Origin of the sequence: Pseudomonas sp. NFX71 (assembly GCF_048079215.1) — a bacterium.
Classification (GTDB): domain Bacteria; phylum Pseudomonadota; class Gammaproteobacteria; order Pseudomonadales; family Pseudomonadaceae; genus Aquipseudomonas; species Aquipseudomonas fluorescens_B.
Genome location: NZ_CP182230.1, coordinates 5,324,234 through 5,381,382 on the forward strand (window position 1 = coordinate 5,324,234; position 57,149 = coordinate 5,381,382).

General features: G+C 55.8%; 51 protein-coding genes and 5 pseudogenes (2 of these 56 running past the window's edge). 30 read left to right on the plus strand and 26 right to left on the minus strand.

All coding sequences use genetic code 11. From position 1 onward, the window contains the following. The 6 genes from ACM1ZW_RS24770 to ACM1ZW_RS24795 all read right to left on the minus strand — a co-directional run. Positions 1 to 1,127 carry the 5' portion of an MFS transporter gene (locus ACM1ZW_RS24770; RefSeq protein ID WP_416739561.1) on the minus strand. The gene continues 25 nt to the left of window position 1, outside the view, so the window shows 1,127 of its 1,152 coding nt (coding positions 1–1,127); the start codon lies at positions 1,125 to 1,127; its stop codon lies off the left edge, out of view. A 96-nt stretch (positions 1,128 to 1,223) separates the two neighbouring features. After that, positions 1,224 to 2,258, minus strand: coding sequence for a GlxA family transcriptional regulator (locus tag ACM1ZW_RS24775; RefSeq protein WP_416739562.1), 1,035 nt, complete (start codon positions 2,256 to 2,258; stop codon positions 1,224 to 1,226). A 48-nt stretch (positions 2,259 to 2,306) separates the two neighbouring features. After that, complete coding sequence (locus ACM1ZW_RS24780) at positions 2,307 to 3,656, minus strand: MmgE/PrpD family protein (protein ID WP_416739563.1); 1,350 nt, start codon at positions 3,654 to 3,656, stop codon at positions 2,307 to 2,309. 87 nt (positions 3,657 to 3,743) lie between these two features. Then, positions 3,744 to 4,787 carry a glycine betaine/L-proline ABC transporter substrate-binding protein ProX gene (gene proX, locus ACM1ZW_RS24785; RefSeq protein WP_080995141.1) on the minus strand — a complete coding sequence of 348 codons (1,044 nt, stop codon included), beginning with the start codon at positions 4,785 to 4,787 and terminating at the stop codon, positions 3,744 to 3,746. A 66-nt stretch (positions 4,788 to 4,853) separates the two neighbouring features. After that, positions 4,854 to 5,858: a glycine betaine/L-proline ABC transporter permease ProW gene (gene proW / locus ACM1ZW_RS24790; protein ID WP_274521491.1), complete on the minus strand. Its 1,005-nt coding sequence runs from the start codon at positions 5,856 to 5,858 to the stop codon at positions 4,854 to 4,856. A gap of 8 nt (positions 5,859 to 5,866) precedes the next feature. Beyond that, the gene (locus tag ACM1ZW_RS24795) at positions 5,867 to 6,904 is read right to left on the minus strand and encodes a quaternary amine ABC transporter ATP-binding protein (RefSeq protein WP_017338823.1); all 1,038 of its coding nucleotides are present in this window, start codon (positions 6,902 to 6,904) and stop codon (positions 5,867 to 5,869) included. Positions 6,905 to 7,352: 448 nt separating this feature from the next. Between ACM1ZW_RS24795 and ACM1ZW_RS24800 the strand changes: the two genes are divergently transcribed. Beyond that, entirely contained in the window at positions 7,353 to 8,306 is a 954-nt protein-coding gene (locus tag ACM1ZW_RS24800; protein ID WP_031318919.1) for a LysR family transcriptional regulator, read from the plus strand. 132 nt (positions 8,307 to 8,438) lie between these two features. Here ACM1ZW_RS24800 and ACM1ZW_RS24805 read toward each other — a convergent pair whose 3' ends face one another. Beyond that, positions 8,439 to 9,674, minus strand: coding sequence for an aromatic ring-hydroxylating oxygenase subunit alpha (locus ACM1ZW_RS24805; protein ID WP_414883832.1), 1,236 nt, complete (start codon positions 9,672 to 9,674; stop codon positions 8,439 to 8,441). Between the two features lie 745 nt (positions 9,675 to 10,419). Here ACM1ZW_RS24805 and ACM1ZW_RS24810 point away from each other — a divergent pair. The 4 genes from ACM1ZW_RS24810 (at position 10,420) to ACM1ZW_RS24825 (ending at position 15,168) form a co-directional block, all read left to right on the plus strand. Continuing rightward, positions 10,420 to 11,331, plus strand: a complete 912-nt coding sequence (locus ACM1ZW_RS24810; protein WP_031318920.1) for a dihydrodipicolinate synthase family protein — start codon at positions 10,420 to 10,422, stop codon at positions 11,329 to 11,331. After that, the gene (locus tag ACM1ZW_RS24815) at positions 11,324 to 12,841 is read left to right on the plus strand and encodes an aldehyde dehydrogenase (RefSeq protein ID WP_416739564.1); all 1,518 of its coding nucleotides are present in this window, start codon (positions 11,324 to 11,326) and stop codon (positions 12,839 to 12,841) included. The genes ACM1ZW_RS24810 and ACM1ZW_RS24815 overlap by 8 nt, the downstream gene beginning before the upstream one ends. After that, positions 12,838 to 14,184, plus strand: coding sequence for an NAD(P)/FAD-dependent oxidoreductase (locus ACM1ZW_RS24820; protein ID WP_416739565.1), 1,347 nt, complete (start codon positions 12,838 to 12,840; stop codon positions 14,182 to 14,184). The genes ACM1ZW_RS24815 and ACM1ZW_RS24820 overlap by 4 nt, the downstream gene beginning before the upstream one ends. Before the next feature lie 69 nt (positions 14,185 to 14,253). Beyond that, positions 14,254 to 15,168, plus strand: coding sequence for a DMT family transporter (locus ACM1ZW_RS24825; protein ID WP_416739566.1), 915 nt, complete (start codon positions 14,254 to 14,256; stop codon positions 15,166 to 15,168). A gap of 107 nt (positions 15,169 to 15,275) precedes the next feature. Here ACM1ZW_RS24825 and ACM1ZW_RS24830 read toward each other — a convergent pair whose 3' ends face one another. Both ACM1ZW_RS24830 and ACM1ZW_RS24835 read right to left on the minus strand, forming a co-directional pair. Further along, positions 15,276 to 16,031 carry an SDR family NAD(P)-dependent oxidoreductase gene (locus ACM1ZW_RS24830; protein WP_017338830.1) on the minus strand — a complete coding sequence of 252 codons (756 nt, stop codon included), beginning with the start codon at positions 16,029 to 16,031 and terminating at the stop codon, positions 15,276 to 15,278. A 12-nt stretch (positions 16,032 to 16,043) separates the two neighbouring features. Next, complete coding sequence (locus ACM1ZW_RS24835; RefSeq protein ID WP_017338831.1) at positions 16,044 to 16,811, minus strand: SDR family NAD(P)-dependent oxidoreductase; 768 nt, start codon at positions 16,809 to 16,811, stop codon at positions 16,044 to 16,046. Between the two features lie 292 nt (positions 16,812 to 17,103). Here ACM1ZW_RS24835 and ACM1ZW_RS24840 point away from each other — a divergent pair, with 292 nt between their 5' ends. Further along, positions 17,104 to 17,811, plus strand: coding sequence for a TetR/AcrR family transcriptional regulator (locus ACM1ZW_RS24840; RefSeq protein WP_017338832.1), 708 nt, complete (start codon positions 17,104 to 17,106; stop codon positions 17,809 to 17,811). After that, entirely contained in the window at positions 17,801 to 18,577 is a 777-nt protein-coding gene (locus ACM1ZW_RS24845; RefSeq protein ID WP_416740839.1) for a pyrroline-5-carboxylate reductase family protein, read from the plus strand. Before ACM1ZW_RS24840 ends, ACM1ZW_RS24845 begins: the two co-directional genes overlap by 11 nt. Positions 18,578 to 18,630: 53 nt before the next feature. Here ACM1ZW_RS24845 and ACM1ZW_RS24850 read toward each other — a convergent pair whose 3' ends face one another. Further along, the gene (locus tag ACM1ZW_RS24850) at positions 18,631 to 20,667 is read right to left on the minus strand and encodes an FAD-dependent oxidoreductase (protein ID WP_416740840.1); all 2,037 of its coding nucleotides are present in this window, start codon (positions 20,665 to 20,667) and stop codon (positions 18,631 to 18,633) included. Positions 20,668 to 20,838: 171 nt separating this feature from the next. On the opposite strand from ACM1ZW_RS24850, the gene ACM1ZW_RS24855 reads away from it, so the two are divergent. Both ACM1ZW_RS24855 and ACM1ZW_RS24860 read left to right on the plus strand, forming a co-directional pair. Then, the gene (locus ACM1ZW_RS24855) at positions 20,839 to 21,828 is read left to right on the plus strand and encodes an isopenicillin N synthase family dioxygenase (protein ID WP_416739567.1); all 990 of its coding nucleotides are present in this window, start codon (positions 20,839 to 20,841) and stop codon (positions 21,826 to 21,828) included. 131 nt (positions 21,829 to 21,959) lie between these two features. Further along, positions 21,960 to 22,167 (plus strand): annotated as a pseudogene (locus tag ACM1ZW_RS24860) (helix-turn-helix domain-containing protein); the annotation flags it as partial. Positions 22,168 to 23,351: 1,184 nt separating this feature from the next. Here ACM1ZW_RS24860 and ACM1ZW_RS24865 read toward each other — a convergent pair. After that, positions 23,352 to 23,567, minus strand: coding sequence for a hypothetical protein (locus ACM1ZW_RS24865; protein ID WP_017338837.1), 216 nt, complete (start codon positions 23,565 to 23,567; stop codon positions 23,352 to 23,354). Between the two features lie 370 nt (positions 23,568 to 23,937). Further along, positions 23,938 to 25,833, minus strand: a complete 1,896-nt coding sequence (locus tag ACM1ZW_RS24870; protein WP_017338838.1) for a sigma-54-dependent Fis family transcriptional regulator — start codon at positions 25,831 to 25,833, stop codon at positions 23,938 to 23,940. A gap of 242 nt (positions 25,834 to 26,075) precedes the next feature. Here ACM1ZW_RS24870 and ACM1ZW_RS24875 point away from each other — a divergent pair, with 242 nt between their 5' ends. Together ACM1ZW_RS24875 and ACM1ZW_RS24880 are read left to right on the plus strand one after the other, a co-directional pair. Further along, positions 26,076 to 27,899, plus strand: a complete 1,824-nt coding sequence (locus tag ACM1ZW_RS24875; RefSeq protein WP_416739568.1) for an NAD(P)/FAD-dependent oxidoreductase — start codon at positions 26,076 to 26,078, stop codon at positions 27,897 to 27,899. Beyond that, entirely contained in the window at positions 27,892 to 28,131 is a 240-nt protein-coding gene (locus ACM1ZW_RS24880; RefSeq protein ID WP_416740841.1) for an AbrB/MazE/SpoVT family DNA-binding domain-containing protein, read from the plus strand. Before ACM1ZW_RS24875 ends, ACM1ZW_RS24880 begins: the two co-directional genes overlap by 8 nt. 250 nt (positions 28,132 to 28,381) lie before the next feature. Here ACM1ZW_RS24880 and ACM1ZW_RS24885 read toward each other — a convergent pair whose 3' ends face one another. Both ACM1ZW_RS24885 and ACM1ZW_RS24890 read right to left on the minus strand, forming a co-directional pair. Next, positions 28,382 to 29,701 (minus strand): ABC1 kinase family protein, encoded by a 1,320-nt coding sequence (locus ACM1ZW_RS24885; RefSeq protein WP_416739569.1) that lies wholly within the window; start codon positions 29,699 to 29,701, stop codon positions 28,382 to 28,384. Beyond that, positions 29,698 to 30,162 carry a DUF3429 domain-containing protein gene (locus ACM1ZW_RS24890; RefSeq protein WP_017338841.1) on the minus strand — a complete coding sequence of 155 codons (465 nt, stop codon included), beginning with the start codon at positions 30,160 to 30,162 and terminating at the stop codon, positions 29,698 to 29,700. The genes ACM1ZW_RS24885 and ACM1ZW_RS24890 overlap by 4 nt, the downstream gene beginning before the upstream one ends. A 1,932-nt stretch (positions 30,163 to 32,094) precedes the next feature. Here ACM1ZW_RS24890 and ACM1ZW_RS24895 point away from each other — a divergent pair. From ACM1ZW_RS24895 to ACM1ZW_RS24935, 9 genes and pseudogenes are all read left to right on the plus strand, one after another. Further along, positions 32,095 to 32,622 (plus strand): annotated as a pseudogene (locus ACM1ZW_RS24895) (methyl-accepting chemotaxis protein); the annotation flags it as partial. A 67-nt stretch (positions 32,623 to 32,689) separates the two neighbouring features. Then, positions 32,690 to 33,154 carry a thiol-disulfide oxidoreductase DCC family protein gene (locus tag ACM1ZW_RS24900; RefSeq protein ID WP_017338843.1) on the plus strand — a complete coding sequence of 155 codons (465 nt, stop codon included), beginning with the start codon at positions 32,690 to 32,692 and terminating at the stop codon, positions 33,152 to 33,154. 145 nt (positions 33,155 to 33,299) lie between these two features. After that, positions 33,300 to 33,860, plus strand: a complete 561-nt coding sequence (folE, locus tag ACM1ZW_RS24905) for a GTP cyclohydrolase I FolE (protein ID WP_414880446.1) — start codon at positions 33,300 to 33,302, stop codon at positions 33,858 to 33,860. Positions 33,861 to 33,895: 35 nt separating this feature from the next. Beyond that, positions 33,896 to 34,606, plus strand: coding sequence for an SDR family oxidoreductase (locus ACM1ZW_RS24910; RefSeq protein WP_017338845.1), 711 nt, complete (start codon positions 33,896 to 33,898; stop codon positions 34,604 to 34,606). A gap of 14 nt (positions 34,607 to 34,620) precedes the next feature. Further along, positions 34,621 to 34,926 (plus strand): DUF6482 family protein, encoded by a 306-nt coding sequence (locus tag ACM1ZW_RS24915; protein WP_017338846.1) that lies wholly within the window; start codon positions 34,621 to 34,623, stop codon positions 34,924 to 34,926. Positions 34,927 to 34,951: 25 nt separating this feature from the next. Further along, entirely contained in the window at positions 34,952 to 36,490 is a 1,539-nt protein-coding gene (locus ACM1ZW_RS24920; RefSeq protein WP_416739570.1) for a cryptochrome/photolyase family protein, read from the plus strand. Continuing rightward, complete coding sequence (locus tag ACM1ZW_RS24925) at positions 36,487 to 36,627, plus strand: DUF2256 domain-containing protein (RefSeq protein WP_080995142.1); 141 nt, start codon at positions 36,487 to 36,489, stop codon at positions 36,625 to 36,627. Before ACM1ZW_RS24920 ends, ACM1ZW_RS24925 begins: the two co-directional genes overlap by 4 nt. 204 nt (positions 36,628 to 36,831) lie before the next feature. Further along, entirely contained in the window at positions 36,832 to 37,404 is a 573-nt protein-coding gene (locus ACM1ZW_RS24930) for a TetR/AcrR family transcriptional regulator (RefSeq protein ID WP_416739571.1), read from the plus strand. After that, the gene (locus ACM1ZW_RS24935) at positions 37,401 to 38,378 is read left to right on the plus strand and encodes a DMT family transporter (protein ID WP_017338849.1); all 978 of its coding nucleotides are present in this window, start codon (positions 37,401 to 37,403) and stop codon (positions 38,376 to 38,378) included. Before ACM1ZW_RS24930 ends, ACM1ZW_RS24935 begins: the two co-directional genes overlap by 4 nt. A 653-nt stretch (positions 38,379 to 39,031) precedes the next feature. Here ACM1ZW_RS24935 and ACM1ZW_RS24940 read toward each other — a convergent pair. The 3 genes from ACM1ZW_RS24940 to ACM1ZW_RS24950 form a co-directional block, all read right to left on the minus strand. Then, on the minus strand, positions 39,032 to 40,576 hold the full coding sequence (locus ACM1ZW_RS24940; RefSeq protein WP_416740842.1) for a diguanylate cyclase domain-containing protein: 1,545 nt from the start codon (positions 40,574 to 40,576) through the stop codon (positions 39,032 to 39,034). A gap of 309 nt (positions 40,577 to 40,885) precedes the next feature. Continuing rightward, positions 40,886 to 42,256: a heavy metal sensor histidine kinase gene (locus ACM1ZW_RS24945; protein WP_414883966.1), complete on the minus strand. Its 1,371-nt coding sequence runs from the start codon at positions 42,254 to 42,256 to the stop codon at positions 40,886 to 40,888. Then, positions 42,253 to 42,924 (minus strand): heavy metal response regulator transcription factor, encoded by a 672-nt coding sequence (locus ACM1ZW_RS24950; RefSeq protein WP_416739572.1) that lies wholly within the window; start codon positions 42,922 to 42,924, stop codon positions 42,253 to 42,255. Before ACM1ZW_RS24950 ends, ACM1ZW_RS24945 begins: the two co-directional genes overlap by 4 nt. Before the next feature lie 150 nt (positions 42,925 to 43,074). Between ACM1ZW_RS24950 and ACM1ZW_RS24955 the strand changes: the two genes are divergently transcribed. The 4 genes and pseudogenes from ACM1ZW_RS24955 (at position 43,075) to ACM1ZW_RS24970 (ending at position 44,913) form a co-directional block, all read left to right on the plus strand. Beyond that, positions 43,075 to 43,578: a GlcG/HbpS family heme-binding protein gene (locus tag ACM1ZW_RS24955; protein WP_414880504.1), complete on the plus strand. Its 504-nt coding sequence runs from the start codon at positions 43,075 to 43,077 to the stop codon at positions 43,576 to 43,578. Positions 43,579 to 43,588: 10 nt separating this feature from the next. After that, positions 43,589 to 43,999, plus strand: a complete 411-nt coding sequence (uraH, locus tag ACM1ZW_RS24960; protein WP_017338855.1) for a hydroxyisourate hydrolase — start codon at positions 43,589 to 43,591, stop codon at positions 43,997 to 43,999. A gap of 208 nt (positions 44,000 to 44,207) precedes the next feature. Then, a pseudogene (locus ACM1ZW_RS24965) lies at positions 44,208 to 44,388 on the plus strand (alkene reductase); the annotation flags it as partial. A 72-nt stretch (positions 44,389 to 44,460) separates the two neighbouring features. After that, on the plus strand, positions 44,461 to 44,913 hold the full coding sequence (locus ACM1ZW_RS24970) for a PAS domain-containing protein (protein ID WP_017338856.1): 453 nt from the start codon (positions 44,461 to 44,463) through the stop codon (positions 44,911 to 44,913). A 272-nt stretch (positions 44,914 to 45,185) separates the two neighbouring features. Here ACM1ZW_RS24970 and ACM1ZW_RS24975 read toward each other — a convergent pair whose 3' ends face one another. Continuing rightward, entirely contained in the window at positions 45,186 to 45,965 is a 780-nt protein-coding gene (locus ACM1ZW_RS24975) for an SDR family NAD(P)-dependent oxidoreductase (protein ID WP_414880444.1), read from the minus strand. An 83-nt stretch (positions 45,966 to 46,048) separates the two neighbouring features. Between ACM1ZW_RS24975 and ACM1ZW_RS24980 the strand changes: the two are divergent. Further along, a pseudogene (locus ACM1ZW_RS24980) lies at positions 46,049 to 46,327 on the plus strand (tryptophan-rich sensory protein); the annotation flags it as partial. 255 nt (positions 46,328 to 46,582) lie between these two features. Here the strand turns inward: ACM1ZW_RS24980 and ACM1ZW_RS24985 are convergent. Further along, the gene (locus ACM1ZW_RS24985; RefSeq protein WP_416739573.1) at positions 46,583 to 46,837 is read right to left on the minus strand and encodes a DUF3079 domain-containing protein; all 255 of its coding nucleotides are present in this window, start codon (positions 46,835 to 46,837) and stop codon (positions 46,583 to 46,585) included. Positions 46,838 to 46,994: 157 nt separating this feature from the next. On the opposite strand from ACM1ZW_RS24985, the gene ACM1ZW_RS24990 reads away from it, so the two are divergent. The 5 genes from ACM1ZW_RS24990 (at position 46,995) to ACM1ZW_RS25010 (ending at position 50,528) form a co-directional block, all read left to right on the plus strand. Beyond that, entirely contained in the window at positions 46,995 to 47,333 is a 339-nt protein-coding gene (locus ACM1ZW_RS24990; RefSeq protein ID WP_017338860.1) for a hypothetical protein, read from the plus strand. Positions 47,334 to 47,420: 87 nt separating this feature from the next. After that, the gene (locus tag ACM1ZW_RS24995) at positions 47,421 to 47,951 is read left to right on the plus strand and encodes an iron transporter (protein WP_017338861.1); all 531 of its coding nucleotides are present in this window, start codon (positions 47,421 to 47,423) and stop codon (positions 47,949 to 47,951) included. Next, a complete protein-coding gene (locus tag ACM1ZW_RS25000; RefSeq protein WP_017338862.1) occupies positions 47,952 to 48,284 on the plus strand; it encodes a cupredoxin domain-containing protein in 333 nt (110 codons plus the stop codon). Positions 48,285 to 48,306: 22 nt separating this feature from the next. Then, positions 48,307 to 49,161, plus strand: coding sequence for an FTR1 family iron permease (locus ACM1ZW_RS25005; RefSeq protein WP_414883844.1), 855 nt, complete (start codon positions 48,307 to 48,309; stop codon positions 49,159 to 49,161). Then, entirely contained in the window at positions 49,149 to 50,528 is a 1,380-nt protein-coding gene (locus tag ACM1ZW_RS25010; protein ID WP_416739575.1) for a 4Fe-4S binding protein, read from the plus strand. Before ACM1ZW_RS25005 ends, ACM1ZW_RS25010 begins: the two co-directional genes overlap by 13 nt. Before the next feature lie 33 nt (positions 50,529 to 50,561). Here the strand turns inward: ACM1ZW_RS25010 and ACM1ZW_RS25015 are convergent, their stop codons facing one another. From ACM1ZW_RS25015 to ACM1ZW_RS25045, 7 genes and pseudogenes are all read right to left on the minus strand, one after another. Then, positions 50,562 to 51,623, minus strand: a complete 1,062-nt coding sequence (locus ACM1ZW_RS25015) for a methyl-accepting chemotaxis protein (RefSeq protein WP_414883967.1) — start codon at positions 51,621 to 51,623, stop codon at positions 50,562 to 50,564. 36 nt (positions 51,624 to 51,659) lie between these two features. Next, positions 51,660 to 52,223: pseudogene (locus ACM1ZW_RS25020) on the minus strand (MCP four helix bundle domain-containing protein); the annotation flags it as partial. 51 nt (positions 52,224 to 52,274) lie between these two features. Then, entirely contained in the window at positions 52,275 to 52,970 is a 696-nt protein-coding gene (locus ACM1ZW_RS25025; RefSeq protein WP_416739576.1) for an anaerobic ribonucleoside-triphosphate reductase activating protein, read from the minus strand. Next, positions 52,967 to 53,134: an anaerobic ribonucleoside-triphosphate reductase gene (gene nrdD, locus ACM1ZW_RS25030; protein ID WP_017338867.1), complete on the minus strand. Its 168-nt coding sequence runs from the start codon at positions 53,132 to 53,134 to the stop codon at positions 52,967 to 52,969. The genes ACM1ZW_RS25025 and nrdD overlap by 4 nt, the downstream gene beginning before the upstream one ends. A gap of 32 nt (positions 53,135 to 53,166) precedes the next feature. Then, entirely contained in the window at positions 53,167 to 55,182 is a 2,016-nt protein-coding gene (locus tag ACM1ZW_RS25035; RefSeq protein WP_017338868.1) for a ribonucleoside triphosphate reductase, read from the minus strand. Positions 55,183 to 55,445: 263 nt separating this feature from the next. Further along, positions 55,446 to 56,438 carry a GTP 3',8-cyclase MoaA gene (gene moaA, locus ACM1ZW_RS25040; RefSeq protein ID WP_416739577.1) on the minus strand — a complete coding sequence of 331 codons (993 nt, stop codon included), beginning with the start codon at positions 56,436 to 56,438 and terminating at the stop codon, positions 55,446 to 55,448. A gap of 25 nt (positions 56,439 to 56,463) precedes the next feature. After that, positions 56,464 to 57,149: the 3' portion of a peptidylprolyl isomerase gene (locus ACM1ZW_RS25045; protein ID WP_414880440.1), read on the minus strand. The gene runs 274 nt beyond the window's last position; 686 of the gene's 960 nt are visible here — the last part of the coding sequence; its start codon lies off the right edge, out of view — the gene reads right to left on this strand; the stop codon is at positions 56,464 to 56,466.

Consider the following 57,149-nt stretch of genomic DNA (forward strand, 5'->3'; position numbering starts at 1 on the left):
GCACTGACAAAAACCAGCAGCACACTCACGCAGCCAAGAGCGAATGACAAAGTGCTCAGATGGGCGACTGCCCCGATAAATACGGGTCCTACCAGAATCCCAGCGTAGCCCATCGAGATGACAGCGGGGATGGCTACCGCCTGTGGCATGCGTTGCTGGCGGCCTACAGCAGTAAAGAGCACAGGGACAATGTTCGAGCATCCGGCACCGACCAGCGCGTAGCCAATCAGGGACGCGGCCCAGCCATCGATACCAAGCGATACGAGCATGCCTGCGGCCGCGCAGAGTCCGCCAAGCGCAACGACGCGCACGCCGCCCAGTTTGCTGACGATGGCATCCCCTGTCAGGCGGCCCACCGTCATGGCCGCCGCGAAGGAGGCATAGCCCAAGCCGGCCATGCTTGGCTCTAACCCTCGGGTCGAGACAAGGAAAACTGCGCTCCAGTCGAGTATTGCACCTTCAGTGAGGAAGACGATGAAACAGAGCGCGCCTAAAAACAGCACGATACCCCTGGGCACCGCGAACAATGGCCCACCCCGTTCAGTGCCATAAGTCAGAAAAGCAGGCGCTGCCTTGTAGAGCGCTCCCAAAACGGTGGCAACGATGCAGAGCACAGCAATCAGCGGATGCAGGCCCAAGGTCAGCAGAGCCGTCATCGCCCCGGCGCCCAATATGCCTCCAACGCTGTAAAGGCCATGGAAGCCGGACTGAAGTGCCTGCCCGCTGTTTTTCTCGACGATGACGGACTGTATGTTCATGGCGCAATCCAGCATGCCCATGCTGGCCCCGAATATAACGACAGCGATGACCAAGCCAGGCAGCCACGCCACGGTGCTCAACAGCGGAAAAACGGCGCACAAGACAATCGTCGCCCAGATTACGACCGGGCGGCATCCATAGTGTGCAGTGAGATAGCCCGCGAAGGGCATGGCCACAATGGATCCACCACCCAAGCCAAGCAGCAGCAACCCCAGGCCACCATCGTCCAGGCCCGCACGGGCTTTGACCAATGGGACCATAGGCGCCCATGCGGACATGAGTAAGCCCGCGATCAGGAAGGCGATGCGTGTAGACATCCGCTCGCGGTGGTTAGCCGTGGGGACCAATACCGGGGATGGCGCATTCATAATTCTCGGTATTCCTTATCGATGATGCTAGCCATCGTTTGCTCGGCCTGGACAGTGCGGATTCAGGTTTTTTTGCGGGCCCGATTTTCGGAAAACCTAACGCCTGCGCTCATACGTCGCTCTATAACTGCTTGGCGCCACGCCAAAGAAGTCCCGAAAGCGCATATGGAAGTTGGCGAAACTACAAAAGCCGGTCGCAATCGCGATATCGGTGATAGGCCGATTGCTCTGCAGAATAAGCTGCCGCGCCCGAGTCAATCTAAGTTCAAGGTAGTAGCGTGTGGGCGTGGCGCCCACGAAACGGCAGAAGCGGCGCTCCAGTTGTCGTCGGGAAATATTCACACACTCAGCCAGCTCGTCGATCGATAGCGGTTCTTCGATATTCTTTTGCATCAGTTCTAAAGCGAGCTTCAGGGTTTGGGGCAAGGTGGGGTCTGAGTCAACTATGACAGTCGATATCCCGGAGACTTCAAGGGTTTGATCGCAACTGAGTATTTCCTCGACAGCATGGGTCAGCGACACGCCTTGTTTAGCGGTGATGAGCTCCAGCATCATGCGTAACGAACTGCTGGCGCCGGCGCACGTGATGCGGTTGCGATCGATGACGTGCGTTCGACAAGAGACCAGCACCTTGGGGAAAACATCCTCCATCATCGCTCGCCCATCGGGATGGAAGGCACACTCGACGCCGTCCATGAGTTGAGCTTCTGCCAGGAAAAATGCCCCGTTCCACAAACCGCCCATGGTCGCGCCGAGGGAGGCGGCGTTACGCAGCTTGCGCCGTAATAACGGGTCGCTGATCAGCTTCACTCGCAACCCACCGGCGACGATGAGAACGTCGATGCGATCCGGTAGTTGTGATAGCTCCAGGTCTGCTGAAATCGCAATTCCCAGATCGCTCATCACCAGACGGCCCCTGATGCCGACAGTCAACACTTCAAACGCCGGTGTATCGCTGATCAGGTTGGCAGTCACCAGCGCATCGATAGCACCGGTAAATGACATCATCGAGAAGTTGTTCATCAGTACGAAAGCTACACGAGTCACCGCCTGCGGCTTTACTGGTTTCTGCGCCGTACAGGAGTAGCCCCTGTTCTTGTCTTTGAGCACGCTCTCGAATACGAAGGCCATAAATCCTCTTTGAAACCTGAACGAATAGCCATGAAACCGTTGTGCAATCTAGGCAGCGGTTTTTGGAGCGGACAACAACAACTCAAAGAATGATTGGCAGTCACCACTGCCGGGCAATGCTTCAACACTGTGCTTGATGGCATTGCTGAGTGTGGTCCCCAAGCTGTCATCAGCCAGCAGATGGTATTTAGCGGTGAGTTCGTCACTCGACATAGGGTTGCCGGGGTCGCCCTTGGCCGTTGCGGTCGGGCTCGTAAGGCGCGTGCCGTCTTTCAGGGTAACCGTGACGCGGGACAGAATTTCCTCCGGGAACCTGGCGGACAGGTCTGGCGCCTCATGGAGGGTTATTTTCTCGCTGATACTCAAGATGTCTGGCGCGTGAATGGAATCCCCGGTGACCTCTTCAGGCCCCAGCTTCCCGCGAACGATCAGGGCAGCCAAGGGGAACGCCAGCGCATACTGGGCCTCGTCCGCATTCTTTGGAAAATGCCCCTGCAGGCACACAGACTCGTGGAAAGTTTCCACATCAATGGTCTCGATCAACGCTGCAGTGATGACCGGATGTGCTCGCATCAAATCAGTCATGGCCGTGAGCGCCGGTTGCGCCCAGCGACAGACCGGCCACGGTTTGAAATATTGCTCGTCGATCTCCCAGCGGGTTCCGATGTCCTGCCAGAAAGTGGAAATTTCCAAAGGTTCAACGGTGGCGGCTGGAGCGCCGGTGACACCTACCTGTGCCATCAATAGTGCGTTCAGTCCGGCATACGCCCCGGCGCCGTGGGCATCACGCAACATCGTCGGGAAGCTCACCAGGCGCATCATCGGGCACCTCGGGCCGAAGTATTCCGCGATACCAAGCGCATGACGGAACGTGGTTTCATCAAGCTTCAGCAAGCGGGCGCCAGCACAAACGACCCCGATCCCGGAAAAAGCACCTGAGGCATGATATTCAGGGGCGGTGGCCATCAATGCCTGGCCCGCCCGTAACGCGGTCTCGTAACCGATGCACAGTGCGCTGAGAAATTCTTCGCCGCTGATGTCCTTGCCTTGACTGCGACAGGCGTCGACCAATGCAACGATGGCCGGGACCACGGTCGCACCCGCATGCCCCTTGGAGGTGAAGTGACCTTCATGTGCATCCAGGCTATCAACGCAGAAACCGCCCGCATACGCGGCACCCAATGGATGTACGGCTCTGCCGTCGAACCAGAGGCGGCTGGACAGCTTGTTGGCGGAGTAATGGGTGTCAGCGTAGGTTTTGAGCATCGCGCTGGTTTGATTGTTGCGAGCTCCGGCGGCCACACCAATGATGTCGAGCAGGCAGGTTTTAACCAACTCGCGTGTATGCAGGGGAGCGTCCTTGTAACTGAAATTCTGGACGAATGAATACAACTGCATTTCATGATTCCTGAATGATGAACACCGAAACAGATGAAAAAGTTGCCCGGGGGAGGGCAACCTCTTATGCAGATTTAAATGAAGGGACTAGTTTTTGGCGGTGGCGGTATTCGCCGCAGCGCGTGCGTCTGCCAGCCAGGTGTCGTATTTCGCGCGATGGGCCGCGATCCACTCTTTGGCGTGACGAGTAATGTCGGCTGCACTTTTCTCACCATTGTGCATTTTGAGATTTTGCGCGCTTTCATCGTCGGTAGTGATCTGCATTTCAGACAGGAACTTCACGGCGGCCGGATTTTTCTCGGCGAACTCTTTATTGATGACCGCTCTGACACTGTCTACCGCGAACCCAAGGTTTTTACCATCGAAGGTCGTGTTGGTATCGTTTTTGCCACCTGGAAGATCCGTACGCGGCACGGTCAACCACACAACATCTTTACCTTCGACCAGAACACCGGAGATCCACTGAGGTACCCAGGTGTAATAGAGAATCGGCTTACCTTGTTTATAACGAGCGATGGTGTCCGCCATCAATGCAAAATAGGAGCCCTGGTTATTGGAAACGGTCTTCGTCAAGTCATAGGCTTTCATCTGGTGCGCAATGATGAGCTCACAGCCCCAACCCGGGTTGCAACCCGTGAGGTCGGCTTTACCGTCACCATTGGCATCGAACAGTTTGGCAATTTCCGGTTTCTGCAAATCTGCGAGCGAGGTGATGTGGTGCTCATCGGCCGTTTTTTTGTCAATCATGTAGCCCTGCAACACGCCCGGCATGATAGCGCCGGTTTTCACCATCACCTCATCGCCGCCAGCCTTCTCGTAGAAGGATTTGTGCAGTTCCTCCCACAGATGCACGGAGAAATCCGCGTCACCATTGGCAATCGCAACCATCATGGTTGAGTACTCGGTTTCCTTTGGCGTTTCAACGTCGTAACCCAATTCCTTGAGGCCCGCCATTGCAATTTCTCCGCGAAACCGCTCCTCGGCGATTGACGGAAAGATCGGGGTGATGGAGACCCCTTTTCCGGGCTCCTGCGCCGAGGCGGCCGATGCGAACACAGGTGATACCGCTAACACTAAAAGCGCCACAGAATGAATGAATTTCTGTTTTATTCCGAAGGTTGTGAAGTTCATTATCGTTTACCTTGGCTGGTTAAGAAGTTGGCATTTCTTTTGGTTCACAACGCGCCGCTAAGCGAATTAACTTTCTTTGGGACTCACTTCTATCTTTGTAATAGTGTTCTTTCTCTTCAGACGGTAAACGACACCCGCAGGGCCGGTCTGATACCAGTGCTCGCCTTTGGTTGCCCTGTTACTGCGTTCGCCCATTGCCTGGGTCAGGCGGTCGAGGAAAATCGCCAGCAGTACCAGGCCCAGTCCACCGACGGTTGCCAAGCCCATATCAAGGCGGCCAATCCCGCGAAGAACCATCATCCCCAAGCCACCCACCGAAATCATTGATGCGATCACCACCATGGAAAGTGACAGCATTAATGCCTGATTCAGACCGGCCATGATCGTCGGTGCAGCCAAAGGCAACTGGACCCGCCTCAGCATCTGGCGAGGGGTGCATCCGAAAGCCCGGGCCGCCTCAATCTTGTCTTCCGGTACCTGCCGAATTCCCAGATTGGTAAGCCTGACCAGTGGTGCTACCGAAAAGATGATCGTGACCAGCACCCCCGGTACGTTGCCTATACCAAACAGCATCACCACGGGCACCAGGTAGACAAATGCGGGCAGTGTTTGCATGGCATCGAGTACCGGCCGCAGCAGCATCTCCAGCCGGTCACTCCGGGCACACAGGACACCCAGTGGTATGCCGATAGCTGCACAGAAGAACAGTGAAGTGAGCACCAGGGCGAGGGTGACCATGGCGTCGCTCCATACGCCGATCACTCCCAAGAGGGTCAGGGTGACGAAACAGAGGATTCCAATCTTTCTCCCTCCTACCTGCCAGCCCAGGAGCGTCGCAAAAATAATGAATATTGACGGAGGAATAGCCAACAATCCGAACTGAATACCATTAAGTACCTGGTCGATTGGCCATCTTATTGAACGGAATACTTCGCGAAAATTATGAACCAGATAATTCAGGGCAACTTCTACCCATTGGCCCAAAGGAACATTGATGGATTGAAACGGGTCTAGAAAACTGAATTCGTTCATGTCATCACCTGAGTATCCGAGCCTGGCAAGCCAGCAAATAGTGACTATTAATGTCGGCTCATTGTTTGAAGCAGCAGGCTCTTGGAGATCGTGCCTTTGAACACACCCTGGCGATCCAGCACAGCCACTGGATTAACGGCATCAGCCACAATGTGAAAGACGTCCTGCAGGAGTACATCGTCGCGCAGCGTTGGCGTGGATTGATCCATGGCGTACGGATGCTCTGCGCAGATCTTGGCAACATCGCCAGCCTTGAGGATCTTCGAGGCATCAAAGCCTTTGAAGAAAGCTCTGACATAATCGTTCGCGGGATTGCAAAGCAGCGCTTGCGGGGTACCGATCTGTACAACCTGGCCACCCTCCATGATCGCAATGCGATGGCCGATGCGAATCGCCTCTTCAATGTCATGGGAGATGAAGATGATGGTGCGATGCTGTTCTGCCTGCAGGCGGATCAGTTCACCCTGCATTTCGTGGCGAATCAACGGGTCGAGTGCGGAGAAGGCTTCGTCCATCAGCAGGATGGCGGGGTCGTTGGCCAGCGCTCGGGCCAGGCCTACCCGCTGTTGCATACCGCCGGACAATTGGTGCGGATAGCTGTAGGCGTGGCCATCGAGCCCCACCTGCTTGAGTGCTTCGAGCGCACGTTTATGCCGCTCACTTTCCTCGACGCCCGAGATTTCCAGGCCGAAAGCAACGTTGTCGATCACACTCATGTGGGGCATCAGGGCAAACGATTGAAACACCATGCTCATGTCTTTGCGACGAACGCTGAGGAGATCGGCATCCGACAGGCCGGTGATTTCCTGGCCGTTGAGATGGATGGTTCCGGAGGTGGGCTCGATCAGTCGATTGAACAACCGGACCATCGTCGACTTCCCGGAACCGGAAAGCCCCATGATGACGAAAATCTCTCCACGTTTTACGGAGAAACTGGCATCAAAAACGCCAACGACTTGACCTGTTTTGCTGAAAATTTCACTTTTATCAGCACCGCGAGCCAGCATCTCCATCGCGAGCTTTGGCTGAGCACCAAAGACTTTGTAAATGTTTTTTACCGAGAGTATCTCGTCACCAAGACTCATAACCCCTCCTGCTGCAAATACGACGTAAGATCAAGAATTTGGATATACGTATCTTGATCAGTGAAAACGGTGCTTATGGGGGCAGTCAAGCTGGGAGAAAGGTTGCGAGTTAGTCATTGTGACCATCCTCTTTATTATGTGATGTTTATTATTCTTGTTTTATCGGTGCTGAATTAATCAGTGCCTTGAGACCCAAGTTATTACCTTATAGAGTCAGCGTCTAACAACATTTCTTCCAGCCAATCAATAACGTCATGTTATCAATCATTTAAATATGTCAATTTGCGACTGCGATGATGCTAGTTGCGAAGGCGACTGCCGCTGGCGCTGTCTTAGCCCCTCTGTTTCGGCTACGCTCCAGCGTAGGCTCTAGATGGAACCTTCTCGCCGAACTCATCGCTCACGGCCCTCCAAACGGCCCCGAACCGGATATTCAATACTCTAGGTTATGGTTAAGCACATCGATCCAGACATGACGCTGCTGAAAATGCCGTCTCTGAAAGCAGTGAAGTCATTCGTAGCCGCCGCCAAATATCAGAGCTTTACGCGTGCTGCTGAAGCGCTGTGCGTTACTCAAGCGGCCATCAGCCGTCAGATTCGGGAGCTTGAGGCGTACCTTGGGGTGGATCTCTTCAAGAGGGTCGGGCGAGCAGTCGAGTTGACGGAAGCCGGGTCCATCTTTTTTGATGCGGCACAGCTATCTTTCGTCAATATTTCCCAGGCGGCGGAGCGCATTCGTACCAACAATGCGGGCAAGCGTACGTTGACGCTTTGCTGTTCTCCCGCGTTTTCGGCCCTCTGGCTCGCAGCGAAGTTGCCGGGTTTTTTTACCAGGAACGCAGACATCGACCTCAATCTGGTCACCACTCAAAACTTTTTGTCGATGGAGCCGGGTGTTACTCCGGACATCTTCATCACCAAAATGGCCAGAATTCAGGATGGCTACCGCAGTTATCCGTTGTTTCACGACGTCATCTACCCGGTGTGCACACCTCGTTACAAAGAGGAGCACCCTGAGCTGTCCAGTCTGGAAGGATTACGCGACGGGGTTCTGCTCAACCTCAGCCCCTATGGCAGATCCCAGGTAGCGGAGCACGTTGACTGGGGCGTATGGCTGGCTTATCACGATGTTGATATCGAGAAACGCCCCCACGACAGCCCTCATGTTTTCAACGCCAACGACTACAACCTGGTCATCAGCATGGTGTTGACCCATCAGGGCGTAGCCCTCGGATGGAATCACCTGGTGGCAACCCTGATCGAAAACGGCACGCTGATTCGGCCGATCGAAGAGGAAGTGGTTCTTCATGAAAGTCAGCACTACCTGACATTTCGTGAAGACCGGATCAATGACGATGCCTGTTGCCGGCTACGCGACTGGATTCTCGCTCAGTTTTCCTGAGCTGTCTGGAAGAAAGGAACACGGCCAGCGGCTGAGCAGTCACTGGGGTGGCGGAGAGGAGAGGGGATTGAAGGTGTGAATCAAGATACCGGTGGTGATCATTCGTGGTTCTCACCACCGGCAGTGCTGCACTTAGCCGACAGATCTTAACGGGATCGTGTCATTGAGCTGCTCAAGCATCGTTTTGCAGTACCAGTCATCAAACTGGCACACACCAATTTCGCTGGCCACCGACAACGGACCTGGCTCGAAAGCTGGAGAGCTGACACCCACCTGTGCACCTTCAACCAAGGTGCGGTCCTGGTCATTGGTGGCAAGCCAAACCTTGGTCAGGCGATCGATGTCGTAGTCGACACCTTCCTGCGCGTCCTTCTTGACGAGCCATTTTGTAGTGACCAACGTCTCGCCCGGACCGATGGGCAGAACGCGGAAGCTCAGCGCGTGATCGCCCAGAAAGTGGTTCCAGGTTGATGGGTAGTTGAAATAAAGCAGCGCACCGATGTTGGCCTCACCGGTGGTGTCCAACCGGCCAGCGACCGCAGGCTTGCCATCCATTGTGTAGCTGACGGCCCCGGAAAACAGGGGAATGCGCGTCATTCGGAAACGACCTTCATCATCCATGACCAATCGGCTAGGCAGACCGGCCGCCTCCCAGCGATCCCAGTGCTCCTTGAGTTCGAGATCTTCATCGCCGCCGGCGCCGCCCACGGATGGGTTGTCCACGAATGAATGCATCAATTCCGGGTGAGTAAAATCGCAGTGGTAGCACTCACGGTTGTTCTCGAACACCAGTTTCCAGTTGCCTTTCTCGATGATGTTCGACTCAAACGCGACTTTGCAGTCGTCCAGGTTATGAGGTGCAACGAAAGGGGTGACGGATTTTCTGAACGACGAAAAGTCTGGGGCGACATCTGCTACGCACACGTAGATGTACGTTTCGACGACCTCACAATGCACGGACTTCAACCCATGCTGAGACTTGTCGAAATCTTCCCCCATGTTCCCGGCGAACAGCAAGCGGCCATCCAGTTCGAATGTCCATTTGTGGTAAGGGCACACCAGCTTGGCGACCTTGCCGCTTGCTTCCGGGCACACCTTGGAACCGCGATGGCGACAGGCGTTGTGGAAGGCACGGATCTGCTTGTCTGCGCCGCGCACGATAGCGACCGGGTAATCGCCGATTTGCAGCGACATGTATTGACCCGATTTCTCCAGCTCAAATGTGTGCCCGGCGAAGATCCAGCTTTTGTGCCAGATCTGTTGCAGATCCTGCCTGTAAACGTCGGGATCGCTATAAAGGGCACCTGGCAGCGCGTGGTCAGGCTTGCGCTGCGCGATTAGATTTGAAACTGCCGATTTAGTGCTCACGGTCAACACACTCCAAAATACCAAGGGGGCGACACATTCAGCCTGCTCAGCGAGGTGAGGCCAAACGGTCCTGAGTTCGCAGTACCGTCTGTGGATGCAAGCCCATCAAACCGTGCTGCTGCTAGCCGCGATCCGGAACGTTTTGCCACGTCCAGGAAGCGTTTTACGAAAAATGTGCCTTCTTGGATGGTGGTGCCATCCGTGCACTCATCTCGATCGAATCCTTATTACGGCAGACAATTCCGTAATGCCGATGTTTGCGTCAATAGCAACATTTCTACAGCACCTTATTCAAGCCTGAGCAAACAGACTCTAACTAATGGAGCGAATGCTCGCGAAATTCACTTATCCAATTAGTCGGTAGAATATCGCTGTTGTAAGGCTACGACGGTAATCATGCATCAACAAGAAACATTTACTCTTATCAATGCATAAACAAATGTTATCGATTGAGGTCGCGGCCGCGGTGATGAAATTTCAAGCTATTGAAATAAAAGAAAAATATATTTTCAAGGGCGGGTGAAGCAACCATCTGGAACTGTAGGCGCGAGAAATACACTCTATTGACCACCTTCTTGGCCCATGCCAGTCTGGATTCAACAGTTAAGCAAAGTGCCGCAATTGATCTCATGTTTGAGCCTGGGCATCCGCCCCGTGAAAACATGAAGATTTTTATCGCGCCTAAAGGCATCCAGGCTAACGCGCTCGTTGATCTTCCACCTAACTCGCATTCGGAGCATTTATCTTGAAATTTGAAGGTATTTATACGCCAGCAGTAACTCCTTATAACTCTGATGGGGAGATTGACTGGAACGTGTATTCGGAAGTCTTGGAGTCGCTGATTGAGGCGAAGGTGCACGGCATTATTATTGGCGGGTCGACCGGCGAATATTATGCGCAGACGTCGGAAGAACGTACCGAGTTAGCGGCCTACGCCAAAGATGTGATCGGCACTCGGGTGCAACTGATCGTCAGTACCGGGGCGATCCGTACCGAAGACGCGGTTCAGTACGCCAAGGATGCCAAATCGATCAAAGCGGACGCCATTCTCGTCACCAGCCCGCCGTATGCGCTGCCGACCTCCCAAGAGAACGCGATTCACGCATTGACCATTGATCGCGCCGCCGACCTGCCAATCATGCTTTACAACTATCCGGGGCGCATGTGCGTTTCGATGGATGAAGAATATTTCACGCGTGTCAGCCAGTCGAAAAACGTCGTCGCCATCAAGGAAAGTTCCGGCGACATGGGCCAGGTGCATATGCTGGCCCGGCAGTTCCCCAACATCGCCTTGTCCTGCGGATGGGACGACCAGGCCCTCGAGTTTTTTGCCTGGGGTGCCCGTAGTTGGGTGTGTGCAGGTTCCAACTTCCTGCCCAGGGAACACGTGGCGCTTTATGAAGCCTGCGTGATCGAAAAGAACTTCGACAAAGGCCGTCAGATCATGTCGGCAATGATGCCGCTGATGAATGCCCTGGACGGCGGCAAGTTCGTGCAGTCGATCAAGTACGGCTGCGAAGTGGCCGGATTGAAAGTCGGTAACGTGCGCCTGCCATTGCAGCCCCTTGAAGCGGACGAAAAGCAGAATTTCGCGTCGGTCATTACTGAACTCAAACGTAACGTAGCCAATGTTTCTTCGGGAGCCAGCCATGGGTGATCTACTGAGCAAGGCCGAATACGCCGCTCTGGCCAAAGACATTTCGTTGCCATCCAAGGCGTTCATCAATGGCGCATTCAAGCCCGCAATGTCCGGCAAAACCTTCGCCACGAACAATCCGGCGACCGGTGACTTTTTGACCGACGTCGCAGCGTGTTCGTCCGATGATGTCGACTTCGCGGTGAGCAACGCCAAGGAGGCCTTTGAAGATGGACGCTGGAGATCTGTTTCTCCTCGAGAGCGCAAAGCGGTTCTGTTGAAGTTTGCAAACCTGCTTGAAGGCCATCAATACGAACTGGCCGTCCTCGAAAGTCTCGATAGCGGCAAACCCGTCAGTGAATGTCAGTTGGTCGACATTCCGGACACCATCCACACGATCCGCTGGCACGCAGAACTGATCGACAAGATTTATGACAACACAGCCCCGGTGGGCAGTGACGCGCTGACCATGGTGGTCCGGGAGCCGATCGGCGTGGTGGGCTGCGTATTGCCCTGGAACTTCCCGCTGCTGATGCTGGCCTGGAAAATCGGCCCGGCGCTCGCCGCGGGCTGTTCGGTGATCGTCAAGCCTGCTGAACAAACCTCGCTGACCACGTTGCGCGTCGCGCAGCTGGCGTTTGAAACCGGTGTTCCCGCTGGTGTACTCAACATTGTCACCGGTACGGGCAAAGACGTCGGTGAGCCGATCGGTTTGCATAACGATGTCGACATGGTCAGCTTCACCGGCTCCACCGCGACCGGCCGCCGCTTCCTGCATTACGCCGCCGATTCGAACCTGAAACGCATCGTCCTTGAGTGCGGCGGAAAAAATCCGGCCGTGGTGATGGACGATACCCAAGACCTGGATCTCGTCGCCCAGCACGTGGTCAATGGCGCGTTCTGGAACATGGGAGAAAACTGCTCCGCAACCTCGCGCCTGATCGTCCACGCGTCCGTGAAAGACGAACTGCTGGAGCGCATGGGCGCCTACATCCGTGAATGGAAGATGGGTGACCCACTGGATCCGGAAAACCGCGTAGGGTCGCTGGTCAGCCCTGAGCATTTTGCCAAAGTGAAGTCCTACCTTGAGCACGCCGCCGCCGGAAAGCTTGAGGTGGTTTACGGTGGCGCAACCAAAGACGGTGCCTTTGTAGAGCCGACGGTGATTGACGGTGTTGGTCGAGACAATCGGCTGTTCCAGGAGGAGATCTTCGGCCCGATTCTTTCGGTCACCACCTTCAACACGATCTCCGAGGCCATTGCGCTGGCCAATGACACGGTCTACGGCCTGGCGGCCTCTGTTTACACCGGCAGCCTGCGGCGGGCAATCAAGTTGTCGCGGGAAATTCGCGCGGGCATCGTCACCGTGAATTGCTTTGGTGAGGGCGACGCATCGACCCCCTTCGGTGGCTACAAGGAGTCGGGCTTCGGCGGTCGGGACAAATCCATTTTTGCCCATGACCAGTACACCGAAATCAAAACCATCTGGATCGATGTGTCTGATCGGTCGGATGAAGAGACCGAAAAATGAGCACCCATACCATCAAGCGCCTGCCGGTAGACACCGGGGTTTCGGGTTGGGAGGCGATTTCCGCACGCACTGCGCCTGTCCGCATGCTTGATGGAAACGTGACGGCGGACTGGCTGATCATCGGTGCCGGCTTTGCCGGCCTGTCCGCCGCTCGCAGACTTTCACAGCTGCACCCGGGTGACAGCATCGTTGTGATCGATGCTCATGAAGTCGCCAAGGGGCCGGCGGGCAGAAACTCGGGTTTCATGATTGATGTGCCGCACAGTCTGTCGTCCGGGGAATACTCCGTGGCGAGTGAGTCTGCAACGGCGCTGGAAATTGCGCAGAACCGCTTTGCGATTGCATTTGCCGCTGCCGCCGCGCAAGAGTACGGCATGTCTGCCGACACGTTCGACCCTTCCGGGAAGATCAACGCGGCCGCCACTGAACGGGGATTGAAGCTGAACGTCAATTACGCTCAATCCCTTGAACGCATTGGCGAGAAGTTCGAGATGTTTGATGCCGCGCACATGCGCGAAATCACCGGGTCCACCTATTACCACGGCGGAATCTACACCCCCGGCGCAGTGATGATTCAACCCGCGCAATACATCAGGGACCTGGCAGCAGGGCTCGAAGGGAAAATCACGTTGTTCGAACGCTCTCCGATTATTGAATTGACCAAGCAGGGAAGTGGCTGGAGCGCTCGATCTGATAACGGGACGGTGTACGCGCCCAAGGTCATTCTGGGCGTTAACGGGCACATCGAAGACTTTGGCCATTATCAAGGCCGCCTGTTGCACGTCTTCACTTACGCGTCCATGACGGCCGCTTACAGTGATGATGTATTCAGCAAAGAGGTGCCGGGCAAGGCCAGGTGGGCGTTGTTGCCGGCGGATCCAATGGGCGCGACCGTTCGCAAGATCTCTTCAGACGGTCAATCGCGTATCGTCATCCGGACAAAGTTTACCTATGACCCGAGTATTCAGGTCACTCCAGAGCGGGTAGCTGCGGTGGCCAAAGAACAGCGACATTCCTTGGATGCGCGCTTTCCCGAATTGAAATCCACTGCGTTGGAATTCAGTTGGGCCGGCCGTCTGTGCCTGAGTCGAAACAGCGCGGCTGCATTTGGCGAGATTGAAGAAAACCTGTATTCGGCTTGCTGCGAAAACGGGCTGGGTACTGTGAAAAGCACCCTGGCAGGTGTGATGGCTGCGGAGTTGGCATCGGGTACGCGTTCGGAGTTTCTTGATAGCTTCAGTCACGCACCTGGCCCCAGCAAACTACCACCCCGGATAATAACGAAGCTGGGCGTCAGTTCGGTTATTCGCTGGCATGAGTTTTGGGCCGGGCGAGAAGGCTAGCGAATTCAAGTTGTCGGCTATTGACCGACTTCAAAGTCTGATCGGAACGATCTACGAAGGAAAACTTGATTGAAGAGCGACCGAACAACCAACACCGCGCACTTAACGACGCCCACCGTTATCGCCACTCCTGGGGTCACAAGGCCCCAGCTCGGGATATTTTTATGCCTGCTTTCAATGCTGATCTTTGCGAGCCAGGACGGCATAACCAAGGTGCTGGTCAAAGACTTCCCGGTCGCCCAATTGGTCATGGTGCGTTATTGGGTGTTTGTCGTTTTTGCTCTCGGATATGCCGCCTACCAAGGTAGGGTAAAGGCGTCGTTTCGCAGTAAGCATCCCTGGCTCCAAATCCTTCGAGCGTTGCTGGCCGTGGGCGAAACCATACTGTTCGCGGCGGGGCTACGATATTTGGGCCTGGCGGAAATGCACGCGATATATGCGGTATTTCCGCTGATGACACTGGCGTTGGCGGGAGCGTTGCTTGGGGAGTTCATCGGCCTTCGACGCTGGGTTGCTGCCGCGATAGGGTTCACCGGCACACTGATCATCCTCCGGCCAGGCGCAGGCGTCTTTGAACTCGCGGCGCTGATTCCGCTGGTGGCTGCTTTGGCATTCGCGGTGTTCAACGTACTTACCCGCCGGATTAGCCTGCACGACTCCCTTGCTACGAACATGCTTTTTATGGCGTGTGTGGGTGCCCTGACGGTCACATTTGCAGGGCTGCCGGCATGGGTTTCTCCGACTCCAGTCCAGGGCCTCTTGATGGGGTTACTGGCATTGACGGGAGTAGTCGCACAGATTCTCTTCATTCAAGCATTGAAATACGCAACCGCTTCTAGCTTGCAGCCTTTCAACTATGCGCTTCTGGTATTCGCCACGCTGATTGGTGTCATCGTTTTTGCCGAGCGCCCTGATACCTGGGTGTTTGTCGGCGCAGCGTTGGTGATTATCGGTGGTCTGTATGCGATCAAAGCGAAGACGTGAACAGGTAATACAGCGTTCAACTTAATCCTCTGGAGGCCGTCTGGTTCCGGCAACCTGCAACGGAGGAGGGCAAGTGCCTTCCGCCGTCGCCGGTCAGTCTGCTTCGATCAAAACGGCAGTGGCAGTTTTGCCGTTCGCCCCCCATCCACCACCAGCACCTGCCCGGTGATGAAGGCCGACGATTCGGAGGCCAGGAAAACGACTGTCCCGCCCACATCCGCCGGTAATCCGGTACGCCCGACCGGGTGAAGGCGCAGGAGTGCCTGGCGCGCCGCACGCGGATCGGCTTGAGCGGAAAGGTATGCATCACTCAACTCGGAATTTATCCATCCCGGAGCAATGGCATTGCAGCGAATGCCATCTCGGCCGAGATCGATGGCCAAGGCTCGGGTCAGCCCATGGATACCCGCCTTGGAGGCACAGTACGCGGCATGTTCAGGGTTGGCGCCTAACCCTTCGATCGACCCGATGTTGATGATGCTGCCACCGCCTCGCTGACGCATCTGAGGCACCAACGCCTTGCACAGGAATGCTGGCGCTCGCAGATTGACAGCCATCATGCGATCCCAGTCCTGCTCGGTCATATCATCGATGGACTTTTCGAACATGAACCCGGCGTTGTTAACCAATACATCGACTCCGCCAAGCTGCTCCTGGGCGACCTGAGCAATCAAACTCGGTGTCTCCATCGAAGCGAGATCAGCCTCGACGAAATAGACTTGAGGGTGATTTTGCAAGTCGGCGTCCAGTGCCTGGCGCTGAGCGATCAACACAGAAGCGCCTGCCTCCAGCAATTGTTCGGTGATGCCGCGGCCAATCCCTCTGCCGCCCCCGGTCACCACCACATTTTTACCGTTGAGCATCGCAACCTCTCCTTAGCCGGATACCGGCTTCGCGCCTGTGACTTCTACCGTTTCACCGGCGATGTACCTGGCCTCGTCGGACGCCAGAAATGCGATGACATCCGCAATGTCTTCAGGCTCGGCGATGCGGCCTAATGGCACGCTCTTGTTCAGTTCCTGTACGGCTTTGTCGGGATCCAGGCCTCGACGCTCAAAGCCGCTGCGTATCATCGGGGTATTGATTTCGTGCGGGCACACGGCGTTGACACGGATGCCCAAAGGGGCGCAATCGCGGCCCAGATTCTTGGTTAAAGCCGCGACGGCCCCTTTGCTTGTGCAATACGCCACATGGGCTGGACCGGGATAAATGCCCCAGACAGATGATGTGTTGACGATTGCGGCGCCCGGGCGATTTTTCATGTGAGGTATCGCGGCACGGCAGATGAAGAACACTGCATTCAGGTTTACGCCCATGGCGTCAAACCACATGTCGTCAGTCGTTTCCTCAATCGTGCCACGGGGAATAATGCCGGCATTGTTCAATACGATGTCGATTCCCGAAAAGATATCGACGGCAGTTTGGACAATCGCCTCGCAATATTCCTTACGGCGTAAGTCGCCAGCCACGTAATGCACTTCAGCGCCCAGGTCACGGACTTTGGCGGAAATAGATTTGCAACCGGCTTCATCAAGATCAGATAACACAAGCTTTGCGCCTTCTCGGGCGAACAATAATGCTAACGCCTGTCCGACGCCCCCGGCAGCGCCGGTGATGATGACCACTTTATTATTAAACTTCATGACACCTACCTATTGTTGTTTTCGGTAGAGCCATTATTTGGTTTCATCGGTTCTAATCGTCCAGCAACTTTTTTATAGGGGCAAAGATAACTTTTTGTTATCTAAAAGTTGGAATCCGCTGGTGATCAACAGTGACCCGTCGTCCGGCTCGGGCGGTATTCAATGAGGCAGTCCGTTGTGAGATCGAATGCGAATCATCGTCTAAAAAATGTACACAGCTGTACATGCCGTGTACGCCACGGCCCCTGAGGTGTACAGTGGGGAAGAATTCTTAAATGAAGGTGCAACCCGAATGTCACAGACAGGAAGGGCGAAAACCAAAGCGCAGGATGCAGGCTGGCGAGGCTCCGTCGATGGTTGGCTGGATGCCGCCTACGATGCTCTTAAAGAGTCGGGAGTGGAGGCTGTGCGGGTGATGCCGCTGGCCAAACGCTTGAACTTGTCTCGCACCAGCTTCTATTGGTTCTATGAAGATCGGGAACAGCTGCTGGCGGCGCTCCTCGCTCGATGGCGGGACAAGAACACCGGCGGTATGGTCAGCCAATGTGAGAGTTATGCGGAAAGTATTTCCGAAGCGATTCTCAACGTCTTCGAGTGCTGGGTGAACCCCGAGCTGTTCGATTCACAGTTCGAATTTGCCGTGCGCAGCTGGGCGCTGCAATCGGACGAAGTCAAAGCTGAAATCGCTCTGGCCGATGAGGCACGGATGAATGCCCTGGCCGCGATGTTCCGGCGGTTTGGCTACGACGCCGAGGGGGCTGACGTTCGGGCCAGGACGATCTACCTCACGCAGATCGGCTACATCTCCATGAAAACCAATGAAGATATTGTCGTTCGATTCAGACGGATTCCTCAGTACGTGAGCGTGTTTACCGGCAAAGTACCGAAGAGGCGCGAGCTGGACCGCTTTTATGGAAAGTTCGGCTACGCAGAAAAAGAACCCGGCGTTTTCGTCCCCTTGGTCGAGACATTCGAGGAATCCACTGCCGATGGAGAATAGAACGCTGGGCATCATTGGCGGCACCGGCTGGCTCGGGCGTGCAATTGCCGAGGCGCTCCTTGATAACGGTTTCATCAAGCCTGACCATTTGTTGATCTCGAACCGCTCCGGCATCAGTACCTTCGAGCCTGGTGTGAAGCTGCTGTCCGACAATCAACAGTTGGTGGACCTCAGCGATATTGTCGTGCTGTCCATCCGGCCGGAGCAGTTTCGTGAACTGCAGATCAACGCCCGCGGCAAGCGAGTGATTTCTCTGATGGCCGGCGTTCCGGCGGCAGCCATCAGCGCGGCCACCGGTGCGGATGTAATAGTGCGGGCCATGCCGAATGCGGCCGTGGAAATCAGACAGTCGTACACGCCCTGGTACTGTGTCGGAAACCTTTTTGAGCGCGATCGTAACTGGATGCAGCGACTGTTCGAGTGCGTAGGCTCGGCGGACGAAGTGCCTGATGAAGACTGCATTGATTACCTCAGCGCGTTGTCCGGGACTGGGCCGGCCTTTCCGGCAATGTTGCAAATGGCACTGACTAATCAGGCGGTGGCTGCGGGAATTCCTCTTGCCATCGCGCAGCGCGCTGCACAAGGCGTAGTAGTGGGGGGCGGCCAGATGCTTGCCCGCCGCGATCCGCGGCAAATGATCGAGTCGTTGATGGCTTATCGTGGCGTGACGGCCGCAGCGCTGCAGTCGATGGCCGATCAGGATATCGAATCCATTGTGGGGCGAGCAGTAAAGGCTGGCGCTGAGGTTGCGCGGCGGGGAATGTAGCTGGGGCAGGGGATATACAGTGAAGGCCCGCTGAAGGGCCTTCACTTTTGGACTTAGATTTCTTTCACCAGGCGCAAAGCGTCGTAGATGGCTGCGTGGGTGTTGCGAGCAGACACGGCGTCACCGATCCGGAACAGCTGGAAGCGCCCTTCAGGATTGGTGACGATGTTCTGTGCCGTGCCGGCGATCAGGTCATGCTGCTCTACCGCGCCGCCATTGGTGGAGAGAGGACGCAGGTCGAAGTACAAATCGTCCAGGGGAAGGGTGCCGTGGTTGACGACAACCTGATCGACCACACGCTGCTTGTGGACCTTTCCGTAATCGCTGCCAAAGGTTGCAACGAGCCCGCCATCACGTTTTTCCACGGTATCGACCCGGTAGGTGACGGTGAAGGTGACGTCCAGGTCCTGCAGGCTTCGCATGTAGGGCACCAGATTCATAGCCATGACTTCAGGTGCAAACGAGCGGTCGGGGGTGACGATTTCGACTTTCGCACCGCTTTGCGCGATGACCTCGGCAGCCTGCAGGGCAGCATGGTCGCCAGCATCGTCGAAGATCAGTACGTTGCGACCGGGTTTGATGTCGCCGGAAATGATGTCCCAGGTTGAAACCACGAGTTCGTTGCCTTTGCGCAGCACCTCGGTATCAGGCAGGCCGCCGGTCGCAACGATGACCACGTCGGGCTCGAAGGCTTGCACAGTGTCGGCTTCGGCCCAGGTGTTGAAGTGGAACTTCACCCCCAGCCGCTCGCATTGCGCCATGCGCCAATCAATGATGCTGATCATCTCACGACGACGTTCGCTCAACGCCGTCAGACGAATCTGCCCGCCTGGTTGGTCAGCCGCCTCAAGCACTGTTACCTCATGGCCGCGCTCACCGGCGACCCGCGCCGCTTCCAGCCCGGCAGGGCCGGTACCGACTATCAGAACCTTGCGCTTGACGGCGGCTTTGGGAATGTCATGTGGCATGGTGGTTTCCCGACCCGTCGCTGCGTTGTGAATGCAGTAGGCCGCGCCTCCCTGATAGATGCGATCCAGGCAATAGTTGGCGCCCACGCACGGGCGAATGTCTTCTTCGCGCTTCTCGATGATTTTGCGCACGATGTGCGGATCGGTCATGTGCGCGCGGGTCATGCCCACCATGTCCACTTTGCCCGAGGCGATCGCGTAGCGCGCGGTGGCCACGTCAGGAATCTTCGCCGCGTGAAAGGTCGGAAAGCCTGTCGAGGAGCGGATCTCGCCTGCGAAGTCGAGATGGGGTGAGTTGCGCATACCCTGGATCGGGATGACATCAGTCAGGCCGGCGTCTGTATCGATGTGACCACGCACGACATTCAGGAAGTCGACCAGTCCGCTGTCCTTGAGCATGTGAGAAACCTGCATGCCCTCGCTGGCAGTGAAACCACCGGGCAATTCTTCATCACCGGTGTAACGAACTCCCAGTAGAAAGTCTTCGCCTACCCGCTGACGTATGCCACGCAAGACGTCGAAGGTAAAACGCATGCGGTTTTCCAGCGAGCCGCCGTAAGGGCCGTCGAGGTCATTGGTCAACGGCGACCAGAACTGGTCCATCAAATGCCCGTAAGCCTGGAGTTCCAGACCATCGAGGCCCGCGGCCTTCATGCGTTCCGCGGCGTCTACATAGTCCTTGATGATCCGCTCGATGTCCCATTCCTCCATTTTCTTCGGGAAGGAGCGGTGCGAAGCCTCGCGACGGTGTGACGGCGACACCACCGGTAACCAGTCGGCCTTGTCCCAGCGGGTGCGACGACCCAGGTGAGTCAACTGGATCATCACTGCCGCGCCATGTTCGTGGCATTCATCGGTCAGGTCCTTCAACCATCCGACTACTTCGTCCTTGTAGGCGAGCACATTGTTGAACACCGGCGGACTGTCTCGGGATACGGCAGCGGAGCCGGCAGTCATGGTCAGGGCGACACCGGCCTTGGCGCGCTCCACGTGGTAGGCGCGATAGAGATCCTTGGGCATGCCGTCCACAGGGTAGGCCGGTTCATGGGAGGTGGTCATGATCCGGTTTCTGAGGGTCAGATTCTTGATTTTATAGGGTTGCAGCAAGGGATCGCTGGACATCGTGGTGCGCTCCAAAGTGGGCTTCATCAGGCTTGGCCACTTGAAATTAGGACAAATGTACACCTGTGTCAACGCTTGGTGACACAGGTGTACATTTTGCTTGCGTGCCAAAAAATCCAGGATTAACATCCGTCAAAACCAAGACCGACTTGTTTGGATAGGAGAGGGCACGTGACAGAGTTATTTGATATTCGGCTGGCTAGTAAACAGACAGCTTTCACTGAAATTCCAGTCATCGATATATCGTCGCTCATACACGGCAACAATCCGCTGCCGGTGGCAACCCAAATAGGTGATGCCTGCGAAAAGGTGGGGTTCTTTTATATAAAAAACCATGGCGTTGACCAGCAACTCATCGATGAGATGTACACGTTAACCAAAAGATTTTTCGAACTTCCTTATGAGGAGAAAAACAAACTCAATGTCGTAAACTCCGGGCTCACGCTACGTGGTTATATACCGATGTATGCGGAGAACGTCGATCCGGCTAATACCCGCGATTTCAAAGAGTGCTTTGATTGCGGAGCTCATTACGACGAGGTCTCTCCCTTTTTTGGTCCTAATCAAATGCCGTCGGCACTGCCGCAATTCGAGAAGGTTGCCGAAGCGTATCACTCCGCTGTATTGGCGCTCGCAAGAAAACTCATCGGCGGGATAGCGCTGAGTTTGGGGCTGCCACAAGATTACTTTGAACATCTTCAACGCAAGCCCATCACTATTCAGCGAATTTTGCACTACCCGCCCCAGATCGGAAGGATCTCCCAGGAAGAGATTGGTATCGGGGCGCATACGGACTACGGTTTCTTGACTGTCCTGTCTCAAGACGCAGTTGGCGGTTTGCAAGTCAGGAACCGGGCAGGGGAGTGGGTTACCGCCCCTCCAGTTGAAGGCACTTTTATTGTCAACATTGGTGATCTGGTTCAAACACTCACCAACGATCGCTATACCTCGACAATGCATCGCGTCATAAATACCAGCGGTCTAGAGCGTTATTCAATACCTTTCTTTATTGATTTGGATTTCGATGCGGTTGTCGAGCCTGTACCAACCTGTGTCAGTGAGACTTTGCCCGCGAAGTACGAAGCCTACACGTGTGGCAAACACAAGTTTAAGCGTTTCGTTGATAGCTATGCGCATCTGCAAGAAGTCGAAAAGGCATGATCGCGCTTTAAGCTGTGCGAATGCCTTATTTAAGAGTTCAAAAATTATCATTGCAGCTGTGAGACGATTGTTCCACTGGGACCACAAGACTCACCTTGGTGTGCCTTGTGGTTTTTCAAGAGATATTCATCGCGATGAGACCGCTGCAGTATCGGAAATGGCTGCGGTTAAACGAGGCGCGTCGCTTGATGCTCAATGAACATCAGGATGTCTCCAGCGCGGCTTTTAAGGTTGCTTACGAAAGCTTCGCAGCTCAGTCGCGAATTCCATGATGTCGGTCATCGCCATCGTAAACCTGCGATTAGAATTGAAGGGATGATTCGTCGCCGCAGGGAGTAGCCGGTTGACGATTGCTCTGGGCGCCTGTCAACGAACGCGTCGCCGAAGCTGCCCGGGGTGGGTGATCAGACGGTTTGAGCGTTGATGACTGGATCCGTGGGGAATGAGTTTGGGGATTGGTAACTCTAAAGAGCCCTTTGGTAGAAGTTCCGTCCTAACACATGATTTAACATAATATACATTATGCGCACCTTTGGATAAGAGCCTGGGAGCCAAGAGACGCGCCTTTCAATGTGCTGAAAGCCCCCGACCACGCTCAATTCAGCCTACGGTCAATCGTTGATGTAATGTTCACGGGTCAACGAAGCGGGATTGCCGCTCACCAGGTTCAGCCCTTGATGTGTCAGAACAGCCCCTTTAAAGCTAGCTGGAAGCTCTTTGGAGAACCGGACAAAGCCTTCGTCAGACAACCAACGAACGCAACTCGTGAACAAAAACTCCTCAGCACTTGCCGCAACATATCCAGCTCCATCCCAGCTATTGCCTTCTCGATAGACAGTCTGATGATCGGCTGAGTCAGCTTGCAAGTGAACGGGCTCGGGGAAAGTTCAGCCACATGCTAAACCGCTCAACAGGCGGAATTACAAATGCAGCAGCCGTCTTGGGCCTGAGCGAGGCCTGGCTAAATGAGCTTTGCGCGGACAATTCAATGACTACGAGGAAAAGGATCTGATCAAGTACCTAGCGAAACTCAACCACGGCGGGAGTTTCGCGGGCGGGAAACTGGAGGAATGAGAGTTACAGCCCTCTGCTTCTGCTGGTATTTAATACGATTAAGTTATAACTATGCTAAATAGTTCTTTAGTTTAGTTATATTAGCAATCAACCAGCCTCGGCGTCAGAAAAAGAACAAGCTCCGTACTGTTTGAAACGGTCGAGCTGCTGGTGAATAACCACTTGAAGGACGATGGTTAATCTAGCCTTGCGCTCGATGATTACCCTGGCTTAAAAGAGGCAGGCGCTTCATCAAATCAGTGGTGATGTTTTGGCGCCCGTGCTGCAGCAATCGGTATCTCGCGGCCCTCCTCTTATGCAGTCTGTCGACGAATAGTCAGGATGGCTGCTCCGAAGCAGATGAACGTCGACTCAACTACCTAGCGGACCCACTGGGATAGCTCGGGTCATCACGCACTTGCCCAAGAGACCAGTGCGGCATACAGACTAAGAAACGTCACCAAGCCCAATCACGCGAGCTTTATGGCTCCGCCTTGGATATCGTCACGCGCCATTCGTAAGTCAATAGCGTCCTGGTTGAGTCGGTGAATCATGTTGAGCAACCGTTGACGTAGCACTTCGTCTTGAAGCTGCTCTACTGCGCGCATCATATCGAGCGCCGCTACCTCATTGTTAGTGGCGACGGAGTCGAGCAGTTTGCGCATGCTTCTTGATGGTTGATTCATCTCCAACTCCCTGGATTTCAGTGACGCGAATCATATGACCAGAATGTTTCATCGATATTTCAGCTGCACGAACTGGCTTTAATCACCGGCTCCGGCTCATTTGGCGCTAGCTGGAGGGGTGCCCTGTGAGGTGTCAATTACGCTTGTCGCGCCATCCCGTGATGTAGCTAAATCGCTACCATTAAGCCGGGCCTTGCCCGAATGAGCGATCACAACAATCAACATCAGGTGCTACCGCTGAATGAGGCACGTAACGAAGCTCAAGCGAGCCCTTCCCTCTCCGGTCAACCGATTAGGTCGAGAACACATGTCGTATCTACCCTCAGTCCAAGTCCACAGAGACAGGAAACACGACGATATCATTCTGCATTCAACCGGGTCGTGAAATACCGTGGTGGCGCAATTTGCGATAGAGCGTATTGCGGCTGATCCCCAAGCGAGCAGCAACGTGGGCGATATGCCAGTGTTCCGCCTCAATCAATGTGAGCAGTGTCTGCCGCTCGGATACGCCCAGCGGATTTTCTGCCAGCGCAATTGTCGCTGGCACTACCGGCAGCAACTCCTCCAAATCATCCAGGGTCACACGCCCTTCCAACGCCAACGCTACCAGTGTGCGCAGGCACGTACGCAGCTGCCGGACGTTGCCCGGCCAAGGCTGCGTCAGCAGACGCTCTCTGACGCCAGGCTCTAGCCGAATTCTGCCCCCTGCCCCCTCATCGCGCAGCAATAGGTCGAGTAAAAGCCCCTTGTCTGATCGTTCGCGCAGCGGTGGAAGGTGCACGGCGAACCCCGCAATGCGGTAGAACAGATCCTCGCGCAAGCGCCCTTCGGCCACGCAGACGTGTAGATCCTGGTGGCTGGCACTGATGAGGCGAACATCGAGCGGACGTGCCGTCGCGCCGCCTAAGGGCACCACCTGACGCTCTTCCAGCACGCGCAGCAGGCGAGTCTGTAAAGCCAGTGGCATATCGGCGATCTCATCAAGAAATAGTATGCCGCCATGGGCCTGTTCCAGCTTACCGATCATTCCGTCCTTGCGTGCGCCGGTGAAGCTGCCACCGCGATAGCCGAACAGCTCGCTCTCGATCAGCGCTTCTGGAATGGCCGCGCAATTTATCGCCACAAACGGCTGGCTCGCTCTGGAGCTGGCGCGATGCAGCGCCGCAGCAAAAGCCTCTTTGCCGGTACCGGTTTCGCCCTGTAAAAACACCGGAACGTCACGCTCCAAAACACGCAATGCGCGAGCAAAGCCGCGTTGCAGGCGCGGGTCTTCCAGGCACACATGCACGTCGTTAATTTTGGGGATTGCAGGAGTGACTAAAGGCACCTTGCGTAAGGGTTCTCGCAACTGTCCGTAGAGCAGGCGTCCGTCCAGCAGCCGCATTGGCCAGCAGACACTTGGCTGCGAGCTGGCCTGACTCATCACCTGATCGAGAGGTGTCTCCAGCAGCATCGTCAGAGATTGCCCAACCACCTGCTCACGGCTGAGGCCCAGCAGCTCGAGCGCCGCATGATTGACTGAACAGATACAAGCGCTCTCGTCAAAACTGAGCAACCCCTCCCCCAACAGCCCGACGTAGCCGGACTCCGGGTGGAAGCGCAGCAAGTATCGCTGCGGATCATGCCCCAGGAAATAACAGCTCTCGATCATATGGGCCGTCAGGTTGGTCAATGCCATTGCTTTGAAGTGCTGCTGAAGACCTTGTTCCTCTCGCACAGAAGAGAGGTTAAGAACGGCGAGCAGCTCTCCGTTCGCATCAAATATCGGGCTGGCCGAACAGGTTAAGCCGGCATGCTTGCCACGGAAATGTTGATCACGACGGATAGTGACATGCTGTCGCTCGACCAAGCAGGTGCCGACACCGTTGGTACCCTCGCAATCCTCGCTCCATATCGAACCGAGCCATAATCCGGAACGCTGAAATTCGGCTCGTTCGGATTCGTTAAACACACTGTCGATCGCCACACCGCGAGCATCGGTGAGTAGCACCACGTGGCCATCACGTCCGAGCTGTTGGTGCAAGTTGCTCATCTGCCAGTGCGCCACAGCGATGATGTGTTCCAGTGGCGCGCGGTGATCCTGCAAGCGTGGATGCTCAACCACGTTAGGTGCGCGGCGACTGGCAGGATCGAGCTGATATTGATCCAGGCACCGGCGCCAGGATCGTGTGATGGCCAAGTCAGCAATAGGGCCATGGGTGGCGTGAGTGCCCTGCACGGCTTGCAGCACTTGTTGTGCATGGGCGTTGATCAAGGCCGGCTTCATTATTCTTGTTCTCCGTTACGGTCAGGACACGGGTCTGTTTGCAGCTTATATGAAAAGACCGGAACCAGCGCTTTTTGCACCGAGTGACACTCTGTCATCCACCATTTCCAGAATCGTGACAGATCTCCGAATCCAAGGCTGAGCAACACCGCAGCAGCGCTCTGCAATGGGGCTTTCGCGAAGGTGGCCCGAGCCTTGCTCAGGGGCAAGTTGTACAAAAACAACAAGATCGGAGAAGCCCAATGAACATCGCTGTTGAAACACCTCTGCACACGCCAACTGCTCAACTCGCGGCTTGGGTCGAAAACCTCGGCGAGCGTCTCGCCCAACGTGATGTGGACGGCGTACTGGAACTGTTTGCCGAAGAGTGTCACTGGCGTGACCTGCTACTTTTCAGCTGGAACCTGGTGACCCTCGAAGGCAAGCCTGCCATCCGAGACATGCTCGAAGCACGCCTCGACCAGACTCGTCCTGAGCGATGGAAACTGGAAGGTGAAGCGACGCTGAATGACGGTGTGCTCGAAGGTTGGATCAGCCTGGAAACCGAAGCGGCGCGAGGTAAAGGTTACGTTCGCCTAAAAGACGGTGTGTGCTGGACGCTGTTGACAGCCATGCGCGAGCTCAAAGGCTTTGAAGAACCCAGTGGCCGCCGTCGTCCAATGGGTGCAAGTCACGGTCACACCCACGCCGACAAACGCAACTGGTTAGAGCGTCGCCAAGATGAAGAAGCTTCGCTAGGCATCACCACCCAACCTTACTGCCTGATCGTTGGTGGCGGCCAAGGTGGGCTGGGGCTCGCTGCGCGGCTCAAGCGAATGGGCGTGCCAACTCTGATCGTCGACAAAGCCGAGCGTCCTGGAGATCAGTGGCGCGGTCGCTACAAGTCGCTGTGCCTGCACGACCCTGTCTGGTACGACCATATGCCTTACCTGCCCTTCCCCGATCACTGGCCAGTCTTCACCCCAAAAGACCAGATTGGCGACTGGCTGGAAATGTACACCAAAGTCATGGAGCTCAATTATTGGCCGCGTACCGAATGCGTAAGTGCCAACTTTGACGAGCAAAGTGGCACTTGGAAGGTTGAAGTGCAGCGCGATGGCGAGCATGTGACTTTACAGCCTACCCAGTTAATCCTCGCCACCGGCATGTCTGGCGTACCCAATGTTCCCACTTATCCGGGTGCCGAGGCTTTCAATGGCCAGCAGCATCATTCCAGCCGCCATCCCGGCGGAAACGCCTGGAGCGGCAAGCGCGCGGTAGTAATCGGCGCGAACAATTCGGCTCACGATATCTGCGCCGACCTTGTGGAGAACGGTGCCGAGGTGACCATGGTGCAACGCTCCAGTACTCACATCGTGCGCTCTGACAGCTTAATGGATCTCGTCTTCGGGGGGCTCTACTCCGAAGATGCCTTGGAGTCGGGTTTGACCACCGACAAGGCCGACATGCTGTTCGCCTCGATCCCCTACAAGGTAATGCCAAGCTTTCATCAACCAATCTTCGAAGCGATCAAGGAGCGTGACAAGGACTTTTACGAGCGCTTGGCCAAGGCCGGGTTCATGCTGGATTTTGGTGACGACGAGTCTGGCCTTTTCATGAAGTACGTACGCCGTGGTTCTGGTTACTACATCGACGTCGGCGCCTCCGAACTGATCGCCAACGGCACGATCAAGCTCAAGAGTGCTCCTGGCCTGGGTGTCGAACGCATCGAAGCAGATGCCGTCGTGCTCAACGATGGCAGCCGGCTACCAGCAGACCTGATCGTCTACGCCACAGGCTATGGCTCAATGAATGGTTGGGCCGCGAAGCTGATTTCCCAAGAAGTCGCTGACAAGGTCGGTCGCTGCTGGGGCCTGGGTTCCGGAACCACGAATGACCCTGGCCCATACGAGGGCGAACTGCGGAACATGTGGAAGCCAACACAGCAAGAAAACCTCTGGTTTCACGGTGGCAACCTGCATCAGTCACGGCATTATTCGCTGTATCTGGCGCTGCAGTTAAAAGCGCGCTTCCAAGGCATCAACACGTCCGTCTACGGCCTTGCCGAGAGTCACCACACTGGCTGAGTCAAATGGCGCTCAGCCGTGGTTGGGCGCCTCTCCACAATGCCCCGGACGGATCCGGGACGAAGCGCTGCGGGAGCGCGAACTGGTCGGCGACGCTGTGTATTTGATAGACGAATTTGTTGGCAACATGCGCTGCCTTGTCCTATCAAAAAAGCCTCAAATCACGGATCGGATAGACGAGCTCACGGAAGCATGGAATAGCAGGCAGCTTGGTAACGTCCAGGAGAAATGAGACAGCTGCAATGCGCTTCGCGAATCAATCGTGGTCGGCCAACTGCGGAGTGAACCGCTCAGGGCATATGAAGACTTTGGGTCGAGCCGGGCTTAAGCCCGAATGAGCGATAGCCGATGTAGCTATAGCTCCGCAGCCCAGCAAATCGCCAATTGAATCAGAGATCAGATATTTGCGGGCCGAGAATTATGCAAAGGCATGGTTAAACGGTAGCGGTACCCAAGGCGTGCATTTACCGTCCATAAAGCGCTCAAATCACGTAAGGCTCGAACAGCCTCCGGACATTCACCCGCGCCTTCAGCTTCGCGGCCAACAGGTACAAACCTACCACCTTGCGATGCAGAAACAGCACATCCACAGGTGGCGTGTGCCAGAAGTCGCGGTCGGCACCTAGTTCCCAACCGGTATCACGTAGGCGTACGGCCAGGTCAGACGTCGCAAAGTCATAGGCACCTTGATGCCTCAGTGGCTCGCAGGCCTGTGTAATGAGATCAGTGAGTACCGCTCGGTGTTTGGGCAGCGTTTCAGGCTGAAAGTAGCCGACGTCCAGCGCGGCATTGGTGATGGCGGCACGGTCTTCATGCAGGCCTCCATTCAACAAGCGGCGATAAGCCTCGGTAGTGTTGCGGTCATAAAGTCGCGTGGCGCCGAAGTCCAACAACACCATCCGTCCTGAGCCTTGCTGATAACGGTAATTGGCAAAGTTAGGGTCGGTCTGCACGCACTGGAACTCGAACACCTCGCGCAGAAACAGGCCGAATAGCAACATGATGATCCGGTCGCGCTCTGCTTGGGGCGCGTGCTCTAGTGACTCCACCGCTACCCCGTCAACGAAGGACATCACCAAAATATTCGGCGTGCTGAACTGGACATACGCACGAGGAACCAGAAAGTCAGGACTGTCCGCCAACAGTTGATCAAAGCGCTGTAAGTGATCGGTTTCTTTCATGTAGTCCGCTTCATCCTGTAGCTGACGCTTGGCCTCTTTGAGCAATGGGCCGACGTCCATGCCCTTAGGCAGCATCCCGGACATGCGCAGCAAGGAAGCAACGTTATCCACATCGCTGGAAATACTCTCGCGCACGCCAGGGTATTGCACCTTGATCGCCAGGCTTTGGCCGTCCTTTCCTTTCGCAACATGAACCTGGCCGATGGACGCTGCCGCCAATGGCGTGAAGGAAAACCGTTCGAAGCGCCCTTCCCAGCCCTTGCCCCAGCTTTCGTTAAGGACTGCCACCAACTGGCTCATGGGCATAGGATGAGCGTCGCAACGCAGACGAGAAAGGATTTCGCTGAACTCGCGCGGCAACAGATCACCTGCATCCATCGATAACAACTGCCCAATCTTCATGGCGGCGCCACGCAGTTGCGACAGTTGCTCGACCACCCGATGCACATTGCCCGACGTCAACAGCAGTTCGCTGAGCGCCGGACGTTTGCCCTGAACCCACTGCCGAGCGCCTTCGGCTAGCATGCCGCCCGCGACGCCCGAGGCCAAACTGCCTAAACGCATCAACCGCGATAAGCGGCTGCCAGGCACGGGCAACGAGCCGGGCACACGAGGCTTCATGAATGAAGCGCCTCAACGATCGCGGCGAGCAGCAAGCAGACGCTCGCCACGAGGGTAAGCCGTAATCGCATCGGCAGGTACCAGGCGGGCAAGCTCGTAACCCGCAACAGCTGCCTGTCCTGCCGAAGGTGGACAACAAAGCCGATGACCAGCAGCAAGCAACCCAATGGCATTGGCAGTAACGTGGCAATCCAAGCAATAAGCGCAGGAATGACACTCCAGATGAACCGGTCGCTGCCCTGCTCGGCGCTCATGTCTTTCACTGTCATGGCGAAGCCCCAGTGTAAGGCGCCGACGAAGCTCAGGATGACTGCGCCATAGTTAACAAGCGCCATCGCAAACAACGGCCGATAGTCGAGAGAGAACGGGATCAGCAGCGCCAGAAAAATAAACGGCAACAGACCGCCATAACCCAGCAGGCTGACGTGCTTTGGCAGAGAGGTTGAAGGCAACGCGTTCATTTGTATTCCTTGCAGTGAGCGACACTCAAGACTGTAGGCCCAAAAGCCCCGCTTGGGCGAGATTGATGGCGATCCGAAGCTGAGGTCAACGTAATGAGTCGCTTTGTAGAATCAGGTCATTGCCCCATTGCTTTTCGGGCAATCAGGCGACGCCATATGAGGCGCTTCGCATCCTTGAGATCATGCTCAGTGCCTGCATTTACCAAGTCGACAGCACCTTAGAACCCTTCCAGCCTTCAGTTCTTCGTGAGCGGGTTTTTAAAACGTGCCAATGCAATCAACAGATTCTTGAAACCAAAATCAATAGGAAAACCGCGCCAGCAGTGCTTTGCCTGGTCGTCCAAGATTGCTTGCAGTAAGTCATGACGCGATGTGGCTGGCGACGCTGTATGAGATGAACAGGCGCTAGAACACGAAAATCACGACTACAAATTTTCGGAGATGTCTGGTCGTTTCACCATCGGTTTTAAGCATACGAGCCCGGGCTCTCGCTGACGAATCCCAGTCCTTCATCGGGCCACCTAGCTTTTACGAACCGATCCGCTCGCCATCCTGGTGCATCACCGAAACCAGACTGTGACTGCCGTGGCTCGACCTTGAGAGAAGCGATAATACCTATACAAAAATAACTTTGTGTATAGGTTTTCTGCAATCTGTGTCACTCTGCCATCAGTCAGCTATCACCAGCGGCTCACGCTCGTACCTCGCCGGGCTCTCGTCACTTTCAAATGGGCGGTAGAGACAAGTAGCCCTTAACACGGACAGCAAAACAGAACCACCACGTCTTGCCCGTACAGGGTCTATCTAAGAGTTCAGCCGATGAAAAACTCCATCACACTAGCCTCGCGCATAGGCCTTGGTTTCGCCGTAATTGTGTCGCTGCTCATACTAATCACCGCCGTGGGCATCCAACGTGTGGGCTTTATCGACTCCACCCTGGAACACGTAAGCGAAAATGCGGCCAAGATTCAACGTTACGCTATTAATTTTCGCGGGAGTGTACACAACCGAGCCATTGCTATTCGGGACGCAGTGTTGGTGGATAGTGATAAAGACTTAACCGTCCACCTCAATGAAGTTATCAATCTAGAACAGGCCTACTCCGATTCAGCCATGCCAATGGATCAGCTATTTGCAACTGCAGGGGTAACATTGCAGGAGCAACAGCTGTTACTGGCGATTAAAGATATTGAAAAGCAAACGCTAGCTTCCACCAAGTCGGTAATTGCTTTGCGTCGCGCCGGAGATATTTCAGGTGCACAGGCTTTGCTGCTGCGCCAAACCTCCGGTGAATACAGTGAGTGGTTGAAACGCGTGAATGCATTGATTGACTATGAAGAAGCCTCGATCAAAAGCCAACTCAGTGCGGTACAAGCCACCGCTAGTGAGTTTCGAGGACTGATGCTCATGGCCACCGGGATAGCGCTGCTGCTGAGCATTATCCTGGCGATCTCAATTATTCGCTTCGTCAAGTCAACGCTGGGTGCTGAGCCGACTCTGGTTGCACAGGCTATCCAGCGATTGGCGGCAGGTGACTTGCAACAAATCATTGTTACCGATTATCCGAACAGCGTGATGGGCGTCCTGAAAACTGCCCTAAGCCGTTTGGCTGATACCATTAGTGAAGTACGCATTGCGGCCCAAGAGGTCAACAATTCATCTAGGCAACTATTGACCACATCGTCCACCAATAACAATCAAATCAGCCTGCAGAACCGCGAAGCCGAACAGGTGGCAACTGCAATTACGCAAATGGCGGCAACGGTCAATGAAGTTTCAGGTTATGCATCTCAAGCAGCGGACGCAACGCGTCTAGCCGATGCGGAAGTTGTAAGCGGTAATCGCGTCGTTGCGGACACCACTCTCGCTATCGAACAATTAGCGAACACACTGGTTGAAACCACCCATACGGTAGAACAGGTGTCCAAGCGTAGCGAAGAGATTGAAATAGTGATCGAGGTAATCAATTCAATTGCAACGCAAACTAACCTGTTGGCGCTGAACGCAGCCATCGAAGCGGCCCGAGCAGGTGAGCATGGCAGAGGGTTTGCAGTTGTGGCCGATGAAGTGCGCTCTCTAGCTAATCGCACTCAGGAGTCGACGCGGGAAATTCGAGAAATGATAGGCACACTGCAGAGCGGTACCGAAACGGCTGCACAAACCATGCGTAATAGTTGCGAACTGGTAAGCCACACCGTTGCGCAAACCCGCAACGCCCAGACGGCGCTATCTAAAATCAGCCAGCAAGTCGGCGCCATAAACCACATGAATGCCCAAATCGCCAGCGCATCTATCCAGCAAAGCGTAGTGGCCGAAGACGTTGCGCAAAATATCACGCGCATCCATAGCTCAACGGTGCAATCAGCAACGGGCTCTCGTGAAGTTGCAACGGCCAGCCAGGAGTTAGCGCAGCTTGCGGATCGTCTTACCCAGAAGGTCGCATTTTTCAACTTGGCTTAGGGCGGGCCCATTGTCAGTCCTTTTCTTTCAGCATATCTTGTGCAAAACCTATACATGGCGGCTGAAAATGTACAATAAAAAGGATTGGCCACTGACGCTGTACTTTGACGGTCAATGTCCGCTGTGTGCGCGCGAAATCAAGATCCTGAATCGACACGCCGCAGAGAGTCGACTGCTATTTATTGACATCAGCAGCGGAGCGTTCGACGCCAAGGTACTCGGGTTCACGTTCGAGCAAATGCAGTCCTCGCTGCACGCCCGTTTCGCCGATGGCCGCTGGGTAACCGGTCTGGACGCCACCTTGTGGAGCTGGCGAGCCGCGGGCTTGGGGTTTTGGGCTGCGCCATTGACATGGCGTGCCACCCGACCGCTGCTTGCTTTAGGTTATCGCCTCTTCTGCCGCTTACGCCCCCATTTGGCGTGGCTTCCTCACCCTGATGGCCGCCGTCGCTGTGTCGATGACCGTTGCGGTGGGCCGGAGTCAAAACCCGCACCAGACGAGCAGCCCACTTTGAAAACAAAACAGACCTAGAAAACTTCGCTTTCCCATCGGGCCGACGCAGAACCTGAGCAACAGATGATCTGGCGAACTCCTTGTTATCTGGTGCGCAGCAGGCACTCCCCTACTGCCAAGGATTGCCGCCTCTTTAAGCACAGCATGGCTGCGAGGAATCAAAATGAACCCATCAATAGCCAAGCATTACCGTGAAATTCTCATCGCTGTAGGCGAGAACCCTGAGCGTGAAGGACTGCTGGACACGCCCAAGCGCGCAGCCAAAGCGATGCAATACCTTTGCAACGGCTACACGATGAGTCTGGAAGACGTGACCAACGGTGCCCTGTTCGAATCGCAAAACGATGAAATGGTCATCGTGCGCGATATCGAACTGTATTCATTGTGTGAGCATCACCTGCTGCCCTTCATCGGCAAGGCTCATGTCGCGTACATCCCCACAGGAAGGGTACTGGGTCTATCAAAGGTCGCCCGAGTCGTCGATATGTTCGCCCGCCGCTTACAGATCCAGGAAAACCTCACAAAACAAATTGCTGATGCCATCCATCACATCACCGATGCGGCCGGCGTGGCCGTGGTCATTGAGGCAAAGCACATGTGCATGATGATGCGGGGCGTGGAAAAGCAAAACTCTGTGATGACGACCTCAGTGATGCTGGGGGCCTTTCGCGAGTCATCCGCTACGCGTCTCGAGTTCCTGCAACTGATTGGGCGACGCAGCTAAGGCCCCAAATCCGCACAAGGCGTGGGAGAGGCGAAATGAACAGTTCCTTTGAGATGAACTCACTCGGCTACGGCTACCGTGCCTTGGTGATAGGAGCCAGTGGAGCGCTCGGCGCGGCGTTTTGTGAGTTGCTCAACGAAGATCCAAGATGCTCGGTTGTTCGTGAGCTGGGGCGCAATAGTGCTCCAGGATTGGATCTGGAAAAGCCAGACAGTATCGCCAGCGCAGCCGCCGAATTAGCCGAAGAAGCCCCGTATCAGTTGATTTTGCATGCTGCCGGTCTGCTACATCGCGAAGACATCAAGCCTGAAAAAAGTTACACCTCTATTGAAGCTGATGCGCTTCAGGCGATATTCCAAGTCAACGCGCTCGGGCCTGCGCTGGTTTTGCGTCACTTTCTACCCTTGCTAGACCCTCGCGGCGCAATGGCGGTGCTCTCCGCCAAGGTCGGCAGTATTGGCGATAACCGTCTGGGCGGCTGGTATGCCTATCGCGCCTCCAAGGCAGCGTTGAACATGTTGATTAAAACGGCTGCGATTGAACTGGCACGAACACGCCCTCAGACCCGTTTGCTGAGTCTTCATCCAGGCACGGTCATTTCGGGCCTGTCCCAGCCCTTTAAAGGCGCTTCTGCCGCCAGGCCTGCAAGCCTCGTTGCCCGCGAATTGTTATCACTGATTGACCGCTTGGCGCCTGCCGACAGCGGCAATTTCTTTGCTTATAACGGAGAACGCCTACCGTGGTAGGCAGGGAGTGAACCTTGAATCTGCAAGCGTTGACCGAACGGGCCGCGAATGGCGAAGTACGAGAGTTGGAGCTGCTGTCTCTGGAAGGCGGTTTTTATCTGGCGCGAGTCGGGCTGGATCACGGCCAGTTCACACTGCTGGACGACGAAGCAAAGCCTATGCGCCTTCGCTCCATCAATCACCTGCGTGAGTTGTTGCAGTTTGTGCCGCCTTTCCCCTGCGTGCTTGTGCAGCAGTGCGTCCATGACGAGATGTGCGGCTCACGTGAAGGGCGCATTGAGCCGTTACGCATTCCATTCTCGCTGACTGCGCCTTGGTGAGTCATCTTCCGTTGGACTCTTTCGAATGAACAAGACTCACCGACTATGCCTGGTCTTGGGCGACCAGTTGTCTTTTGACCTGGCCTCATTGAAGGGGCTGGACAGCGAGCGCGATACGGTTTTGCTGGTCGAAGTGATGGAGGAAGCCAGCCATGTGCCCCATCACCCGCAAAAAATCGCACTGATCTTCAGTGCGATGCGCCATTTTGCTGAGGCGTTGCAGCAGCGTGGCATCCGCGTGCAATACGTCACGCTCGATGATCCGCAAAATAGCGGATCGGTACCGGAAGAGTTACGGCGCTGGCAATCACTGCTGCAACCGGATGAGCTGCACCTGACAGAATGCGGTGACTGGCGCCTGGAGCAGTCGCTGAAAGATTGTGGCTTGGCGATCCAGTGGCATACCGATACCCGTTTTCTCTGCACCCGACTCGAGTTTGCGTCCTGGGCCGAAGGCAAAAAGCAGCTGCGCATGGAGTTCTTCTACCGTGAGATGCGACGCAAGAGTGGTCTGTTGCTCAACGGCGACGGCAGCCCGGTCGGCGGCGCCTGGAACTTTGATGCCGATAACCGCAAGGCACTGCCCAAAGGCGTGAGAGCTCCCTCGCCAGTGCGATTTTCAGCCGATGCAATCACCCAGGAAGTGCTTGAGCTGGTCGCAAAAAACTTCTCCAGCCACTATGGCGCACTCGACACTTTTGATTACCCGGTAACCCACGCCGATGCCCAAGCGTTGTGGGATTACTTCCTCGATTGGAGCCTCGCTGCTTTCGGCGACTACCAAGATGCGATGGCCAGTGATGAACCTTTTCTGTTCCATGCGCGGATCAGCGCCGCACTGAATATTGGCCTGTTGGATCTACGTCAATTGTGCAGCGACGTCGAGGCTGCTTACTGGGCGCACAGCATTCCATTAAACGCAGCCGAAGGCTTTATCCGTCAACTCATTGGCTGGCGTGAATATGTACGCGGCGTGTACTGGCTGAAAATGCCCGACTACGCCGGCGGCAATCTGTTTGGCAACAGCAGGCCGCTTCCAGAGTTCTATTGGACTGGCGACACCAAGATGAACTGCATGGGCCAGGCGATCGGCCAAAGTTTGAAACATGCCTATGCCCACCACATCCAGCGGCTGATGGTGACCGGCAACTTTGCACTGCTGGCCGGCATCGCTCCGTCCCAGATTTGCGACTGGTACCTGGCGATCTACATGGACGCATTCGACTGGGTCGAGCTACCCAATACATTGGGCATGGTCATGCATGCCGATGGTGGTTACCTGGGCTCTAAGCCTTACTGCGCCAGTGGCCAATATATAAAGCGCATGTCTGACTACTGCCGTAATTGTGCGTACAAAGTCAGTGAAAGCACGACGGACGACGCCTGCCCTTTCAATTCGCTTTACTGGCATTTTCTAATACGTCATGGCGACCTTCTGCGCAGCAATCAGCGCATGGGCATGGTCTATAAAAACCTCGATCGTATGACTGAATCCAAGCAGCAAGCACTCTGGGATCGTGGCCAGAAACTGCTCGTCAAACTAGATGCCGGGGAGTCGTTTTGAAGAAGAGTGAACTACCGATCAAAACCTGTGCGGTCTGCGGATTGCCTTTCGCCTGGCGCAAGAAATGGGCGCGCTGCTGGGCTGAGGTGCGCTACTGCTCGGAGCGTTGCCAACGGCGCAGGAGCATTGAATGGTGAGAGAGCGTATGCGTTAACCACTCGGGTGCAGGGTGCGTTTAGCTAGCGTAACGAACGTCCTGGCTGGCCAAATCCTGCGATTTACTGCTGCTTTTGCATACTGCGGTCTGCGTCGTAGCGGCCATGATTCAGGTCGTATTTGGATGCACCCCAATCTTACCGGTCAGTATAGTTAGCTCCGTCCCTACGCCGGAGTGCCTTAAATTGGACAATACCCGTGAACGCTTGATTGACTCAGCGTTGAAGCTGTTTCTGTCGCAAGGTATACACATTACTGGTGTGATGGCCATCGCCGCGATGGCGGGTGTTACCAAGATGACGCTCTACAGCCATTTCCCCTCCAAGGATGCGCTGATAGTGGCTTGCCTTGAGGAGCGTGACCGACGCTGGCGTGAAGAGGTAGCGCGCACCTTGGCAGGGCATCCTGACCCGGTCAGTGGCATGCTCGCTTTTTTCGATTTGTATCAACGTTTTCTTTTACAAGACAGCGAACGCGGGTGCCTGTTCGTCAACAGTGCGGCTGAATTCCCCCAGTTTAGCCACCCTGTACATTTAGCAGTGAGCAGGCATAAGCAAGGGATACGCGACAATCTTAATGCCTTGGCCGTGAGCGCCGGTATAAGTGACCCAGACGTAGTTGCTGAGGGGCTGTTTATCTTACTGGAGGGCAGTTTTGTCAGCGGCACCATGGGCCAGGACGTGCGGGTATTCGACACTGCCCGACACGTAGCTCATTGCTGGATCCGGAAGCAGGCCCAACAGGAGCATCGCGTATGACCCTAGGCCTATTAGCGGCCATTGCCGCCACTTTTTCCTGGTCGCTGCTCTACATCTTTCCGGGGTTGGTCGGCGATTACAGCCTTTTTGATCTGGCTGTGGTGAGCTATTCCTTTGCCGGTTTAGGTAGCCTGCTTGTGCTGTTTGTTTACCGCTGCGAAGTTCGGCAGTTGCGACTGAGCGACTGGGCCTGTGCCGCACTGCTGGGCTTCTTGGGATACATCGGCTACTTCTTCCTGATCACCACTGCGGTCTTGGCAGCTGGGCCGGTGATCCCTCCGGTAATGATGGGGTCAGTACCGATTGTGCTCGCGATTGCCGGCAACATGCGAAGCTCCAGCGTGCCCTGGCGCGCCATTGCCGGGCCGCTGCTGGTGGCGGCATTGGGCATAAGTTTGGTCAACTTGAGCGTGTTTGATTTTAGCGCCGCAAAGGTGGTGCTCCCGACCCATTCGATATTGCTGGGGCTGCTCGCATCGTTAATGGCAATTGGATTTTGGACTGGCTTTGGATTGTTAAATGAAAGCGCTTTGGCTCAGCGTCCAAGCATGTCACCCATGTTGTGGTCAGCCATGCTGATCTTCATGTGCAGCGTCGAGATGCTGGCGTTCATACCCGTTGGTCTGCACTTGAACCTGTCCCACTTCGCTAGCCATCCGAGCGGGTTAGCAGGTACTCAGGCGCTAATAGTCTGTGGGTTGATTCAGGGGTTAGGGGCCACCCTTGCAGGTGCCTGGGCATGGTCGATTGCAACTCGACGTCTACCTCTGGCGCTCAGCGGGCAATTGATCGCCAGCGGAACCATTTATGCTACTACGATGGGCCTGCTGATCAACCAACGCTGGCCCTCTCCTATGGAAGCGCTTGGGACAGGGTTGCTACTGGTAGGAGTGGTATGGGCAATTCACGCCTTTTATCGCAGGCAAACACGCCTCGCGACGCGTGGCGGGATAACTGACCTTGGCCAAAACTAATTCGACTGCGCCGGTATGGGCATTTTAAAAAAGTGCGTTACGAGCCAACAAGTCAGCGTCCGAAACTCAAGACTGTTATTCATTTTCCTTCCATGTCTGATGGTATCGAAGCGATTATGTCGAGGTCGCTTGCTTCCTCATCTGCCCCCTTAACCGTAGATACGAATATTATGGGATGAAAGAATCCGTAGGACTCGATGATCCTCTTGAATAGCCGGGCCCTGCTGGCCCGAAGCATCGACTATAGGAAAAATGGCTCAACACGCTACCTACTGCTAACCGTGCTTCATGCGATGAGAAGCATGGTGCACCGTAATAAATTGTCTCAGCTTCAGTCCGTCCCGTTCTTGAAGTGGTCTCCTTTTGCCGGTACTTGTAGGGCACCAATCTTCAGCAGGGAACGCACCATGCACCCAAGATTCAGAGTCATCGAGACCACCGGCATGGAAGATGGCGCTAAGCGATACAGAGTCGTTGATCTCGTCGAAGGAGGCTCAGCTAGCAAGCACGGTGTCTTCAAAATCAGGACGGATGCGGAGGCTGTTTGTTCACTCCTGAATGCCGAGCCTCATCAGCGTGATGTAACTCATAAGTCGCTTAGTCTTTGACCCGCTTGTCCATTCAAAACGGCACAAGTCTCATGCAGCAGGGGATTACGTCATCCCTACACCCCTCCGACCAAGTTGCTTGACTCCATACATGGCCTGATCCGCCGCTTTAAGCAATGTGTCGAGATTCTGGCCATGAATAGGACACAGCGAAACTCCGACACTGCACGATACCGATAGCTCTCCTGCACTTGTCACGACTGTCTGCGCGATGGTGTCGAACACCCTCAATGCCTGCGACTCAGCACTCTCGGGGTCAGATAGTTTAGAGATCAGCATCACGAATTCGTCGCCACCGTACCGGGCAACGGTGTCACATGAGCGGGTGGCTTGAAGCATGCGGTGTGCGACCGCTCGCAGAACCTGGTCGCCTACTTCATGGCCGTACTTGTCGTTGATTTCCTTAAAATGATCCAAGTCGATCAAAAGCACAGCAAACGGAATCCCTTTAGCCTCCCAATCCGAGCAGGCCTGGGCAAAACGTTCGGCGAACAAGTAACGGTTAGGCAGTTGCGTGAGCACGTCATGTGTTGCGAGGTAGGCCGAGCGCTGGTGCTCAACTTCAGCCCTTTCTAACGCCTTGAAATGCCGAATCAATACCATCGGCATCAACACCAGTGCCCCGGCGAGGACAAAAAGTATCATCAACATTTCTTTGGTGAGGACATCCCCGACACGGAGTTGCCGCTCGAAGACCAACGTCATTGGCTGCGATGTACTGCGGATCTCGACTCGGTCAGCCAATTGCGGCAAGAAGAGGCGATCTAGAAAACTTGCTTGTTGAACCTGTGTTGAAAACACACTGCTTTCAGTCCCAGCAGCGGTTTTCAGGACTGCACTGATGTGAACCAGGGGATCCAGGTTTGCATTATTCACTGCATCCAGTAGCGCGCCCGTTTTGATCAATAGCAAAGACACCATCGTGCTGCCAAAAAAATTGGGGCGGGTGTTCTCTCGCAACTGTTCAGGCCGAATGACTGATTGCATCAGAATGTATGCGTTGCCACCCTCATACATTGTAAAAACGGGTGATACAACGGGCTTCTGATTATTGTGGGTTCGAGCCAGCGCATAGGAGAGATAGGCGACGGTTTCTAATCTGACGCCATAGATCGAACTGGATTCAGGGAGTAACGGGTACATGAACAACACCGGCCAAGTCTCGCTGAGATACACCTGATTTTGGGCAGGCTGCTGGGTGAGGCTCGGGAAGTCTTTGAGTTCAAAGTCTGGCCGCCAGGTACGGCGCAACAGATCTTCAAAGGCAGCCTGTTCGGCGATGGGTACTGCCCTAGCAGCCTCGAGCATGTAAATATGAGGGTAAGCTGATAAAACGGCTGCCGCATAACGGGCCGCAGCTTCAGTATCGCTCTGATCCACGGCTTGGAGAAATGCTGAGAAACCTGCCAATACAGCTTCATTGGTATCAAGCTGATTTCGCACGACGCCGGAAATATTCTGAACGTATTCCGAGAAACGCGTTTCCCTGCTTTGGGTCTCTGACTTCAGTAGCAACATGGCCGAAAAACCAACCAGACCGACAGCAAGAATAATGAAACCTGCCAGGGAGCTGCGCCGCCTAGTAAGCATCACTTTAACTTTTCCAAGGCGCAGAGCGAGAGCCGAGCCTTGGCAAGCACCGTTGAAGCTAAAAGAGATCGCGGGTGAACGACCGATAAATGCCGATTTGAAGGTCGCTGAGCATTGAAAACAATTCCCAAGGAATCAGTTCCGATACGATTTCTGCTCTGCACTGCGACTACCCCTTTCGCATGTGATCGAAAGAAAAATTTTCGAGCCCCATTTGCTGCTTCCTAGATGTTCACCACTGCAACGAAACTCACTATAGGGCAATTTGCCAGCATTCGCTGTGTCGTGTGCAATAACTTCGGTTCGAGCTCAGGCGTTTATAAGGGGAAACTCCAAGTGAAAGCTCGTACCTGCGTCAGTGCTGTCAACGGTTATACAACCGCCATGCAGTTGCATAATCGAACGAACGATGGCCAATCCCAGACCACCGGAATCGTCGGGTTGATTACGTGATGGGTCACACCGGTAAAAGCGCTCAAACAATCGTGGAAGATGTTCTGCCGCAATCGGCTCGCCGTGGTTGTGCACCGTGATGTCGAGACGGTGCTCCAAAACCCTGCTGCTGATCGTCACTGCAGAGGTAGGAGTTGCGTAGCGCAGCGCATTCGCCAGTAAGTTAGCAAGTGCTCGACGGATCAAGCCGGGATCACCCAGCAATTGATCCTGGGTCTGGTTTATCAGCTGTACATCTCGTTCTTGCGCTACCCCTTCGAAATACTCACAGAGCTGCTCGATCAGATCGTGCAGGTTGATTTGCTCGAATTTTACGCAAGCGTTTGGCTGCTCGGTGCGAGCGAGAAACAGCATGCTGTCGATCATGCGGGCCAGCCTTTCATACTCTTCCTGATTGGAAACCAGCAGGTTCTGATAGTCCTCTATAGAGCGACTGCGCCTCAGGGTTTGTTGGGTATGTCCCATCAGGTTGCCTAGTGGGGTTCGCATCTCATGGGCGAGGTCTTCCGAGAAACGTGAAAGCTGGGCGAATCCGTCCTCAAGACGTGCAAGCATCTGGTTGAGGGCATTACAGAGCGGTTTGAGCTCATTCAGCTCACTGAACTCATCCAGCCGCAGATGCAGATGCTGCACATCGATTGCGGCAGCGCGATTGGCCAGCAGGCGCACAGGGTGCAGGCCTCGTTGACTAACCCACCAACCGAATGCAAAAGCCAATAGCGCTCCGACTGACATGGCCAGCCAAAGCCTGAGTCGGTAAACCCCCAGCATCTGCTCGCGCTCACCCAACAACTTGCCAGCGATCAGGGTCAAGCCGCGATCACCTTGCATGACATCCTGCCAGGCAAGCCGCACAGGCTCGGAAGAGTGATCTTCAACAAGGCGCGCCTGGTGGGCAGCCGGCAACTTTGGAAAGGTCATACCCACCGGGTTGATTTCGATCAACACCTTGCCGGTGTCATCGACAATCCATAGCAGACTGTCGCGATTGCCCAACATGTTTTCGTAGAGCTTGGGCCGACCTCGCAGTTGCTCGATGCTGTCGCTATCGCTGATCAATGCTTGCATTCGCTCCAGGCGTCCCAGCAAGGCCTGGTCGTCGCGCCATGCAATCTCTCGCTGTAACGATTGATAAAGATAAAAACCAATGGAGCCCAGTAATAGCACGCTGACCAGTGCGAACATGATGGCCAGGCGCAGGCTCAGAGTGCGCGGATATAGATTCAGGATTGCACCTCGAGCATGTAACCGATACCACGGACTGTGTGTATCAACTTCAGCGGGTAAGGATCATCAACCTTGGCCCGCAGTCGGCGGATGGCGACATCGACCACATTAGTGTCACTGTCAAAGTTCATTTGCCAAATCTGTGAGGCAATCAGCGAACGCGAGAGCACCTCCCCTTCACGACTAAGCAGCAAGTGCAGTAGGGCGAACTCCTTGTTGGTCAGGGTGAGGCGCTCGCCGCTGCGCGTTACCCTGCGTCGCAACAAGTCCAGACTAAGGTCACCAGCCACAAAATGCTCCACCTCGCGAGGCGGACCACGGCGCAGCAAAGTGCGTACGCGTGCCAACAACTCGGCATAGGAAAAGGGTTTCACCAGATAATCATCAGCCCCCAACTCCAGCCCTTTGACCCGATCATCAACCGAATCACGTGCGGTAAGAAACAGTACCGGGGTCTGGCACTTACGCCGGATGATTTGCAGCAATTGCCAGCCATCCAACCTCGGCAACATGACATCCAGAATGATCAGATCGAACTCACTCTCCTGTGCCAAATGCTGGCCATCAAGGCCGTCAAGAGCGATCTCTACCGAATAGCCCGATTCAGTCAGGGCTTTGCGCAGGTAATCCGCCATTTTCGTTTCATCTTCAACCACCAGGATACGCATTTTTTCCTCCAGGACTGGCGCACAGGCTAGCCCGCTTCGCTGATTTCTCACATTACATATTGGTAATCAGGAGGTAATCATTCTGACGGAGCGAGCTGGTCATGATGTCTGGCAATGACCCAGACAGACTCAACCAACCAAGGGAACAGCATGCGTACAAGCCTATCGACTTCATTGCTGATCACACTCGCAATGAACTCTGCGTTCGCCGTTGCAGCTCCGGATCAGGTTGCGCAGCGCCAGGACGTGTCACTTGCAATGGCCAACGATTTGCTAACGGCCGCGCTGACCGCCTGTCACGCCGATGGCCGCACAGCCGTTGCCGCAGTTGTCGACCGTGGCGGCAATCTGGTTGCCGTGCAACGCGATGACAATGTCGGCCCGCACAACACGTTAGCCGCGCAACGCAAAGCCTATACCGCCCTGTCGACCAAGACTTCGACGCGGTTGTTAGCTGAGCGCGCTCGCGCTAATCCAGATGCTGAAAACCTCAACACCCTCGATGAGTTGTTATTGCTCGGTGGAGGCGTGCCATTGAAATTCGATGGTCAGGTCATCGGCGCCATCGGGGTGGCCGGTGCAGGCGGCGCTGCAAACGATGAAGGTTGTGCAGAGGTCGCTATCAACAAAGTTTTACCTGCCGTTAAAAACTAAGGACATCACCATGACTGTATTGAAGAGTTTCTTCGCTGGCGCTGTATTGAGTGCCCTTTCAGCGTTTGCATCAGCGGCAACGAATCCATTGAGCGTGCATGTACTCAATTTGCAGGATGGCCTGCCCTCCCCTGGAGTCAATGTCACGTTGGAAAAACAGGATGGGAAAGACTGGGACATGCTCAACAGCGCGAAAACCAACGAGCAAGGTCGTATCACCGGGCTGTATCCGGAAGGTCGGGGTCTGGAGAAAGGTACCTACCGTGTCACCTTCAAGACTGGCGAGTGGTTCAAGTCGCACAAAACGTCCAGTTTCTTTCCGGAGGTACCCGTCATTTTTGAGGTGGACGGTACCGTACCTCACTATCACATCCCGTTGCTTCTGAGCCCTTACGGTTTCTCCACATACCGAGGAAATTGATCGTTAAGCGATACCAATGGATACCGTCCGAAGGTGAAGACAGCCGCCCCTAATCAAAAGGGCGGCACTGTCGCTTAACTTTTCGGCATCAAAACCTTCAGCGATGACCACGCTCACTCCTCAGGCTTGGCTCACGTTACAGGAGGTGATGCCGGTGACAGCACCTTTCTGATCCTTGAACACGAATAGCGGGCCACTCATCCCCCCCCTGAGATACCTCTCCATCGCCGCAGCGGACTGGGATAATGCACCACGGATGCCGGAATCGTTCCGTCGCGGATTCCGTAGTACTTTCAGCGGGGCTGATCATCTACGCCAGTCGTTACAGTGCACAAAGCGCTACGCAGTTGCTGGATTCAGGACTGGCCGACCTTGTCGCTTTTGGCCGTACGTTATACTGATTACTCCGTGTATGGCGGGTAACCGCTAAAAATGAGATGTCACTCACTGGGGCTCTGAAAATGATCGACGCAGAACTGCTGAAACTGGTGGTTGAAGCATCCAACGACGGCATCGTGGTAGCAGAGCAGGAAGGCGACGAAAACATCCTGATCTATGCCAACCCCGCCTTTCAGCGCCTTACGGGGTACAGCGTTGACGACATCCTGTACCAGGACTGCCGCTTCCTGCAGGGTGACGACCGTAATCAAGCTGGTTTGACAGTAATTCGCGAGGCGATAAGGAACATGCTCCCCTGCCGCCAAGTCATTCGCAACTATCGCAAGGACGGCAGCGCCTTCTGGAACGAACTGTCGATCACCCCAGTGTTCAACGACACCGATCAACTCACCTACTTCATCGGTATCCAGAAGGACGTCAGCGTCGAAGTTGAGGCCAAGGAACGAGTGCGTGAACTGGAAGCTGAGGTCGCACAACTGAAGACTCAACTGGCTCAATTTCAATCTAAAGCCTAGATGGATCCGCACTCGATGGGTTAACGATCCAGTATCCACTCGTAAAAACGTCCCTGTTTCTGAACCAGGGACTGGTGAGTTCTCACTCGCAATGATCCGCTAGAACTCGTACACAGCCGTAATAGTAATCAGATGGTGCACAAGGTCATGACCCATTCCAGCTATCCGGCGATATGCCAATGGCCTGGCCTTTCGCCAAGTTTGGCGTATACCTATGCCCTACGTCATCGCTAAATAGTAGGCTCACTACAAAACAGCAGTCCAAGCTAGCGTCAGGGCGCCTTGTTTTCGATCAGACAATTACCGCCATCCACCACCAGCACTTCACCGGTGATATAGCTGGCTTCCGGAGACGCCAAAAACGCCACTGCAGCGGCAACCTCTTCTGGACGACCGGCGCGGCCGATTGGAGTGTAGGTACCGGCGCGGCTTTCTTCCTCTGTCAATGCCCCCGTATCAATCCAGCCTGGGGCAACGCTATTGACGGTGATGCCCCGTTTACCGACTTCCAGCGCCAGGCCCATATTCATCCCGACCATCGCTGCTTTTGCCGCACTATAAGCCGCCTCACCTGGATTGCTGCCGCGTGTACCTGACGTCGAACTGATGTGGACGATGCGTCCGTAACCGCGCGTCTTCATCCCAGGTAACACCGCACGAGTCAGCAAAAAAGCGCTGGTCAGATTGCGCGCCAGAGATAGATTCCAGGTCGCCAAATCCATGTCAGCCACTTGAACGAAGGGTTCCGGGCTGCCGACCATAGCCATACCGGCGTTATTGACCAAAATGTCGATATGACCGAACTGCTCATAAGCCCAATCGGTCAGCTTCTTGACCTGCAATTCGTCAGTCAGGTCGGCTGTCATCGCCCGAGCGTCTATACCCTCAGCCTGCAACTCGGCGACACGTTGCTGGATCCGCGCACTGCTGGCAGTGATCAAGACTCGCACGCCTTCGCGGCCCAAGCGTCGGGCGATCGCCAGACCAATACCACTTTCACTGCCCGCACCGCTGACCAGAGCGACTTGACCTTGCCACATTGGAATCGCCATTTCTTATCTCTTTGTAATCACAAATTTAATGCACGATAGCAAAACAGCCGATGAACGCCGGTGATTCGGGAATTTGTGATCAGGCCGGGTACCGGTTGACATTGGTTCCTGGAAGTCAGGCGGTGCTGGCTTTATGAGCGGAGCAGATTGCCCTTAATACGCTATGGACACTGGTGTCTTTAGGCGCTCACCACATTTTCGCCGGCATGGTGATCCTGAAGCTACTCTGGGTTGTAGCCGATGCGATGGTGGTGATGGCATCGCAGTTTGACGTGATTACTGTCTTGATTCTGTTTCCTTACCTTGTTTGGCTTTATATCGCAGCGGCGTTGAATCTTTCTACCTTAAGCAATAAGTGCTGATGCTCAATCCCGATAGGCTGGCTGTTCAATGAAGTGCTGCGTGGTTGCATGGACGCAGGTTTGGTCAAAGGTGAAGGCTTTGCCGTAGACGCCAGCATCATCAAAGCGGATGCCATGGGTTGTTTATTCATCTGGCGAACCATTAGGTGTTTTAGCCCAGCAATGGCCAGAACCTAAATTGGCCGTGCCCCCCGCGAGCATCGTGGATCAATATTTCGGAAATATCGAGCCTCGCTTACTGTTCAGATATTGGTGTCAGGTAGATCCAGATGGGGTCTTTTCGGATATCACTGAGGTGTCCGCTGCATCATATGTCGGTTTGTCAGTTGTGATGAGCTTCTCGATACCCCAGTCACCAGGCAGGTGCCAATCCTCGCCGAAAAGTTCGGCCGGATGCATCGTACGGTCGGAGCCATTGCCACAGGCTAGGGACTTCGCCGGACAATACCGGTCGCACCCCCAACAGATCCGTTCGGGGTATTTGGGGTTGATAGGGAAGTTCTTAGCCATGCCGATCTCCGGTCTTTGGGAGGCGTTCTTCCAACCTACAGCCCTTACACAAAGTCAGCCTTGATACGCATCAAGAATCGACATCGGGCGACTGCGCTCACCTCCTTCGCAATCCCGGGGCTAAGCTAACGCTTTAATAGACTTGGAGACGTCTCTCATGCTCAATAAAAATCCTTTCTCAAGCGGCCTATCAACTTGGAACGATCAAGATGCCGCAACATCTCTCGATGACAAAACGTTTACCGCTCCGCCCGCCTTGACGAACGCCGAACTGGTTCATCTGCGTGTCCGAGTGATTGCCCTTGAAAACCTGGTCATCGCCCTGCTGGCCACTGGCTCGGAACATCAGCTCGCCGTTGCTCGGGAGATGGCCACCTACATATCCCCCAGACCCGGTTTTACCCAGCATCCGCTGACCATTCACGCAGCCGAACAGATGACCCACACCGTCGAGCGCGCCCAGCGATTTCGCCAGAGTGATGTGCCATCGGTTTAATTGCTCGAAACTTGATGCCAATCATTATTGTTCGCAGCAAAGCTTCCTAGACTCGGGCTCCTACTCGTCAATGCCCAGGAAGAAATTATGCGTACCCCCTTGTCGCTTTCGCTTGCCCTGCTCTTGCTCACACCGCTGGCTCACGCCAAGGAATACCCGATCGGTGAGCCACAGTTGTGTCCTGGGCTGGAAGTCGGGGCGGTGTATTTGCAGCCAATCGAGATGGCACCTGCCGGAATGATGCGGGCCACCGCGGATTCCGATGTGCATCTGGAAGCCGACATTCGCGCCACGGCGGACAATCGACAGGGCTTTCAGGAAGGCAGTTTCGTGCCTTACCTCAATGTCTCGTTCAATCTGAAAAAACAGGGCAGCGAGAACGAACTCAAAGGCGATTTCCACGCCATGGTCGCCAATGACGGCCCGCACTATGGCGACAATGTAAAGCTGCTCGGCCCAGGCAAATATCAGCTGACCTTCACCGTCCTGCCACCCGGCGGTCATGGGTCCCTTGGCCGTCATACCGATAAGGAAACCGGCGTAGCCCCCTGGTTTGAACGCTGCGAATTGCACTACGAGTTCATCTACGCCGGCATTGGTAAAAAAGGCGGCTATTGAATGAAGCGCCTGGAGATTGCCTGGCTGATGCTTGCCGGAGCAGTGGCGCCGTTCACGGCCTATGCCGAATTACCCAGCTATGAACTCAGCCTGCGCGATGGCCACTTCACTCCTGCCCTGTTGGAGGTTCCGGCCGGTCAGCGCTTCAAGATCATCCTGAAAAATATCGGCCAAGGCCCAGCCGAATTCGAGAGCACGCCATTGCGGGTTGAAAAAGTACTGTCGCCGGGCGTGACAACCTTCGTGGTCATTCACCCGCTCAGGCCCGGCCACTACCCCTTCTTCGACGAGTTCAATCCACAACTGCCCGAGGGCGGCATCCTCGCGAAATAAGCCGTTCAAACACGGAGTTTTCATGAATCAATCAATGTTCATTGTCTGGCGCGAAAGCGTCGAGGCGCTGCTGGTGATCGGCATTCTCCAGGCCTGGGTCAGTCAGCAGCATCAGGGTGATCGACTGGCGAAGTACTTGTGGGCAGGCGTCGTGCTGGGGTTGATGCTTTCGGGCCTGCTGGCGGTGTTGATTCTGTTTGCCGGTGAGGCCATGAGCGGTTCAGCCAGTGAATGGTTCCAGGCTGCACTTGCGCTGGTGGCCAGCCTGCTGATCGTGCAAATGGTCGGCTGGATGCACCGCCACGGGCGCACGCTCAAGCACGATTTGCAACGACACGCCGAAAGCCACCTGGCTCGGCAAGGTGGCGCGGGTCTGTTACTGCTGGCCCTGCTCGCCGTCAGCCGCGAAGGCAGTGAAACGGTAGTCTTTCTCTATGGCTCCGGTGCTCAGTTGCGAGGTCCGCAGCTCGGTTTGTTTGCCGTCGGCGGCGCAATGGGGTTGGTGCTGTCGGCGCTGACCATTGCCCTGCTGCACAGCAGTCGCCGGTTCATCTCGTGGCAGCGATTCTTTGCCATCAGCGAAGCTGTTTTGCTGGTACTCGGCGCGGCGTTGCTGGTCAGCGGTACCGAGCGAATTGGCGGCCAATTACTCGCCATGGATTTACCGGAGGTGATGTACAGCCTCGTTGGTGATGCGCTTTGGGACAGCAGTGCCTTGCTCAGCGACAGCCATGGACTGGGTGGTTTTCTTGCCGGTTTTGCCGGTTATCGTGCGACGCCCAGCGGCATGACGTTACTGGTGCTGGCCGGTTATTGGCTGACCGTCGGCGGTTGGCTGCGCCAGCGTGCTGTGGAAAAAGTCCCATGCCTGAGCTGAGTCGCCGCAATCAATGGCTGCAGCGCCTGGGCGACGGCATGCGTCGTCAAGCGCCCGTCATCCGTGCCGTGCAGTGGGCCGTTGTTCTGTTCTATGCATTGCTGTTGGTGATCCCGGCGGTGTTGCCGCTGCCGGACAGCCAGGCACGGCTGTTCGATAACCTGACCCTGTTCGCGCAGTTTTTTTTCTGGGGCATATGGTGGCCGTTCGTGCTGTTGTCGATCGTGCTGTTCGGACGACTCTGGTGTGGCGTTCTCTGTCCGGAAGGTTCACTCAGCGAATGGGCCAGCCATTACGGCAAAGGTTTGGGTGTGCCGCGCTGGTTGCGCTGGGGTGGCTGGCCAACCCTGGCGTTCTGCCTGACAACCCTCTACGGCCAGTTGATCAGCGTCTATGACTACGCCCAGGCGGCGCTGTTGATTCTGGGCGGTTCGACCGTCGCCGCGGTCGTCGTCGGGTTGCTGTTCGCCCGGGGCAAGCGGGTCTGGTGCCGTTACCTGTGCCCGGTCAGTGGCGTCTTCGCCCTGCTCGCCCGACTGGCGCCCGTGCATTTTCAGGTCGACGAACAACGCTGGATGGAAAACGCCGCGCCACGCCTGCCGCCGCCCAACTGCGCGCCCTTGCTCGATATCCGTCGTATGCAAGGCGCCAGTGACTGCCATGCCTGCGGACGTTGCAGCGGACAACGCGGCGCGGTTCAGCTGATCGCGCGCTCCAGCAACCAAGAGATTCTTCATGCGACGGCGCAGACGCTTTCACCATGGGACGCGCGTCTATTGCTGTTCGGTGTGATCGGTCTGGCCATGGGCGCCTTTCAGTGGACGGTCAGCCCATGGTTCGTCGCCCTCAAACAAACCCTCGCCCAATGGCTGGTCGAGCACGACCAACTCTGGGCCCTTGAGGACAACGCGCCCTGGTGGCTGCTGACCCATTACCCGCAGCTCAACGACAGCTTCAGCTGGCTCGACGGTTTCAGCATCGTCGCTTACTTGAGTTTGAGTTCGATGGTGTTGGGCACGGCGTTGATGATCCTTCTGCGCCTGACGGCTCGACTGGCGCAAGATCCTGCACTGTATTGGCCCCTGGCGCTGACACTCACGCCCTTGGGTGGTGCGGGATTGTTTCTCGGGCTGTCGGCCACAACGGTGAAATTGCTGCGCTATGAAGGTCTGCTACTGGAGTGGGTACAACCGGCCAGGGCTTGTCTGTTAATGGCCGCGATGGGGTGGAGCCTGTTGCTGGGTTGGAAACGGCTGGACCGCGAAGGCCTTTCCCAGGCTCGTCGCTGCGCTGGCAGCACTTGCCTGCTACTCGCCATCGGCTTGGTAGGGTTCGACTGGTGGTTGCAGTTCTGGGGCTGGTCCTGAGCGCCCTCATCCACAACCACCAACCCGAATTACCTAGACTTTAAAACGCGCCACCGTCTGGTGCAGCGCCCCGGCCATCTGCGCCAAATCGTGACCTGCGGTGTGAGTATGTTGGGCACCCAGCAAGACCTGCTCTGACAAGTTGCGAATCCCCATCAGATTGCGATCCACCTCACGCGCCACCAATGCCTGCTCCTCCGTAGCGCTGGCAATCATCATGTTGCGCTCGTTGATCTGCGAGATCGACCGGGTGATTTCATCCAATGCATCGCCCGACCGTTGCGCCACTTCCAGGGTGGCCCGCACCAGGTTGCTGCTGCTTTGCATGGCCGTCACCGCATGCCCGGTATCGAGACGAATGTTGCCGATCATCTGCTCGATTTCCTGGGTGGACTCTTGAGTGCGATGCGCCAGGGCGCGTACTTCATCGGCGACCACGGCAAAACCGCGTCCGGCATCACCGGCACGAGCCGCTTCAATGGCCGCGTTAAGGGCCAGCAAATTGGTCTGCTCGGCGATGCTGCGAATCACGTCCAGCACCTTGCTGATGTCCTGCACCCGGCCCGCCAGTTGCTCGATGCGCTGTGAGGTGTCGGTGACCCCATCGGCCAGTGCGCCGATTGAAACCACGGTTTCCTGAACCTGTTCACGCCCGCGTTGCGCGGTTTGCTCGGACTGCCGCGAGGCCTCGGAGGTGCTGACCGCATTGCGCGCCACTTCATCGACCGCCGCGGTCATCTGGTTCACGGCGGTGGCCGCCTGCTCGATCTCCAGCCCTTGCAATTGCAGGTTGCTGCTGGTCTGGCTGCTGACCGCACTCAGCTCTTCGGAGGAACTGGCCACCTGGTCCACCGACATCGCGATGTGCCTGACCATGGCATTCAGACTTTGCTGCATCTGATGCATGTTCATCATCACGCTGCCGCCGGCACTTGAGTTCACGGGTACCTGAATCGTCAGGTCGCCTTGAGCGATCTGATTTAAAAACCGTGCGGCATCATCCGGCTCGCCGCCCAATGGACGGGTCACACTGCGCGTGACGATCACCGCCGCGGCGATGACCAGCGCCACACAGAACAAAAACAACCCGAGCATATTGCGCCGGGCATCGCTGTACAGTGCCTGCGCCGACTGCTCCCGGTCGGCGAATATTCTGCCTTGCAGCGCCATCAACTGATCCAGGCTGCCATAAACCTCGCGTTCGGCCGGCACGACCTTTTGTTTCAGCTGTGCCATGGCGTCATCGAAAGCCCCTTGCCGGATCAACACCTGCACTTGAGTGAACGCCGCCACGTAGGCTTCACGATTCTTCTTCAACGCGGCATAAGCGGTTTTGCCCTCTGGCAAATAGAACAATGGTTCAAGCGTATCGAGTGCCTGGGTAATCCGTTTCTTGGTAGCGTCGATTGACTGCTGCACCTGCTGATTATCTTTATCGATCAGTAGATCCCGGGTGTTCCTGGCGTTATCACGCACGCCGGTGGCGATGACCATGATCGGATCGATCTTCGGCCAGTCCTGCTTGACGATTACTACCGCCTGTTCCTTGAGCGTTGCCAGATCGTGCAACGCGTAAAACGCCATGCCCATCAGCGCCAACGGCGCGATGGCAAAGCCGATGACGATACGTTGTGCTGTCGTTAATTTGGCCATATCAAATGCTCCCTGTTTGATACCTGCCGATTGGCAGCGCATTTGAAAACCTAATGATGGATGTCACCGTTAAACGTTGATTCGCAGCCACGGTTACCCCCGTAACACGAAAGCGGGAAACAGCTCGCGCATGGTTTCCCATAAGTCAGGTAGCAAGGCTTGTGCCGAAACACTCGGCAGCAGCGGATCGAACATCCGCTCGGTGCGGACCAACTGCACGGCGAAGCGTTTGACGCCGAGTTCGCTCAAGCGCTTGGCGAGGATCAGCAGACGCGCCGGTTCAAACAGATGCCAATGCACGGTGGTGCGACATTCGTAGTCGACACTGCTGGCCAGCAGATGCTCAAGGCTGCGCCAGTTGGCCGTTCCGCTGCCCTCGACCCGGGTGATCGCCTGGCAATCCTCGGGCAACGCCTTGACATCGAAACCGACCCAATCGGCCCCGGCCAGTGCCTTGGCGAACGCCGCGGGTTTGATGCCGGCGCTGTGCAAACCGATACGAAATCCCATCGCCCGCACCTCCTCCATGGCGCCGAGCAAACCGTCCTGCAGGGTCGGCTCACCGCCACTGAACACCACTGCATCGAGCAGGTCCTGACGCCGTTTCAGAAACGCCAGCACCCGCCGCCAATCCACCTCGTCTGCGCCTCGAGGCGGGATCAACTGCGGGTTATGGCAGTAACGACAACGCCAAGCGCAACCCTGGCAAAACAGCACGCAGGCGAGCTGTCCCGGATAGTCGATAGTGGTCAGGGGCACCATGCCCCCGACCCGTAGCGTTCGACTCATTGGCGCCCGGCCAGCGCCGCGCTTTCAGTGAAGTGCACCCGCTCACGGTGCTCCGACTGTTTACCCGGATTGAACGCCGACACAGGGCGGTGATAGCCCATCACCCGGGTCCAGACTTCGCAGCGTTGACGTTGAGCCTGGGGCAGTGTTTGCGATGCAGTCATGGTGAAGCTCCTTGCGGTTGAGTGGATCGAAATCAATGAACGGTGCCGAGCTTCTGTTCTTGCAGCAGCAAGACCTCGTCGCATTTGGGGCAGAACTCATGCTCGCCATCGAGGTAGCCGTGCACCGGGCAGATGGAGAACGTCGGGGTCACGGTCAGGTACGGCAGGCGGAAGCGGCCAAGGGCTTTGCGCACCAGTTGCTTGCACGCCTCGGTCGAGGAAATCCGCTCGGCCATGTACAGATGCAAGACGGTACCGCCGGTGTATTTGCATTGCAGTTCGTCCTGAAGTTCCAACGCCTCGAAGGGGTCTTCGGTGTAGCCCACGGGCAGTTGGGAGGAGTTGGTGTAATACGGCGCCTGCACGCTGCCGGCCTGGAGAATGCCGGGGTAACGCTTGAGGTCTTCCTTGGCGAAGCGGTAAGTCGTGCCCTCGGCCGGCGTCGCTTCAAGGTTGTACATGTGGCCGGTTTCTTCCTGGAACCGCAGCAACGTGGCGCGCACATGATCGAGCATCTTCAAAGCGAACTGGCGGCCCTGCTCGGTGTGCATGCCCTCCTCGTCGCCGGTGAAATTGCGCAGCATTTCATGCATGCCGTTGAGGCCGATGGTGGAAAAATGGTTGCGCAGGGTTCCGAGGTATCGCTTGGTGTACGGGTACAAACCGGCATCCATGTGGTGCTGAATCACCTTGCGCTTGACCTCCAGGCTTTCCATCGCCAGTTCCATCAGAGTGTCCAGACGCTGCAGTAAACCGCTGGTATCACCCTTGAACACATAGCCCAGCCGAGCGCAGTTGATGGTGACAACGCCGAGCGATCCGGTCTGTTCCGCTGAGCCGAACAAGCCGCCACCACGCTTGAGCAACTCGCGCACATCCAGCTGCAAACGGCAGCACATCGAGCGCACCTGATTGGGTTGCAGGTCCGAATTGAGGAAGTTCTGGAAATACGGCAGACCGTACCGCGCGGTCATCTCGAACAGACGATCGGCGTTTTCACTGTCCCACGGAAAGTCATGGGTGATGTTGTAGGTCGGGATCGGAAAGGTGAACACCCGCCCTTTCGCGTCGCCGGCCTGCATCACTTCGATGTAAGCGCGGTTGAGCAGCTCCATTTCGGCTTGCAGGTCACCATAGGCAAACGGCATTTCTTCACCGCCGATGACGGGTATCTGCTCACGCAAATCCTGGGGGCAAACCCAGTCGAAGGTCAGGTTGGTAAATGGCGTCTGCGTGCCCCAGCGTGACGGTACGTTGAGGTTGTAGATGAACTCCTGGATCGCCTGGCGTACTTCCTGAAAACTCAGTTGATCCTTGCGCACGTAGGGCGCCAGATAGGTGTCGAACGAGCTGAACGCCTGGGCGCCGGCCCATTCGTTTTGCAGGGTGCCGAGAAAATTCACCATCTGCCCCAAGGCACTGCTCAAGTGCTTTGGCGGACCGGCTTCGACACGCCCCGGCACACCGTTGAGCCCTTCATGCAACAGGGTGCGCAGCGACCAGCCGGCGCAGTAACCGGCGAGCATGTCGAGGTCGTGCACATGCAAATCCGCCTCACGGTGGGCCTGGCCGATGGCCTCGCTGTACACCTCGTCCAGCCAGTAGTTGGCAGTGACCTTGCCCGACACGTTCAACACCAGTCCGCCCAGTGAATACCCCTGATTGGCGTTGGCCTGGACCCGCCAGTCTTCACGGTCCAGGTATTCGTTCATCGAAGTCGCCACCTCGACCATGGTCCGGCGGTCGCGGCGCAAGCGCCCGTGCTGTTCGCGGTAGACGATGTAGGCACGCATGGCGAGGAAATATCCGGCGTCCATCAACACCCGTTCAACGCGGTCCTGGATTTGCTCGACATGGAGTCTTGGCAAACCTTCGAGCCTGGCCAATACCGCGTTAAGCAAGCCTTCAACCTCAACCTCGGCGTACTCCCCCGTCGCCTTGCCGGCGGCGATCAATGCCTGACGGATTTTGTCGGCATCGAAGGCGACCTGACTGCCATCGCGTTTGTGCAAGCGGTTACATCCTACTGCGATCAGCGTACTTTGCATTCGGCCTCCAGATACTACATATAGATGTTTATAGACAAATAAACACAACATGCAGTGAAGACTACGGACAAAGGGCTGATCTGCAATTGATCGACATCAAGATTTCCCGGCGAAAAAACGTCCGATGACGGCAGAAGAAAATCTAATGTGGGAGCGAGCCTGCTCGCGATGACTGCAGCACGCTCAACATTGATGTCGATTGTTCTACCGCTATCGCGAGCAGGCTCGCTCGCACATTGATTTGCTGTGTTTTACAGATCAGCTCAACCGCCACTCATGTTCATGAACCGTACAATCTGCACCTCCCCTTCGGGGCTGAAATCGTGGCGCAACGGCTTGCCGCGCAAGGCCTTCTGCACAGCATTGATCACGGGCTGATCATCCAGCGGATAACGCCGCAGCAATCCTTTTAAATCCAGGGCATCGTCCTGCCCCAAACACAGCAACAGCTTCCCTTCAACGGTCATCCGTACCCGGTTGCAGCTGCCGCAGAAGTTGTGGCTGTTGGGTGAGATGAAACCGATCCGGGTCTCCGGATGGCGTTCCAGTCGCACATAGCGTGCCGGTCCGCCGCTGTTTTCAGTGCTGTCGAGTAACCGATGCTGGCTGGCGATCAGCGACCGAACCTCGTCGCTGGAACAAAATGATTCACCCCGGGAACGCCCGACATCGCCCAAGGGCATTTCCTCGATGAAACTGATATCGATGCGCTGGTCGATGGCGTACTGCACCAACGCCGGGACTTCATCAAAGTTGCGGCTCTTCATCACCACGCAGTTGAGTTTGATCCGCTCGAACCCCGCGTCCCGCGCCGCTTCAATGCCGTTGAGCACCTGATCGAGATCGCCGATGCGGGTGATTGCGCGGAATTTCTGCCCGTCCAGGCTATCGAGGCTGATGTTCATCCGCTTCACCCCGGCATCGACCAACGGCCGGGCCAAACGGACCAGCTGCGAGCCGTTGCTGGTCATCACCAGTTCGCGCAAACCGGGCAACGCGGCGATGTTGCGACAAAGTTCGACAATGCCCGGACGAATCAGCGGCTCGCCGCCGGTCAGGCGAATCTTGCGTACACCCAGGCCAACGAACAACGTTGCCAAACGCTGCAACTCTTCAAGGGTGAGCACCTGCTGACGCGGCAGGAAGGTCATGTTTTTCGCCATGCAATACACACAGCGAAAATCACAGCGGTCCGTCACCGACATCCGCAGATAATCAATCTGCCGTCCAAAGCCATCCTGCATTACAGCGTTCATCACATCTCCCGGTTTACCTTGATGCTCACTGCACCAGCGGTGAGTCGGCGCCCTGCAGATGGATACCGCGAATATCCGCCGCACCGATCAGGGTTTGCAGGTATTGCACCAGGGCTTTTTGCCAGACGCCTTGCTGCAACTGCGTGCGAATCGCCGTCGACACCACTTCATAGGGCAACGGCATGCCTTCGATCCGCTGATCGACACTGACCACATGCCAGCCGTAGCGACTTTCCAGCGGTTTGCTGGCCAGGCCCGGTGCCAGAGTGAACAACTGACGTTCCAGTTCAGGCACGGTCTGGCCCTTACTGATCTGCCCCAAAGAACCACCCTGGGCCTTCGACGGGCAGGCCGAATAGTTCACCGCCAGTTCGGCGAAAGTGCCGGGGAATTCATCCAGACGTTGCAGCAGGATTTCCGCCTGAACATGCGCAAGGCTGCGCGCCTCGACATCGTCCGGCGCACATTCGAGCAGGATGTGCCGCACCGCCAGCAACGGAGCACTGTGGAAGCGCCCGCGATTGTTTTCGTAGTAACGCAGACTCGACTCCTCGTCGCACTGCGGCACCTTCACCTCACGTTCGAGCAACAAGCGAGTGGCCGCTTCTTCTTCGTTCTCGCCAGCACCGATCTCCATCGATACGCCGAGTTCGGCAATGCGCTGCTGCAACAACTCGCGGATCACCAGTGCCCGGGCGGCCAAGTACACCG

Excerpts from the sequence above, each read along its gene's own strand:
- ACM1ZW_RS24775 (WP_416739562.1), bottom strand. The coding sequence starts at position 2,258 with ATGGCCTTCGTATTCGAGAGCGTGCTCAAAGACAAGAACAGGGGCTAC.
- ACM1ZW_RS24780 (WP_416739563.1), bottom strand. The coding sequence starts at position 3,656 with ATGCAGTTGTATTCATTCGTCCAGAATTTCAGTTACAAGGACGCTCCC.
- proX (WP_080995141.1), bottom strand. The coding sequence starts at position 4,787 with ATGAACTTCACAACCTTCGGAATAAAACAGAAATTCATTCATTCTGTG.
- ACM1ZW_RS24795 (WP_017338823.1), bottom strand. The coding sequence starts at position 6,904 with ATGAGTCTTGGTGACGAGATACTCTCGGTAAAAAACATTTACAAAGTC.
- ACM1ZW_RS24800 (WP_031318919.1), top strand. The coding sequence starts at position 7,353 with ATGGTTAAGCACATCGATCCAGACATGACGCTGCTGAAAATGCCGTCT.
- ACM1ZW_RS24815 (WP_416739564.1), top strand. The coding sequence starts at position 11,324 with ATGGGTGATCTACTGAGCAAGGCCGAATACGCCGCTCTGGCCAAAGAC.
- ACM1ZW_RS24820 (WP_416739565.1), top strand. The coding sequence starts at position 12,838 with ATGAGCACCCATACCATCAAGCGCCTGCCGGTAGACACCGGGGTTTCG.
- ACM1ZW_RS24830 (WP_017338830.1), bottom strand. The coding sequence starts at position 16,031 with ATGCTCAACGGTAAAAATGTGGTGGTGACCGGGGGCGGCAGAGGGATT.
- ACM1ZW_RS24835 (WP_017338831.1), bottom strand. The coding sequence starts at position 16,811 with ATGAAGTTTAATAATAAAGTGGTCATCATCACCGGCGCTGCCGGGGGC.
- ACM1ZW_RS24840 (WP_017338832.1), top strand. The coding sequence starts at position 17,104 with ATGTCACAGACAGGAAGGGCGAAAACCAAAGCGCAGGATGCAGGCTGG.
- ACM1ZW_RS24845 (WP_416740839.1), top strand. The coding sequence starts at position 17,801 with ATGGAGAATAGAACGCTGGGCATCATTGGCGGCACCGGCTGGCTCGGG.
- ACM1ZW_RS24850 (WP_416740840.1), bottom strand. The coding sequence starts at position 20,667 with ATGTCCAGCGATCCCTTGCTGCAACCCTATAAAATCAAGAATCTGACC.
- ACM1ZW_RS24865 (WP_017338837.1), bottom strand. The coding sequence starts at position 23,567 with ATGAATCAACCATCAAGAAGCATGCGCAAACTGCTCGACTCCGTCGCC.
- ACM1ZW_RS24870 (WP_017338838.1), bottom strand. The coding sequence starts at position 25,833 with ATGAAGCCGGCCTTGATCAACGCCCATGCACAACAAGTGCTGCAAGCC.
- ACM1ZW_RS24875 (WP_416739568.1), top strand. The coding sequence starts at position 26,076 with ATGAACATCGCTGTTGAAACACCTCTGCACACGCCAACTGCTCAACTC.
- ACM1ZW_RS24885 (WP_416739569.1), bottom strand. The coding sequence starts at position 29,701 with ATGAAGCCTCGTGTGCCCGGCTCGTTGCCCGTGCCTGGCAGCCGCTTA.
- ACM1ZW_RS24890 (WP_017338841.1), bottom strand. The coding sequence starts at position 30,162 with ATGAACGCGTTGCCTTCAACCTCTCTGCCAAAGCACGTCAGCCTGCTG.
- ACM1ZW_RS24900 (WP_017338843.1), top strand. The coding sequence starts at position 32,690 with ATGTACAATAAAAAGGATTGGCCACTGACGCTGTACTTTGACGGTCAA.
- folE (WP_414880446.1), top strand. The coding sequence starts at position 33,300 with ATGAACCCATCAATAGCCAAGCATTACCGTGAAATTCTCATCGCTGTA.
- ACM1ZW_RS24910 (WP_017338845.1), top strand. The coding sequence starts at position 33,896 with ATGAACAGTTCCTTTGAGATGAACTCACTCGGCTACGGCTACCGTGCC.
- ACM1ZW_RS24920 (WP_416739570.1), top strand. The coding sequence starts at position 34,952 with ATGAACAAGACTCACCGACTATGCCTGGTCTTGGGCGACCAGTTGTCT.
- ACM1ZW_RS24935 (WP_017338849.1), top strand. The coding sequence starts at position 37,401 with ATGACCCTAGGCCTATTAGCGGCCATTGCCGCCACTTTTTCCTGGTCG.
- ACM1ZW_RS24940 (WP_416740842.1), bottom strand. The coding sequence starts at position 40,576 with ATGCTTACTAGGCGGCGCAGCTCCCTGGCAGGTTTCATTATTCTTGCT.
- ACM1ZW_RS24950 (WP_416739572.1), bottom strand. The coding sequence starts at position 42,924 with ATGCGTATCCTGGTGGTTGAAGATGAAACGAAAATGGCGGATTACCTG.
- ACM1ZW_RS24955 (WP_414880504.1), top strand. The coding sequence starts at position 43,075 with ATGCGTACAAGCCTATCGACTTCATTGCTGATCACACTCGCAATGAAC.
- uraH (WP_017338855.1), top strand. The coding sequence starts at position 43,589 with ATGACTGTATTGAAGAGTTTCTTCGCTGGCGCTGTATTGAGTGCCCTT.
- ACM1ZW_RS24970 (WP_017338856.1), top strand. The coding sequence starts at position 44,461 with ATGATCGACGCAGAACTGCTGAAACTGGTGGTTGAAGCATCCAACGAC.
- ACM1ZW_RS24975 (WP_414880444.1), bottom strand. The coding sequence starts at position 45,965 with ATGGCGATTCCAATGTGGCAAGGTCAAGTCGCTCTGGTCAGCGGTGCG.
- ACM1ZW_RS24985 (WP_416739573.1), bottom strand. The coding sequence starts at position 46,837 with ATGGCTAAGAACTTCCCTATCAACCCCAAATACCCCGAACGGATCTGT.
- ACM1ZW_RS24990 (WP_017338860.1), top strand. The coding sequence starts at position 46,995 with ATGCTCAATAAAAATCCTTTCTCAAGCGGCCTATCAACTTGGAACGAT.
- ACM1ZW_RS24995 (WP_017338861.1), top strand. The coding sequence starts at position 47,421 with ATGCGTACCCCCTTGTCGCTTTCGCTTGCCCTGCTCTTGCTCACACCG.
- ACM1ZW_RS25000 (WP_017338862.1), top strand. The coding sequence starts at position 47,952 with ATGAAGCGCCTGGAGATTGCCTGGCTGATGCTTGCCGGAGCAGTGGCG.
- ACM1ZW_RS25005 (WP_414883844.1), top strand. The coding sequence starts at position 48,307 with ATGAATCAATCAATGTTCATTGTCTGGCGCGAAAGCGTCGAGGCGCTG.
- ACM1ZW_RS25010 (WP_416739575.1), top strand. The coding sequence starts at position 49,149 with ATGCCTGAGCTGAGTCGCCGCAATCAATGGCTGCAGCGCCTGGGCGAC.
- ACM1ZW_RS25015 (WP_414883967.1), bottom strand. The coding sequence starts at position 51,623 with ATGCTCGGGTTGTTTTTGTTCTGTGTGGCGCTGGTCATCGCCGCGGCG.
- ACM1ZW_RS25025 (WP_416739576.1), bottom strand. The coding sequence starts at position 52,970 with ATGAGTCGAACGCTACGGGTCGGGGGCATGGTGCCCCTGACCACTATC.
- nrdD (WP_017338867.1), bottom strand. The coding sequence starts at position 53,134 with ATGACTGCATCGCAAACACTGCCCCAGGCTCAACGTCAACGCTGCGAA.
- ACM1ZW_RS25035 (WP_017338868.1), bottom strand. The coding sequence starts at position 55,182 with ATGCAAAGTACGCTGATCGCAGTAGGATGTAACCGCTTGCACAAACGC.
- moaA (WP_416739577.1), bottom strand. The coding sequence starts at position 56,438 with ATGAACGCTGTAATGCAGGATGGCTTTGGACGGCAGATTGATTATCTG.